The organism is Paenibacillus farraposensis, assembly GCF_020736845.1.
Classification (GTDB): Bacteria; Bacillota; Bacilli; order Paenibacillales; family Paenibacillaceae; genus Paenibacillus; species Paenibacillus farraposensis.
The window spans coordinates 798,911-856,581 of the sequence record NZ_JAFFQR010000112.1; the positions used below are offsets into that span (position 1 = coordinate 798,911).

Here is a 57,671-nt window from a genome sequence, read left to right on the forward strand (position 1 = left end):
CATGCGGCTTTGTGTGGCTTATACTGCGCCACCGTGTACGTGGAAACCAGTCCTTGTTCTTTCATGATCCGGCTAATTCGGCGTCTGGACACCACGAATCCGCGTTCATGGAGCTTGAACTTGATCTTGCCGTGTGCCGTAGGCTTTTCGGTTTTTGTGGAAGATATCCACAACCGCTTCGGTCATATCATCTTCATGGACCCGTTCCCTGGCTTCATAGTAGAACGTACTTCTTGCCATTTGCAGGACGTCGCACATTGCTGATACTGAGTATTTATCACGATTGTTCTGGATGATAGCTACTTTCGTCCCATGATCAGCGCGGCTTGCTTTAAAATATCGACCTCCATCTTCAAACGCTGGTTCACTTTTCGCAAAGCCATCAGCTCGTTTTTATCTGAAGAACGATTGTCTTTCTCCTTGAAGGAGCCTGACGTCTGAGCTTGCTTGATCCAGCGATCTAAAGCTGAAGCTGTGAGTCCATATTCCTCCACAATCGCTGCCCGGGATTTCCCGTTTTCATAGAGTTGCACCATTTACTTTTTAAATTCTGAGGTGAAGGTTCGCTGTTGTTGTTTTGGCATTTATTTTTCTTGTCCAACTAAGTGTAGCCGATCCAGAACTTCAATTTCCCACAGGAAGCCCCCACTATGCAAGAAATGTGATTTTATAAAAAAAGGCTCCCTCTCGGGAGCCTTATAAATAGCGGTATTACAGGGTTTTCAGACCCGTTTTTACATCATGCCGCCCATTCCACCCATGCCGCCCATATCTGGAACTGCAGGAGCTGCTGGTTCTGGCTTGTCAGCGATAACCGCTTCGGTAGTCAGGAACATAGCCGCTACGGAAGCTGCGTTTTGCAGTGCGGAACGAGTTACTTTCGCAGGGTCAACGATACCTGCATCGATCATGTTCACCCATTCGCCAGTAGCTGCGTTGTAGCCTACGCCTACTTCTTCGCGTTTGAGACGCTCAACGATGACAGAGCCTTCTTCGCCTGCGTTAGCAGCGATCGTACGGATTGGAGCTTCCAGAGCGCGCAACACGATGTTTACGCCTGTTTGCTCGTCGCCTTGCAATTCAACGGCTGCAACCGCACTGTATACGTTCAGAAGCGCTACACCACCACCGGATACGATACCTTCTTCAACCGCAGCACGGGTTGCGTTCAGGGCATCTTCGATGCGCAGTTTGCGTTCTTTCAATTCTGTTTCCGTAGCCGCACCAACTTTGATTACTGCTACACCGCCAGACAATTTAGCCAGACGCTCTTGCAGCTTCTCTTTGTCGAACTCGGAAGTAGTTTCTTCCAGTTGTGTACGGATTTGGCTAACACGAGCGTCGATGTCGGCTTTGTTGCCAGCACCGTCAACCACAATCGTGTTTTCTTTTGTGATACGCACTTGACGTGCTGTACCCAGTTGGTCTACGGAAGCAGATTTCAGGTCCAGACCCAGTTCTTCCGTGATCACTTGACCGCCTGTCAGGGCAGCGATATCTTGCAGCATTGCTTTGCGACGGTCACCAAAACCTGGAGCTTTAACAGCTACAGCGTTGAAGGTACCACGCAGTTTGTTGACAACGAGCATAGCCAGCGCTTCGCCTTCAACGTCTTCAGCGATTAGAACGAGCGGCTTGCCTTGTTGTACGATTTTTTCAAGCAAAGGCAGGATTTCTTGTGTGTTGGTGATTTTTTTATCTGTAATCAGGATATACGGATTGTCCAGTACAGCTTCCATTTTGTCCGTATCTGTAATCATGTACGGGGAAATGTAGCCACGGTCAAATTGCATACCTTCAACGACTTCCAGCTCTGTTGCAAAACCGCGGGATTCTTCAACAGTGATAACACCGTCTTTGCCCACTTTTTCCATAGCTTCAGCGATCAGCTCGCCTACTTCATCATCAGCAGCGGAAATTCCGGCTACTTGTGCAATGGATTGCTTGCTTTCGATTGGTTTGGAGATAGATTGCAGTTCAGCAACAGCCGCTTTAACCGCTTTGTCGATCCCTTTGCGGATACCGATCGGGCTTGCGCCAGCAGTTACGTTTTTCAAACCTTCAGTGATGAGGGCTTGAGCCAAAACTGTAGCCGTAGTTGTACCGTCACCAGCTACATCGTTCGTTTTGGTTGCTACTTCTTTAACTAATTGAGCACCCATGTTTTCGAACGCGTCTTCCAGCTCAATTTCTTTTGCAATCGTAACACCGTCATTGGTGATAAGCGGGCTTCCGAATTTTTTCTCGAGTACAACGTTGCGGCCTTTCGGTCCGAGTGTTACTTTAACAGCGTTAGCCAATGCGTCTACCCCGCGCAGCATGGAGCGGCGAGCGTCTTCACTGAATTTAATATCTTTAGCCATTTGTGTAAAACCTCCCTATGGATTATGAATGAGTCGTTCAATTCCTATATTCAGATCCTATCCGGATTCCGGTTAACCGATGATCGCGTGGATATCGCTTTCTTTCATAATCAAATATTCTTTACCATCATATTTGATTTCCGTTCCAGCGTATTTAGAGAAAATAACACGGTCGCCTTCTTTTACTTCCAGAGGAATACGGGCACCGTCTTTCAATGCGCCTGCACCAACCGCGATAACTTTGCCTTCTTGCGGCTTTTCCTTGGCAGAGTCAGGAAGTACGATCCCGAAGGAAGTCGTTTGCTCTTGCTCAATTGCTTCCACCAATACGCGTTCACCCAAAGGTTTGATCATGAAAAAATAGCCTCCTTATTAAGTGTTTTCTCCTGTAATTCGGTTGTTATGCTGTATGTAATTAGCACTCAACAGTCGTCAGTGCTAACAACCAACTTTATGATACTCAACTTGAGATTGAATTTCAAGTCCCTAATGTATTTTTTATGGGAATTTTTACGGACAGCTCCTCACAATTATTTCCATCTGTCTTAAAAATAACCGTTCTATAACCGGACAATTATGTTTAAGACATGAATACCTGCTTTTCATGATACACAGATGCAGCCAAACATGCCCAATCCCGTTAATCATGTACTATGCACATGTTGGCCTCCCGCTCCTCCTGTGCACGCAGTTGCCTGCGGTATACGACCGATGACAAAAATACACTCGCTTCATATAGTACCAGCAACGGGATCGATACCAAGAAATCAGATATAAAATCCGGCGGGGTAATGACCACCGCGACGAACACAAGCAGAAAATATGACATTTTCCGCCATTTGCGAAGCCTGATTGGAGTCAGAACACGAATTCCCGTCAGAAACATGACCAGCAAGGGAAGCTCAAACAAAAGTGCCACAGGCAGCACAATATTAAACATAAAGGTGAAATATTGCGCGATACCGTACGTTTCATGCAAGCCCATGCTTTTGGTGACCGATGATGTAAACTGCACGGCCATCGGGAAAATAATGAAATAAGCAAAAGCTGTGCCAACGATAAACAAAAGCAGCACATACGGCACATAACGCAACGTCGCACTCCGCTCTTGCGGCCGCAATCCGGGACTGACAAACCTCCATAGCTGATAGCACGCAAACGGCAGCGCTACCGCAATTCCGATGATCATAGCAATTTTCATGTAGATACCGATCCCGTCCCAAAAGGAAAAGGCATTCAGCTGAAAAGCCTGCGCCGAGCCGGAGCGAATAAGCCATTCATAGACAGGGCCCGCCACGAATAAGCCGCCTGCCAGCGCCAGGGCAAATACGATCAGCACATAAATAATTCTGCGGCGAAGCTCGCCCAGATGTTCCATTAGCGACATTTCATGCTCTGATGAGATCAAGCCCACTCCTCCTTTCCGAACGGAATGCTGTAGCTGCATCAGCCCTAAAAAATAAAGCCCTTCCCTGAAGAAGAGGCTCATGTTCATTGCAAGAAGAACGAATTAAAAACGAATTTTACGGCAACCGTTTATCCTCAGGCTGAGACTGAGCTTCTGAAGACACCAGCTGAGATGCTTGGACCGCATTATTTTTGGCGTCTTTACGCTCCGCCCGCTCGTCTTCGGATAATATATCGCGTGCCCCGTTTTTAAACTCACGGAATGTACGCCCCACAGCTCGTCCCAGCTCAGGCAGCTTGTTTGGACCAAACAGCAGCAGGGCCAGAATAATCAACAAAATATAACCCGGTGCTCCAATATTCGGCATGTACAGTAATCCTCCTTATGTTGACAGGCATTGAGTTCCTCTTTTGCCCGTACATCCCTTATGAATTCTTACGGGTATCATACCATACACAAATGCTGCCTTCTACCGGAACTGGCCTGTCACCATCAGAAGCGCCTCTGGAAGCTGGTCCATAATCGCTGCCAAATTTTCATGCACGCCTTTGGGCGTTCCCGGTAAATTTACGATCAGCGTACGTCCGCGTATTCCAACAATTCCTCGAAATAGCATAGCCGCCGGATTTTTCTGCATGACGTTCATTCTCATTGCTTCTGCCATGCCTGGCACTTCCCGTTCTACGACCCGCCGGGTTGCCTCGGGTGTCACATCACGGATGGCCAGTTCGGTTCCGCCTGTAGTCAATACCAGGTCTGCATGAAAATAGTCGGTCATTTCGATTAAAGCCGCAATAATTTCATCCGGTTCATCGGGAACGATCCGGTACTCTACAATCTCTCCGCCCAGTTCTTCTTCGACGAGCTCCCGGATGACCTGTGCGCTTGTATCCTCACGCTCTCCCCTTGCCCCTTTATCGCTGGCTGTCAGGATCGCCGTTTTCCACACCATAAGATCACCCTTCTCCTATCATGAAAGAATACTTTCTCTTCTGAAAATCAGAAACAGCCACGCTGCATCCTCTATCACATCACAGTACCCTCTCGGCGACACGTTATCTATGTCAAGGTTTCCGGTGGTCCTCCCTTTGAAAATCCCCATGCTTGCCGCCTGTTTTCGATTGCAGCATGGTAGGGCCGATGATCATATCTTTTTGCAGCGCCTTGCACATATCATATACGGTTAACGCTGCGGCTGAAGCCGCTGTCAAAGCTTCCATTTCTACGCCTGTTTTCCCCTCGGTCTTCACTTCGGCTTCAATATGAAGCACATCATGCCCATTATCGGAAAACATAATGTTTACACCTGTCAGGGCCAGCGGATGACACATCGGAATCCAGTCCGACGTTTTTTTAGCGCCTTGAATCCCGGCGACCTGCGCTACAGCAAGAACATCACCCTTGCTAATCCTTCCTTCTTTCACAGCCGTCAATGTAGCCGGATCCATCGTAATTTGTGTTACGGCGACTGCTGTGCGAACCGTAGACGCTTTGCCCGAAATATCCACCATACGAGCCCGTCCCTGGTCGTTAAAATGAGTAAAGGAATCCACGACTCCCTAACAGCTCCTTTCGCATCCAAAGCTTCGTTTTATTCGTCATTTGTCGATTTTGCATGATCACAATCTAAAGACCCGTCGGGGGTAAATAGCACATCCACGCTCAAATCCCCCGGCTCCATGGGCACTCGCTCCAGCAACTGTCCTGGCAGCAGCAGCGAGACATAAAGCGGACCTGGGCAGGCGCTGTTATGCTTCCCTGCCTTTACCTGTGCGGTAAAGCGGTCATAGTAGCCCCCGCCGTAGCCAATTCTGCCTCCCAGGCGATCAAAGGCCAGGCCGGGTACAACAACCCAGTCAATTTCCATCCACCTTGCAGGCAGCCATTCCTCGCATGTCAATGCAGGCTCAGGAATGTTCCAAATACCTGGCACGATATCTTCGTGTTGATCCATTTCTCTTAGCTCCATGGTCCGGGTTGCCGGATTCACTCTCGGGGCCAGAACACGATCCCCCTGCGACCAGCAATGCTCAATGAGGGGGGCCGTCGAAATCTCGCTGCCAAATGAGAGATAACTAAATAAGGTTAGCTTTTCCCCGTTCCTGTCTATTCTAAGCTGCTCCCATGCCTCGATTGCATGCCGACAGGCCGCAGCCGATGCTTTCTGCCTTGTCAGCAGGTTCATGGAATCACGCGCTTCCCTTTGTTGCCTTCGTAGCGCATTCTTCACACTACAGACATCCATCTATCCGCCCTCCTGCATGAATCGTCGAAAATGCTACAAAACGTTACAATCGTTTATTTGTAGTAAGTGCTGTACGTTGCAAGTTTTTTTCATTCTTTTTCAGTCCTTATTTAAGTTTATCATTGTTTATACAAATTGACTACACGCGGCTCAAGGGTTTACGAGGCAATAGCAGTGCAATAGCGGGTATTTTCATGTAAACTGGAAGGAAGGTACCTGCCGGGAAAGCAGGGAAACTGTGCAAAATGTAATGGAGGAACGATACGCGATGCTATTGCAAGTAACCGGAATTACAAAATCCTATGGAATTGAGCCCGTTCTGGACGGGATTAACCTTCAAATATTAGAACGTGAACGCATTGGACTGGTAGGTGTGAACGGTGCAGGCAAATCGACCCTGCTCAAAATTATCGCTGGTGAAATATCCTATGACAGCGGCCAAATTTTCAAGGCAAAGGAGACCCGCATCGGTTATCTGGCACAGAACAGCGGCTTGTACTCGGATCGCTCGATCTGGGATGAAATGATGCTGGTATTCGCCCCGTTGATTGAAACTGAGCAGGAATTGAGGCAAATGGAGCAGGAAATCGCTGATCCGGCCAATGCGCAGAACGAAAAGCGTTATGCCGATCTACTTGAGCGCTATGCACGACGGTCAGACTGGTTCAAGGATCACGGCGGCTATGAAATGGAGACCCGCATTCGCAGCGTGCTGCATGGCATGGGTTTTGGTTCATTCGCACCCGAGACGCCTGTAGCTACGCTGAGCGGCGGGCAGAAAACACGTCTTGCACTGGCACGCATTCTGCTGCTCGCTCCGGACGTGCTTATGCTCGATGAGCCGACCAACTATCTCGATATCCAGACCTTGACCTGGCTTGAAGACTATCTGCGCGGCTATTCCGGCTCTCTGTTGGTCGTGTCCCATGACCGATATTTTCTGGACCGGCTGGTAACGACGATTATTGAAATCGAGCGCCACCGCTCCACTCGCTATACAGGCAACTATAGCCGCTATATGGAACTGAAGGCTGCCGAGTATGAAACGAATCTCAAGCATTACGAAAAGCAGCAAGAGGAAATCACCCGTATGGAGGCATTTATACAACGTAATATCGTGCGAGCCTCCACAACCAAACGTGCCCAGAGCCGCCGCAAGCAGCTGGATAAAATGGAGCGTATGGATCGACCTATGGGCGATTTGAAAAAGGCTCATTTTTCCTTCGAAACCGCCTTTATGTCGGGTAAGGAAGTACTGGAAGTGCGCGATCTCTCCGTAGGGTATGAAGGTAAAGAGCCTTTATTCCGGCATGCATCCTTTGACTTAAAGCGTGGAGATACGGTGGCACTGATCGGTCCGAACGGAATCGGAAAATCGACGCTGCTCAAGTGTCTGACCGGAACGCTCAAACCTGCTGCCGGCTCCATTCACTGGGGCACGAAGATCAAGATTGGACTGTATGACCAGGAGCAGACGAATCTGAACCCGGCCAATACCGTGCTCGAGGAGCTGTGGAGCGAATACCCTCATATGGAGGAAGCACGGATTCGTACGGTTCTGGGTAATTTCCTGTTCAGTGGCGACGATGTGCTAAAAAAGATAGCGACATTAAGCGGCGGGGAAAAAGCCCGCGTGTCTCTGGCCAAGCTGATGCTTCGCGAAGCAAATGTGCTGATTCTCGATGAACCTACCAACCATCTGGATCTGTTCAGCAAAGAAGTGCTGGAGGCTGCTTTGATGGACTACGACGGCACACTGTTATTCATTTCCCATGACCGTTATTTCCTCAATAAAATGGCAGAGCGTGTTATTGAGCTTCATCCTGAAGGAATCCAACATTTCCTGGGGAATTATGATGACTATGTAGCCAAAAAGCTGGAGCTGGAGGAAATAGCCCAGGAAGCTCAACAAAGCGGTCAGGCAGCACGCAGCAAAACATCGACTGCCTCTACATCGGCAACAGGTGAGACACCACCTAAATCACGCGCTGCCATCTATGCGGCAGACAAACAAGCCAAGAGCGAGGAACGCAGCCGGCAGCGTAAGCTGGAAGCGCTGGAAAATCAAATCAAAGCGCTGGAAGAGCAAATTTTGGGATTGGAGGAGCAAATGACGCTGCCAGAGATTTATCAGGACTACACGGCGCTCCAGGATATTCAAGCCCAACTCGACAATCATAAACAGGAGTTGGCTCAAACCTATGCGTCTTGGGAAGAACTGTTGGATAATTAAAGACTGCTGCTAACCTTTTAACCTGAAAATTTCACATTTCCCTCTTCCATCTTTTTGTACACAGGAATATCCACAAATCATATAAATGGACGATATTGAAAAATGGCCTTTTGGGCCATTTTTTTATTGCCCAAAAGCCATCTTAAAGTGAAAACCAAATTTATCCACCGCTCTATCCACATTATCCACAGATTTCATTATAGATAAAAGCACAACATATCCCCGGGTTTGCGATCTGCCAAAAGTCTTGGTCTGCTTGCTTCCAGCTTGATTATCCACATTTCCAATGGTATATGTGGATAACTTTGTTCACAACTTGACAAATCATATTATTATTCAGGGAGTATTCAATGCTCCGATTTTTTTGATGAATCCTGAAAGAGCGTGAAGGATTGTGGCGAATCATGCGGGAGGATGAGATGCTATTTATGGACCAGCTCAAATTCCTTTAAATATACCACTTGAAAAAAAAGACACGACCTCAACTGTGTCGTGTCTTGCTCATTTTTCAATTAAGATCGGACAGACCATTCCTCCAGAGACAGCCCTGGGTCTGCCTTCATATCCAATGAGGTAAATTCGCCGCGCTTCCACTTGGCGTAGGCCGCAGCACCGATCATGGCTGCATTGTCTGTACAATATTTCATGGATGGTACAAGCAGCTCGATTCCTTCACGCCCGCAGCGCTCACGCAATGCTGTACGCAGTCCGCGATTGGCGGCAACCCCCCCGCAGAGCAGGAGCTGCTTCGCATGGTATTCATGCATGGCACGAATCGCTTTTTCGACCAGCACCTCTACTACCGACTCTTGAAAGCCTCTTGCGATCGCTCCGGCTTGAACGGCTTCTCCGCGCATTTTCGCCTGATTAATCACATTCAGCACCGCAGATTTCAAACCACTAAAGCTGAAATCATAAGAATCCGGCTCCAGCCATGCACGCGGTAAAGTGACAACTTCCTCCGATTCATGAGCCACCCGATCCACATGCGGACCTCCGGGATACGGAAATCCAATGGCTCGCGCTACTTTGTCATAGGCTTCCCCGACCGCATCATCCCTTGTCCGGCCAATGAGTTGAAAATGGCCTTCGGACTTCATCAGCACCAGCTCTGTATGCCCTCCCGACACCACAAGCGCGATGCACGGATATACAATATCGTGCTCCAACTGGTTGGCATAAATATGGCCCGCGATATGATGCGTCCCGATCAGCGGCTTGCCGAACGCCATGGCGGTACTCTTGGCGGCGACAATACCAACCAGCAATGCGCCTACGAGGCCCGGTCCTTGCGTTACCGCAACTGCCGAAAGATCACGGGGCGCAATTCCCGATGCTCGTACAGCTTCGTCCAGCATATAAGTAATGCTCTCCACATGCTTGCGCGATGCCACCTCTGGCACTACACCGCCAAAGGCTTTATGTATTTCAATCTGGCTGGAAATGAGATTGGAAAGTACCTCTGTACCATTTTTCACGACGGAAACAGCCGTCTCATCACAACTCGTCTCCACGGCCAGTATATAGCAAGGCTCGCCGGAGGCGATGCCTGTACCTGCTTTTTCCTCTTGCATCATTGCTCCTGCACGCTTCCTTCCTGTCGATCAGATGCCTCATGCGCAGGGAGATCCGCCCACATGATCACAGCATCCTCGTTATTATCCGAATAATAGCCTTTGCGGATACCCGCGGGCTTAAAGCCCTTTTTCTCATACAAGCTCTGGGCAACCCGATTCGTTACCCGTACCTCCAGCGTCATACGCTCCATTCCTAAATAGGAGGCGGTTTGCATCAACTCATCCAACAGCCTGTCTCCAAGCTTGCGCCCGCGAAAAGCCTCGCGGACGGCGATATTTGTAATATGGGCCTCATCCATAACCGTCCACATGCCCGCATAGCCGATGGCTTGCCCGTTCAGCTCCATAATCATATATTTGGCAAAATGATTCAGTGTCAACTCATTGCGGAATGCTTCCTCCGTCCACGGCAGCGTGAACGCTTCATGCTCAATCTCCAGAACATCGGGAATATCATCCAGCTGCATCAAGCGAAACTCAAGCTTCTCTTTCTGCTGCATGTTCTTTGCCATGTTGTTCACCGCTCTCTTTAGTGCTGGCGAAGCAGATTGGCCTCCGCCTCGGCCAGCTGGGTATAGTTCGGAACCAGCGTATGTAGGTCGTCATGTTCCTGACGGAGCAGCTTATCCGCCCCAAGACGGCCAACCCATTTTCCTTCCAGCTCATAGGGTACGATACGAAGCTTGCTCCATGCGCGCAGGCGCTCGGCTGTTTCGGCGTGAATTGCCGTTTCACCGACCAGCCAAATAGCAGCAGGACGCTTTTCAGAAGGCAGCGCCTCCAGCCGTTGCAGCAGGTCCTCGGTCCAGGCGGACATCAACCGGATGGCATCCGGCTCCAGCCGCTGCGGGATGTCTGCACCGCCTTCCGTGTGCACGGCGAACAGGCCTGTGTAAACCTGTCCACGACGCGCATCCAGTACAGGCACAATCCAGTCAGCTGCCTGCCCTCCAGCCGGGCCGTTACTTGCCAGCCCGCCTTTCCCTTCTTGCTCCTGCATCACAGCACCACGATTCCAGCCACCCCAAGCCAACGCGTGTAAAGTGGATATGGAAGTCACCGGGACACCCCAGGCCCAAGCGAGTGTTTTGGCTGCAGTCACCGCAATCCGAATACCGGTGTAAGAACCCGGTCCGACACCAACAGCGATACCGTTCACGTCATCGCGTGTCAGCCCTTCTTCGTTAAGAAGCCGCTCCAGCTCGGTAATAACATGTACCGAGTGATTTCGTTCGCCATAAACGTTGCTTTCGCGCAGCAGCTCTGTTCCGTTCATCAGGGCAGCCGCCATCACGGTCGTCGCTGTATCTAACACCAAAAACCGCTCACGCGGTTTTACATTTATATCTGTATGCTCTCTTTGCATGGTTCAAACTCCATTCTCCCGCAAACTGCGGCACCATTGTTCATAAGGCTCGCCATACCCGGTCAAATGAATCAAGCGCTCCCCGGTATCTGTCGTTTCTATATAAATGTGAAGCCTCTGCTCCGGCAATATATCGGGTATAATACTGCCCCATTCCACCAGACATACTCCTGTTCCGTAAAAATACTCATCCAGCCCGAGGTCCTCCGCCTCATCCTGGTTGATGCGGTACACATCCATATGGTACAAGGGCAAACGGCCTTCATACTCCTTGATGAGCGTAAAAGTCGGGCTGTTCACGATACCCGCAACACCCAAATGGCTGGCAAAAGCTTTGGAGAAAGCAGTTTTACCTGCCCCCAGATCTCCGTCCAGCACGATCACCGTTCCGGGAACGGCCAGGGCTGCCAAATCACCCGCCAAAGCCCCGGTCTGCGCCTCGGCAGCAGAACGAAATGTATACTGTTCCTGCGAAATTGTCATGTCTTTTAATCACCTTTCGTCCACAACGGACCGTTCCAACTTGTTTTTAATTATATAGTTCACCTTATGTCGCCGCAAGGCATGAAGACATGCCATTGTATGTTAAGTAAGACACACAAGGAGGGAATGAACAGATGGGACAAAACGTTTTACTCATGATTGATGTACAGCAGGCTATGTTTATGTATGATGAAAAGCTGTATCGTGAGCAGGAAGTTGTAGCGAATTTACAGCAGATTTTGGCCAAAGCCAGAGCGGCAGGCACACCGGTGATTTTTGTGCAGCATACCGATGAAACGGATGAGGATTACCGGGAAAACAGTGCAGGCTGGGCCATCTCTGGCGTCGTGCATCCTCTCCCTCATGAACGAGTTGTCCGCAAAACATCCTGGGACAGCTTTTACCAAATTGAGTTGCTGCATGTGTTTGAGGAAATCGGAGCCGATCAGCTCGTAATTGCGGGGATGCAGACCGAGTTTTGCCTCGACACCACTTGCCGAAGCGCCTATGGTTTGGGATATCAAAACCATGTACTTGTATCGGATGCGCACAGTACATTTGATAACAAGGTGCTAAGCGGCGAACAAATTGTAGCTCATCACAATGCGGTGCTTGGCAATCGTTTTGTGCGTTTGCTCGCGGCTGCGGATGTACATTTTGCGTGAGCTTGACCATCATAAAAAATAGCCACAGTTTCCTGCAAGACCGCGGCTATGTACGTCTATTCTGTTTTTAGCCCTGTATCAGTTCACTGTACAGAGGGGTCAGAGCTATGTATGCAACCCTAATACTAACTATTGTTTTGAAACGGAGTATTTACGAAGAATACTAATCTGTTCCAAAGAGCACTTGCCATTTGCAATATCTACAATAAATTCAACAGCCGATAGACGCTCCATCTTTAAATGATATCCATCAGTCGGTCCCTTAAATCATCGAATATCCCCATTCGATCCCATCGCCTTGTCCTATCTTTCGAGAGTAACGTTTCAGTGTCGGTTTTTCCTGATTCAACCTGATCGCTCCATTCATTTTCAATGTCCTCCTTTCATATTATGATGATCGCTCTCTATAAAGTTATAACATACCATATTAAAAAGCGCCTTTTGGGGCGCTTTATTAGTGTGCTATAAGGTGACTATAATGGATAAACCTCTGGAATATTGATGCTCAGCGCCATAGATAAAGACCAGATGCTTGCTGTCCATCTCCTATTGTTCTTTGAGACGATCCACACTTACGGTTTGGGTATTGCCAGGTCTGCTGCCTATCTGTACGGTTGCCATACCGTTCGCTTCGTCAACATGCTCAATCCAGATCGGTTTGCCGTCCAGTTGTACGGCAATGGTATCGGATGAATCATAAATGGCTTTTGCTCGTTCTGCGTTCATGCTATTCTTCTCCTCCTGATGGATTGTTTTTTATCAAAATCATGTTCACCAATTTAGTCCTCATCTATAATCCGTTCATAGTCCAATGAAGGGATATTATGAGAAGGCGAACTTGAAACCACAGCCTCCAAATCCACATGACCCACAGCTACGGGAAAAGGCGGCCGGACCCCATGGGAACGGGCAAACTCGGGCGGCAATGCATCCTGTTCGCCTCCAGCGGGCCCCCGAAAGGCGATATGACTTTGACCCAATCGATGACGGATCTGCCGAGGATAGGATTTTCCAGGCATAAAATGTGTACCTCCTTTTGAATCGGATATGCCTTACTATGCACCAAAAAAACTGCAACCATGCGGCAAGCAGCAGAAATTTGCAGCCTTCATTTACACCTCATACAATCCTTTGTATGAAGCATACTAGATGAAACTTTCCAAGTGAAAAATGATATGCTCACAACCAGGACGTCCGGAATCGAATGATGCAAATGACTGATGAAAAAGGGAGGGCTGGGACGGTATGCATACGGTCTGGAAAGGCGCCATCAGCTTCGGGCTGGTTCATGTGCCTGTTAAAATGTTTTCAGCTACGGAGGACAAGGATATTTCCATGCGCTACATTCATAAGGAATGCGGCAGTCCCCTTAGCTATGTACGAAAGTGTCCCGTTTGTGACAAGGAGGTTGAATGGGAGGAAATTGGAAAAGGCTACGAATATGAAAAAGGGAAATTCGTCATGTTCGACAAGGAGGAACTGGAGCAGATCAGCGGACAGGCCGATAAAAACATAGTCATTCTGGATTTTGTGGACTTACAGGAAATCGACCCGATTTATTTTCAAAAAACGTATTATTTATCCCCGGATCAGACGGGCTCCAATGCATATAAGCTGCTCATGAATGCAATGAAGGATACCGGAAAAATCGGTATTGCCCAAATTGCTATCCGCTCCAAAAGCAGCCTGGCAGCTATTCGAGTGCTGGATGAGTGTTTGGCAGTAGAAACGATGTTTTACCCGGATGAAATTCGTCCAATTGCTCAAGTCCCCAACTTACCGGGCCAGGAGGAGGTTAAAGAGAAGGAGCTGACGATGGCAAAAATGTTGATTGAACAGCTATCTACACCGTTTGATGCGGCAAAATATACCGATCAGTATCGTGAGCGTCTGCTGGATCTCATTCAGCATAAAGTGGCCGGAGAAGAAGTGCGAGTCGCTCCAACCCAGCCGCAGACAAATGTGGTGGATTTAATGGCCGCCCTGCAGGCCAGTATCGAGGCAGTGAAGCCTGTTGCTGCCGACCCCGGCCCTGCTGCTGCGAAAAAACGCCCTGCGCGTAAACCGGCTGCGTCTACAGCACAGCAGACGGCCGCAGGCGATGGCCTCTCTCCGGCTCCGATCAAAAAAAGAAGAAGCACCGCCAAACGAAAAGAAACTTGAGAAAAGAAGAACAGCTCAATAAAGCAGGAAAGCAGGCTAAGGAGTGGCGGCAACACTGCTTTGATACGACAGCAGTTGGCTAAACGCCCCCCGCTCCTCTTCTGCCAGCTCCCGATAATTCCCCTGCTGTATGACCTCACCTTGCTCCAGCACGACAATCTGATCCGCATGACGAATCGTTGACAGACGGTGAGCGATAACAATCAACGTCATTTGGCCTTTCATCCGCTCCAGTGCCGCTTGAATAGCAGCTTCATGCTCCCCGTCCAGCGCACTTGTCGCTTCATCCAATATGAGTACCGGAGGATGATGCAAAACGGCCCGCGCTAAAACCAATCGCTGCCGTTCCCCTCCAGAAAGGCGAATCCCGCGATCTCCAATAACCGTATCCAGCCCCTCGGGCAGTCTGGCCACAAAGCTGTCTGCGGCGGCAAAATGCAGTGCCTTCCATAGATCCTCCTCGCTGGCATCCTTATCCGCCAGCTTCAGATTTTCACGGACAGTGGCATGGAACAGGAAAGGGTCCTGTGACACGTATCCAAACGATTGCCGCCATTCTGGCAGCAGTTCGTCATCCAGAACGTGTCCGTCAATTTTGACCTCCCCCTGAGTTGGACGCAGAAACCCCATCAGCACATCGACCATCGTACTCTTGCCTGCTCCCGATTTCCCGACTATAGCTGTCATCCCCCTGGCAGGGATGAACAGATTAATGTGGCGCAGTGCCGGCTCTGCTGCACCATCATAGCGGTAATCAAGGCCACTGCATTCAATTCCGCTGCGCAATAGCATGGGGGACCGTACAGATGCAGATCTATGAAGTACTGATGCATCGGGTGAAACGCGGGCCGCAGAGGATGTAACTGCAATCAACGACGGGTCTGAGAAAGCCTCGCATTCCTGCTGCACCTTGGCTACACTCTCAAAAGCAGACATCATGGACATGATATATTCGAGACTCGCCTGGATCAGAGCAAATCTGGGCCATAAGCGGGAAAAGATGAGAATCAGCACAATCAGCTTTTCAGGTAAGACATGCAGCCATTGCAGTGAGGCAAAAATAAGACAAACCACAAATACTGCTGCCGCCGTGCGATGCAAAAACTGTGTGGTGGCATTTTGCCGGACAAATTGGGTCGAATTATCCTCCATGCGTTGCGTAAGGGAGCGAAACCAATCGATATTTGCAGCCTCGAGCAGATTGCTTTTAATATCCTTCATTCCATTCATGTGATCGGTAATACCGGCAAAATAAATCTGTGAAAGCTCAGTGGTACGGTCACCGAGCTGCTTGGCATTTCGGATGGAGCGGCGGAACACGACAAACAGCCCCAACCCGCTTAGGAATACCAATCCGGTTAAAGAAGGGGACAACCAAAAAGCCAGTGCAACCTGAATCAGCGTAAAAATGACGGCTGTGGTGAGTTGAAGAAGCAAATTGGTTCCCTGACTGACACGTGCCAGCTCGGTCGTCATTACATGGCTAAAATCAGATTTACGCTGGCGCAAATAAAAAGTCCACTGCGCCTTCATAAAGGAGGTGTAGACGTCTATTCGAAGTGAGCGCATAAAACGCTGCTGAATCTGTGAGCTCAGGACAGATTGGTAGCGCTGAAGCAGGGCCTGTCCTGTAAGCAGCACCACAAAAAGCAGCAGCATCCCCGGCAACAGCCAGCTTTTTGGGATATTCGGCAAAAAATGATCAAAACCCTCGGACAGAAACGGCAATCCTGAATGACCGGAAAATACACCGATGGCCGCGAGCATTGGGACAAGCATATAAATGCCAAAGCCCTCAAGCAGGCTGATGATCATCATACAGCCGAGATTGAGAAATAGCGCACCGCCGTTCACGGTGTACAGCTTGGTTATATATAATCGCAGGTGAATCATAATGCACACTCCTCATCGGGTCAGTGCTTTGAAAATCGCCGTTTTAGCCAAAGCAATGGATGTAAAGGGATATACAAAAAATGCAGCTTGCGAGGCAGCGGCAGCATGGCCGGATCACTCGTAGAAGGAAACAAGCGGCTAATAAAATAAAGCAGTCTGTATCTTGGCTCCTTTAAAGCAAGCAAGTAAGCCCGGCTAATGGGATGAGGTGTGACCGCTGTAGCTCCAGCAACGGCAGGGCCGGAGACGGCTGCAGCAGCACTCGTCGTGGATCTGGCGATACAGCTCACAGCCGTGTTCACCGTGTTGCTGGTCGCGCTGCTGGCATCTTTCGCAGTGCCAGCGGCAACACTTAGGGCGCGCAGAGCAGCTTCGCCAAAAGCTCCGCCGACTACTGCACTGCCGACTGAGGCACCGCCATCCGAAGGGGCGGTTTCCACCGGCTGCGTCAAAGCCATGTTTTGCGAATGCTTTGACGCAGCCGTTCCATTCGCACCCGGCCCGCTAACCGGGTGCGATACGGGAACGCTGACCTGTATGAAGGCCAGCGCGCTCAGCGCGAGCCTGTGTGCCTGCCGGGTAGCGGCTATCGGACGCAGCGGCTCCGGGATCGGCGTGCCCAGCAGCGCAGCGGCGAGCGTACAGGCCTGCCCGCCCGCAGGCAGGCCACCATAGCGGCGCATGAGCAACGGCAGCGCCTCCCAATCGAGAGCGCAGGCGGCGAGTCTGTCGATGTCGACCAGCCAGCGCAGTGTAACCCAGCCGTGACGGGCCCCGTGAGCACTAAGGTACAGGAACTGATGCTCCCTACCGAGTGTGTATGTGCAGGTCGTCATCACCGTACGGTCGTCAGCGGATGCCGGTTGTACCCTCCACTTCACTCCAGATGATTCGATGAATTGCCGGCGGCTCCACAGCTCATCAAAAGAGGGTTCCCCGCCCGCATCCGGGTGAAGCCGCCAATGCAGCTCCACCTCTACCCGCTTGTGCGGATGAAGGAAGGAGATATGATGATCCTTCCACTTCCAGCTGCCAAGGACACGTGCTGCTCCGCTTTTGGACTCATAACCAGCTTCTTGTATCCAATGCTCGGCGTCATCCATGTCATTCGGCGCAATGAGTAAATCTATGTCACTCGAGGTACGTAGAGAAACATCCCCGTATAATTGCTGCGCCAGTGCAGGTCCCTTGAGGATAAGCACACGGATGCCGCGAGCCATGAGCAATCTCGTCAGACGCTCGGCTTCTGCCTGGAGATAAAGCATACGCAGCGTATTTCGGTGATACTGCGCCTGAAGGCTTCGCAGCAGCTCTGCGGGAATGAGCGGATAATTTGCTTTTTTCAGCTGGAGATATACCAGCGGTACGACCCGGTGATGCTCTGCCAGACGCAACAGACGGGCCCAATCCAGCCTATCCGGACGGGCGGCAGCGAACGTTTTTGACGATGGAGCAGCATCTTTGGGCAATAAAGAAAGTAATAGGGTTAATTCCTGATCCTCTTTCCAACCAGAAAGTTCCAGAAGAGAATTGGTGCACATGCTTTCTTCTCCTTTAATTGTTTGAATGTCCTGTTGTCTCAAGAACGGTCCTGGTCCTGATTGGCTGTATTCATATATGAAGCTTAAGCACGCCTCCCGAATATACCCACTACAGTAAACGCCTCCATCTCCCGTTCGCCTGTAACATAGAGTGGTCCGCTTCGTACCCATGCATGTGCCGCCAACTGTCCTGCAGCATTTTTGGCTGTGCCCAGATATAGCGTGCAATCCAGTTTTCTGCGTCCTAGCAACGTCATCGCGGCGGAAGCCTGTACCAGACAGGTACTGCGCCATGGGGTATAACGGCTTGCCAGCTCTACAGCGTGTGAAATATGGCGAATGGACTTTTCCTGCTGTGGATCACATGGCCAAGAGGTTTCTTCCATACTTTTCCCCCAATGGCCTGAGTAATTTTTAAAGGAACGAAGCTGGCGAAGCCTTGCCCAGCCCAGTGCCAGCCAGGCCTCCGGCAATAATCTCCTGACTTCTGGAGACAGAAAAAAAAGCCGCTGTATCCGCATATTTAAGCCGTCTCTCTCAGCAGCTTGAGCAGCCCTTCCCGCTCCAGCTCAGCTACGAAGGCATGTACCTGTTGTCTGCACTGCTCCTCGTCCACCTCATATTCATCCGTCAGGGCAGCCACGATCTCTCCGAGTGTAGGATTGGAATCCGCCAATTCCCAGATTCGTCCTCCTGTAAAGCCGAGGTTATAGTATTTTCCCGTGTTGATGCACATCATGACCTTTTCTCCGTCCATATCACTGACATAGACCTCTTCACTGTACATGACGTGGTAGTGATCCCTGGCTGCATTCATGGCTGCCATAGCTGTTTTCCTCCTTATGAATGATATCAAGTACCCGTTCTACAAGCTCGGACACGGTAAAAACGGAGCTGACCCTGAGCAGCCGCCAGCCTTCCACTTTCCGGGCCATTCGGGCAGCTGTTTCAAAATGCCACTCCCCTAAACCCATCCGTGCAATTGTTCCCCTACGATATGTATGCAGTAGTAATGTATGCAAGCACCCCAGTACGTTCAAGGGCTGTTCCGTAACCGCGGGCAGCTGGCTGGATGGCTCTGCCACAAGCTCGAATACGCCGCCCAGGGGAATCGGTTCGTTATAAAATTCGTCTACTGTAGGGACGGCATATTTATTCCATTCACCTATGAGCTTAAGCAGTTCCCCGTATTGTGGCAGCGCAGGATGTCCAGACGTTAAAACAAGCCTGTGCTTTTGGGGGCGCACATGCTTATTTCCCTGTAAAGACTCCAGTTGAAGCAGGCTGCTCATCCTCAGCTTTTGTTGCGGATAAGCGGGGTAAACGATGGGCCCGGATGCTGCAGCTTTTACAGCAATAACATCATCACTGGCCATCGGATAGCCTGCCTGTCTAAAAGCAGCAGCCAGCGTCGATTTTCCCGCACCGGATTCGCCTACAAAAGCGTAAGCCTTGCCCCCGATAACGACCGAGCTTCCATGAATAGGAAGTATCCGTCTTTGCATCAGCAGAACGCCCATGCATGAACCCAGCAGAAACAACCGCACAGTGTCCATATCGGCTCCGGGGTAAGGGCATACCTCAATCTCCCTGCCTTCCCTGACGGCAAAAATGGCTGTGCCGGGTATTTGCAACATAAAGCGCTCGCCTTGTATCACATAATTAGTCTGCTCAAGCTGATCGCTCCATGCTGTCAAATCCGCCTGACGAATGATAACATCCTCTGCTGCTTCCGATGCTGAAAGTACCAGTTCGGGAAGCTTCAGCTCACTCGTAATCCTGAGTCCAAAGGCTGTATATTGAGCCCAACTGGCTCTTGTACTCCTGTCATGCACGATAGACTCACTCCCCATGTCCTAAAAAAATCCCGCCTTTATTACCTTGAACAACTTCTTTAGTCCAAAAGAAATAAAGACGGTTCATCATAATTTTACCTTTATGACTGGCTTCAATGTATGACTATCAGTTAGCTTGGCGGATTAAAAAGATCGGCGTCGTGGTCAGACACCCAATCAATCTGTTTCCAGCCTCTCCCCGCCATGGTCTGGTTAATATCCAGCACCTCAATCGTCGGTTCCTGCCATTCTTTTTTATTCATCTCATCACCTCCCTTCCAAGTAAATGATGAACGATCCGACAGGATCACATCAAATTCAATTCAATCCGCAAAGAAAACGGTATACGATCAGACTGTGCATCAGCAGTCGTATATTGGGATCGAACGCCTGCTCGGAGTGAGGGTGTTGCAGTTTCTGCATAGCTGCCTTAATAAAGTCTATATTGAGGTATTCGGCGGCTCGCAAATCATCGCACATCCCTTGAAGCTCCTCCATGAATGTATCCCAGCAGGGAAGCATGCGATGGACCCAATCCGCAGGCTGCACGCCGCGCACACGCTGGTTCAACCGAACTTCATCAGGTAGATAATCCTTCATAGCTGTACGAATAAGCGCCCGATCTCGGCCGTTTTGTACATACTGCTCAAAAGGTACGGATAAGCAAAAGCGGATCACCCGGCTGTCTCCGGTCGGGTCACGTTCCCACAGGCCGTAACGCAAAGAAAGTTTGGTTGCGACCGCGCCGTTTTTGTTGGCAATCGCCAGATTCGAAAATTTCTCTTTTCTTGTCTGGTCGGCATTCTTCCTCCAGCCTGTGCCGCTTAATACCGGAACATCCTGGACATTCATACGTTTGGCAAACTCCGGCTGAATCAGCGGAGGAACCGGGCTTCGCTGGCTACGGGATAACGATGCCCGAGAATCAAGCGAAGTCGCTTTTTTCAGCATAATAGGCATCAGACGGGACATATGTATTCCGGTCAACCTGCTGTATCGCCATAAGCCCTGAAAGGATTGCAGCCAGTGCAAACGACGAAATTGACGGGCATAATAGTCCAGTGCAGGTCCCCATGATACGGTAAAATTGCCACGCGCCCCGGTCAGCAGTACTCCGACATTGTGTTCCTGTGCCTTTTCATAAAAACCTCTGATCCAGAAGGAATTCTCGAAATATTTGTAGGGGGCCTCCATGAGCTCCAGCCAAATGTCAATTTCTGTAAGAGGACTTTTCCCCTCAAAATCCATATAATTTTCTTGAATGTTGCCTACATAGCGAGCCGTAGACTGAATATAGCTTCGTTCGTTCGCCAGCAATGCAGGTGGGGTCCAATCCGTAAAATCCTGAACAGGCACATAGCTGTACGCATGAAGCGGCTTTTGCTGCAAGCTCAGTGCTGGTGCCGCAAAGCTGGCAACTGCGCCGGAATCCAGCCCTCCACTCAAGGCTGCTCCTACGGCACGATTCGTTCGTAACCGGGCAGTGACCGCCAGTGAGAACACTTCGCGGAACGCTTCTATGTATTCCTCCCCTGTTTTAAGCCGCAGCGGCTCTACCTTAGCCAGATTCGCATATTTATAGAGAGTTCGCTTTCCCTCCTCCATTGTGAACCAATGTGCGGGAGGAAGCTGGTTAATATGCTTGTAGACCGTCATCCCGATATCGACGGATTCCGGCATCGCACGTATCGACAGAAATTCGGCCAGCCACGGTTCATAAAGCTCTTTGCGCAGGGAGGATAAGGCCAGCAGCGGAGCTACGACCGTGCTGAATGCAAAACCCCGATCATGCTGATAGATGTACAGTGTACGGCTTCCCGTCATATCACGAGCACCGTATAACCGTTGCCGCTTGCCATCCCAAATGACAAAGGCAAAATCGCCAATCAAATAGGATGCGGCCTCTCCCCCCCATTTGTCATATGCCAGCAAAATCAACTCGCTATCCGTCATTTCCTGCCGTCGTTCCTGTTTGACTCCCAGTCGCTCAAACAGCTCGGAACGATTGTCCAAAATCGCATCTGCAGTAATAGCCAGATCTCGCTCTTCATCATAGAAGGGGAGACGTTCATGGACAGATTCCGGAGTCACATGCTGGGCATGGCAACCCAAAAAAATGGAACCTTCACACCAAACACATACGCGGTCTGCTGGATATTTACGAAGGGCTTGCATCATTTTACCGCCTTCTTCGATACTTACGGGCTCGTGCCCAAAGCTGTAAATTCCGGCAATTGCACTCACGTTCTCCCCCCTTGCTTTTCAATCAAGAATTCTTCGTCCTCTAGCTCTGTTCAGGATATTTTTATGGATACAATTCGTATTATATTATAAATTTATGATACATATCGTATCTTGTCAATCCCTTTGACGGATAAATTTAGTACACCACGTTCATGCTAGTTGATATACAGAACTGTAAGGCCCCTATTCGTAAGGATCAGATGATGTGGGACTAGCTGAAGGAGCGTTACTATGGGACAAGCTGTTAAAGGTACCATTACCATTGAAGGTCAGGAAATTCCCATTACCAACCCGAATAAACCGCTGTGGCCTGAAGCCGGCGTGACCAAAGCGCTATATCTTCGCAAGCTGGCGGTGTTGGCCCCTTTCCTGCTCAAATATTGCCAGCATCGCCTGCTGACCGTCATCCGCTGGCCGCACGGCATCCACGGGGATTATTTTTATCAGAAAAATGCCCCGCACCCCCGGCCGGATTATATTGAAACCGCACTGCATGACGGCATTGAATATATCGTGCTTAACAAGCTGCCGCAATTACTGTGGCTTGGCAATCAGGCTGCGCTGGAATTTCACCCTTCCCTGCATCACACGGGAAGCCGTTTGCCCTGTGAATGGATGATTGATCTGGACCCGTCCAGAGAAGTGGAGCCGCGCATTATGGAGGCAGCCTCCATCGTTGGTGAAGTGCTGGCTTCACTTGGTCTGGCTTCGATCCCCAAGACATCCGGGGCCACGGGTGTACAAATTATCGTCCCGATTCGTACAGGTGTAACTTTCGACGAGCTCCGCACCATCGGGTTGCTGGTGGGACAGTTTGTAGCGGAAAAGCACCCACATCTGTTCACACTGGAGCGGTTAAAGAAAGATCGTGGAACAGCCATCTATTTTGATTATTTGCAGCATTATCAAGGGAAAACGCTGGCTGCTCCCTATACCCCGCGGGCGCGCCCCGGCGCTACGGTGTCTACTCCGCTGACGTGGGAAGAGGTACGGCGGGATGTGTCCCCACTGGACTACCACTTGCTGAACATTGAAGAACGGCTAAAACAGGTAGGCGACTTGATCGCCAAGGTTCCTCCCCAGCCTGTCGAGGATATATTAAAACATATGCGTGCCAAGCCTTTTCCAACCTGATAGCCTAGCTGTGTCACCTTCGAAGAGCAAAAAGGGGACAAACCCCGCAGCCATCACCTTGGCTGAGAAATTGTCCCCTTGAGCTAGTGTATTCCTTTTTTCTTGAAGCGCCCGCCCTTCACATCGTGAATGTTGCCAATGGCCACAAAAGCGTGCGGGTCCCAATCTTCAACGATACTTTTCAGCTTCGCTTCCTCCAGACGGGTAATGACGACGAAAATGACTTTTTTGCTTTCGCCTGTAAAGCCGCCTTCACCTTCCAGATAGGTTACGCCCCGCCCCAGGCGATCTGCCAGAGCATCCCCGATATCACGGTATTTTTCACTAATAATCCAGACCGATTTGGACTGATCCAGACCTTCAATCGTAATATCAATCATTTTCATAGCGATATAATAAGCAATCATGGAATAGAGGGCATTCGGCCAGCCGAATACAAAGCCTGCGCTGCCCAGAATGAAGATGTTAACGAACAACACGATCTCGCCGACTGAAAAAGGAGTTTTCTCACTGACGAGGATCGCGACGATCTCTGTTCCATCCAGCGAGCCGCCGGACCGAATCACAAGACCTACCCCAACGCCGAGAATGACACCGCCAAAAATAGCGCCCAGCAGCGGTTCACCGGGAGTCAACGCACTTACATTGTGAAGTAATGCAGTTCCGATGGACATCACAACAATGCCGAATAACGTCGATATAGCGAAGGTCTTACCGATTTGCTTGTAGCCAATAAGCAAAAATGGAAGGTTCAACAGGGTCAGGAAAATACCGAGCGGGTAACCAGTAATCTTGGAGGCCATAATGGAGATACCTGTAACGCCTCCGTCAATAACGCCGTTAGGAACGAGGAATATTTCCAGGCCCACTGCCATCAGAGCCGCGCCGACCACAATCATGGCTGCACGCTGCAACAGGCGTTTTGCTTTGTTCTTAGGATTAGCTGGGATTTTGCTGATCTTGGTCAACTCTCCGGTCACATCTGTGATCTCAGAAACATTTTGGTCTTCCTTGCTCACTACACTCATATACAAATCCCCCCGTTACAATATGATATACGGGACAAAAAAAGGGCTGCTATCCGCAGTCCCTTCTTCTTTACCGCGATTATTTATGTTTTTAGTATATCATAAAACTGTGATTTTGCGTAAAAAAGTTAGTAAAATGCACATAAATCTCAATAAAGTGGGATTATATCGAAAAAAACGGCGAAAATCGCCTTTAAAGGAGTGGGGAGAGCATGCGAGTTAGAATTTCAGCTATTTTCTGAATTCGTGACCGTCTGCGGAATACGTCCAGATCTATGAATTTGGAGTTGGACATGTCCTCCTCAAAGTCGGCCGAAAGGCGTTCCAGCGCGGAATGCGCAAAGAGTACAGCCGTCAACTCAAAGTTATAGAAAAAGCTGCGCATATCTATATTGGCCGTCCCGACCGAGCCAAGCAATTCATCCACAATCACCACTTTGGAGTGAATAAATCCTTTTTGATACTGGTAAAACTCCACCCCCGCTTCCAGCAGTTCCTGCACATAGGACAGGGACGCCAGATGAACCAGCTTGGAGTCGGACTGATATGGAATAATAATTTTCACATCCACACCGCTAACCGCGGCCAGTTTAAGCGCCTCATAGATCGCCGGATCAGGAATAAAATACGGTGTCGTAATCCAGATGCGCTGCTTGGCAACCGACAGCGCCCCGAAGCACATCTCCTGAATCGTATCCCATACCTGATCGGGACCGCTGCTCAAAATCTGTACCTCCTCGTCCCCTGAACAAGTATGGGGCGGGAACAGATTCGCATCCATCAGCCGCTCGCCCGAGGCCAGCTTCCAGTCACTAAGAAACACATTTTGCAGAAAATAAACACTATCCCCTTCAATCTGCAAATGCGTATCCCTCCAAAATCCGACCTTCTCATATTTACCGAGGTAATCGTCGCCTACATTGATTCCACCCACAAATCCGATCGTTCCGTCTACCACCACGATTTTACGATGGTTACGGTAGTTGATCCGGCGATCCAGCGTAGCAAAAAACGGAGGCAGAAAATAATGAAACTCCACTCCTGCCTCACCGCAAGCACGAATAAAAGAATAGGGCAAATTATAACTTCCCACGCCATCCACAACGAATCGTACCTTTAACCCTTCACGTGCCTTGCGGATCATGACATCCTGAAATCTCTTTCCGATTGCGTCCGCCCGGAATATGTAAAACTCCACATGAATATGATGCTGCGCCTGTTCCATCGCTGCCAGCATGGCTTCAAAGGTTTCTTCTCCGTCGGTCAGGACACGTGTGCGATTGCATGCGGTCAACGGATTTTCAGACATGCGAATTAACTGGTTAAACAGACGCTCCTGATGCCTGAAATGGGGATTATGCATTTGTTCTACCTGCTCAATCACCCTCGATTGAGCCCACAGGAGCTCTCGAAATTCACGAAACAGCTGTGATCCCGCTTTTCGGACCATTTTACGCTTCTTATAATCCTGGGCTACAAAATAGTACACGACAAAACCGATGAGCGGAAAACAGAACAATATGAATAGCCAGGCTATTGCTTTGGACGGCTTGCGAAATTCAAACAGCAGGATCGTCCCGGTCTGAAAAATAAAAATGATTAAAGCCAACAGCAACCATAGCATGTCCAAGCCTCCTTCTATATCTACGTGTATACCAAATTTCCCAATTTTTTTGACATGTTTGCCCCTTAAGCTGAATAGTAGTAACCAAGCACTATAGGAGCGATGTCCAGAAAGGAGCGATTATGAAAAAAGGAAGCCTAAATCGCCGAATGACCTTGCTTGTTATTCGGGATGCACAGCAACCGCCCAAGCAGCTGCAATGCTCTACAGCCGCTGTCATTCTCGTCCCGACCCTTGTGATCGCGTCCATCTCTACGCTCGTGATCGGGCTGCAAATCCGTTCTTCCCATATTATCTCCCAAATGGAAACGAATCTTGCTGTCCAGAGTTTGCAGATGGAGGTTACGGTCGCTGACAAGGATGCAGCCATCGGGCGACTACGACGCGAAGTTATGGATCTGACGAATCAAGCGACCAGTATTCGCGAACGCCTCCAGCGCATTACAGAACTGGAACAGCAAATGCAGCAGTTTATTCGTCAACACGGAAATTCCTCTAACACCAACAGCCAAAAAACGGCCATGCCCCCGCTCTCCTGGGATACCTTCGGCCATACCGGAGGCGAACTCATTGCAGTTCATGAAAATACAGCCCTGCTTGCCCGCCAAGCCATGGACGATTTTGCGGAAATCGAATCGTTGCTGGACACAATGGAACGCACCGTTCCCCGCTCTATTCAACAGGCAAATGCCGTCCAGCAGAATCTGGAGCGGAAACAAGCTGCGCAACTGCTCCAAACGCGCAGACTCGCTCTTGCCGGGCAAGAGAAGCCCTCTGCCTGGCCTGTAGGTTCACGCCGGATGACCTCCAGCTTCGGCTATCGCAGCGACCCGTTTACGGGGAGATCGGCTTTTCATTCCGGCGTGGACATTGCCGGACAAACGGGAGATCCCGTCCGTGCGGCGGGCGCAGGCACCGTACTGGAGGCCGCTTCCAGCGGGGCCCGCGGCAACTACATTATCATCCAGCATCCTGACGGACTCCAGAGCTGGTATATGCATCTGAACGGACTGCAGGTAGTTCCGGGGGATCATGTCCAAAAAGGACAGACCATCGGTCAACTGGGAAGCACCGGAAGAAGCACGGGGCCTCATCTTCATTTTCAGATCGTCAAGCTTAACCAGCCTGTCGATCCGTTACTGTACGTACAATGAGCATTTTGCAAAATCCTGATAATAAACGATTGGGGGAAACCATCTTGTTCAAGGAATCCAAAAAAAAGCTTTCTGCCCCTGTAACAGATACGCTGCTGGCTAACGGCACCAGCTTTGAGGGTACCATCGAGGCTGAGGCCAACATTCGAATTGACGGCCATTTTCAGGGCGATATCCGCAGCACACGGACTGTCGTCATTGGAGAAACCGCTGTTGTTCATTCAGATATCATTGCACGGGACATTGTTCTTGCCGGTAAAGTATTCGGGAGCATCACCACAGAGGGACGGCTGACCATTACTTCAACAGGCGAGCTGTACGGGAATTCGGCAGCGGCCGCATTGGTCATTTCAGAAGGCGGCGTACTCAACGGCACGAGTCAAATGATTCGCACCAAGGAAACAGAGCCGTTATCCCCTGCAAACGGTTCGAGTGAGGAATCCTTATCCCGTTCTGGCGAAACAGACAAGGGAAACAGCCAAGCCCCCCTGCATTCCGAAGCGGGGTAACGCACGGGTGGATTCCTTTACATCATCTTTTCCTCTCTTATTTCATTATATCCTCTACTTTGCGCTCCAAAAATAAATGATATACCTTGTGGGATGAATGTCGTTCATATAGAAAAAAGGACGTCCAAATGATAAACATTTGAACGTCCTTTCTGTGATTGCTGCAGCTAGGTTGCAACATCCCGTTTTACGAAAACAATCCAGGCAATAGCCATAAAAACCACGTAATAAGCAGCCAGTATGGTTAGAGAAAAGGTAAGAGCAGAACTTGCCATTCCTGGCGGCATGTCGAGATATTTTTTCAGGTCCATATGTGTAAAAAGCACGTACCGGGTCCAGGCAAAACGATCGGTGTTAAACAACCCGATCGAATTATAGACGGTTTTGGTGAACATCATGAACAGAGACAGCCCGATCGCCAAAGCGCTGGAACGAAAAACAGCGGACAGCATAAAAGCAAAGGCCATCGTCACAAATAAACCGATGTAGCTATATAAGAAGTTTAGCGTTACGTAAGATATCGGATCACTGAACAGCGGAACAGAACCTGCTGTTGTATCCTTGGACAACATCAGCCAGGAGGACAGCGTAACCATCAAGATCAAAACGATCGTTCCGACCAAACTAAACAGAATAACAGATATATACTTTGATAACAAAATTTTACTGCGATTCCAAGGCCGAATCAGCAGCAGCTTAATCGTCCCCCAGGTAAATTCACCAGCCACCGAATCGGCGGCTACAATGACCGTAAACGTTGTATTGAGGAAAAATGTAAACAATGTCGTTAATACAATACCATCCCACACACTAACCTGATCGGAAATCAGGGAAATCAACATCGGAAGCACAGCCGTGATGACCACCAGCAACCCCAGCATAATCCATGTGCGCACACGCAGGTAAATCTTCAGATTTTCGTTATGTACCAGATTAAAAAAATCAGTCAATGGACCCGCCTCCCGTCACTTCCAAAAATTGATCTTCCAACGTACGGGCAACCGGGCGGATCGCATATACTTTGACTCCGTTTGCGGTCAGCAGGCTGTTCATTTCTGCGATCTGTTCACGCTCCAGGTGAAGCAGCAGCTGATTGCCCTCGACACGCCCTGCTCCGGCAAGCGTATAGGCCTGCTCCGCATCATTGACCTCAAAAGCAATTTCCGTCGTCTGCACTTCTCCCGCTGTGTTCTTCAACTGCTTGATGTCAACCAGCCGTCCACTCTGAATAATGGCTACACGGTCACACATCAACTCCATTTCCGACAACAAATGACTCGATACGAATACGGCAATTCCCTCGCTGCGGCTCAAATGGCGCAAATAATCCCGCAGTTCGCGAATCCCCTGCGGGTCCAGGCCGTTGGTTGGCTCGTCCAGCACGAGCAGCTTGGGCCGATGCAAAATTGCCTGGGCTACGCCGAGCCGCTGCCGCATCCCGAGCGAATAGGTTTTGACCTTATCGTGAATCCGGTTTTCGAGCCCTACCAGGCGTACTGCCTCATCCACGCGCTTCCGGGTTACTCCCGGAGACATTCGCGCAAAATGCTGCAAATTTTGATAGCCTGTCAAAAATTTGTACATTTCCGGATTCTCAACAATCGCGCCGACATGAGAAATAGCCCTTTCAAAATCCGTATTCACGCTGTATCCACAAATATGAATATCGCCCTTGCTTATGGATATCAGGCCAACCATCATACGAATCGTGGTCGTTTTTCCCGCACCATTGGGACCGAGGAAACCAAATACCTGCCCCGCAGGAACCTCCAGCGTCAGATTGTCCACAATCGCTTTGGAGGAGATGATTTTACTCACACCCTCCATACGGATGACTGGAACCTGTCCTGTCACTTGCTGCATGCTATGAAACTCCTTCCATCCGGAGTGATGCCTTCAACTCTATTATTGTTCATTTCCGGTTTTGGAAGTATTGTACCATATTTATCCTTTCACAAACACCTTGCTCCTTCTATTCCTTTTCCTTGTATATCCAAAGCACCCGCCACTGCTCACCTTCCTGCGCCACATAACAAGGCTGCACCATATCAAAAGTGCCGAATCGGGTCTTGTAATGCTGAGTAACCGGAATACGATATGCCTTTCCTAACTCGTCTTCATTCTGGTCAGTACGAATATCATATTCAGCCTGCGGCTCCCCCAGCTCGAATGTGTAGGTATCCGTTCCCATATCCTGCATAAAAACGTGCGCACGCTGCTGTACATACGTCGATTTCCCGAACCTTTTCTTCATTTGTGTATGAAAAAGCTCCCATGAGCCGCCAAAATTCCCCGACTGCTCCATGGTGTAGAACTCGTTTAGCGTTTTTACCGCTTGTTCGTCCTCATTGGCAGACATGACTCCGTGCAGCCCCAGCCACAACAGCCATAACAATCCACCTATCAATGCAAAATACAAAAGCCTGCGGACGAACGCCGAAGCTGATCTTCTTCTAAACAGCACCCATTGCCCCCCTCTGTTGGACGATCTGCTCGTTACTCTACAGATGTATGTGGGACAAGTTCAGTTTAGAAGAGAATAACGGGCCCCTCTTTACGGATTCGCTACACACCGGTACTGACCTGCATCCATATTGTTCATTTGCGGTCTGCCGACAGAATAATACGCAAAGACAGACTGCCTGATCTGCTCCTCGGTGTATACATTGCGTCCGTCAATCATAATAGGGAGCCTCATCCGATCACTCAGTTCATCCAGTCCCACCTCACCGAATTCCTCCCATTCAGTCAACAGACACAGTGCATCACAGCCCTCTGCAGCTTCTCGCGCACTATCCGCCCACATGATTTCCGGACTGTCCAGCAATCGGCGAAAGTTAGAGGTCGCGATGGGGTCATATGCACGAATTTGCGCCCCCGCCTCAAGCAGTGACTGTATAATATCCAGCGCCGGGGCATCTCTTACGTCATCTGTATTCGGTTTAAATGCCAGTCCCCAGATGCCAATCGTTGTCCCTTCCAGCTCACCGAGCGCTTCTTCCAGCTTGCGAATCACATTAAAACGCTGCCCCTGATTCACTTCCACCACGGATTTCAGCAACTTGAATTCATAATCCACATGACCAGCAATTTGGATCAGCGCTTGAGTATCCTTGGGAAAACAAGAGCCGCCATAGCCAATACCTGCCGACAGAAAGGAAGAACCGATTCTCCGATCCAGTCCCATGCCGTGGGCCACGCGTGTAACGTCTGCACCCACCTTTTCGCAAATATTTGCAATCTCATTAATAAATGAAATTTTGGTCGCCAAAAAAGCATTGGACGCGTACTTGATCATTTCCGCCGAACGGATATCTGTGTTTAGGATATTCGTCGTGAGCAGCTCGTGCAGCGCAGTCAGCACTGCGGCCACATGCGGGTCGGAAGCTCCGATAACGATGCGATCCGGCTGCAGCGTATCGATTACTGCCGAGCCTTCGCGTAAAAATTCAGGAACTGATGCTATGCCAAAAGGATAGTTTGTGCGGCCTGCGATCAGGTTTTGAATGCGTTCATTCGTTCCGACAGGCACCGTGCTTTTGGTGACAATCACCTTGTAGCCATTCATGGCGTCTGCCACTTCGCAGGCGGCTCCTTCAATATAGGAGAGATTGGCTTCACCGCTCGGCAGTGAAGGTGTACCGACCGCCAAAATAACGATCTCGGCCTCCTTTACCGCAGCCGATGTATCTGTTGTAAAGCTCAGTCGCCCCTGCTCGACGTTATCTTTAATTAAAGCTTTTAAACCCGGCTCATAGATCGGCACTCCGCCTGCGCGCAGCTGACGAATTTTGTTCTCATTCTGATCAATACAGACGACGGTATTCCCAAGTGCAGCAAAACAGACTCCCGATACCAGTCCGACATATCCGGCACCAATTACACATAGCTTCAAAGCAATTCCCCCTTTTGCATAGCTGTCTCGATTGCAACATGCTTTTGCCTGGTCTCACTTCTCTGCTTCTCTCCCGGTAAACTGATTATGATAGAGTGTGAGCCGTTTATTTTGTCGATAGGATTTGAGAAAGCGGTATATATATACCGGATTGTTGTAGGCATATCTCTTCCATAAGCGCTTCGGCTCACAGATCAGACGGTACAGCCACTCTAGTCCTAACTTTTGTATCATTAATGGCGGGCGGCGAACCTTTCCGGTTATATAGTCAAAGGCGGCCCCTACCCCGATCATCACGCCACGGACACGATCTTTGTTGCGATGCATCCATATTTCCTGCTTCGGGCAGCCCAGGCTGACGAATATGATATGCGCACCTGACGCATTGATTTCATGAATGATCCGCTCCTCCTCATCCGGCTGAAGCTCCCGAAATGGCGGTGAAAAGCTGCCCGCAATGCGGATTCCAGGGTAATCCTGTCCGACCCTTTCCTGAAGCCTATCCAGCGTATCCGGCGTACTGCCGTAAAAATATACGCTCACCTCCGTCTGTGGCGCACGTTCGCACAGCTTGAGCATCAGGGTGGGACCGTCCACCCGATCCTGACGCTCAAATCCGTACAGCTTGAGCGCCCATACCAGCGGCATACCATCCGGTGTACATAAATCTGCACAAGCGAGCGCTTCGCGGAACTCAGGCTGATTCCCCGCCGTGACAATCGAATGCGTGTTGCAGATACATACATAGCTATTTTTACGCCCGGCTGCCCATTGCTCCACCGTGTGCATGGTCTCCTCAAACGTCAGTGCGGCAATTTCCGTGTCCGCAATCCTTCCGACTTTAAACCGGGGCGGCTGCTTCATAATCGCGCTCCTCCATTACCTCTCTATAGATTGCCATTAACTGCTTCATATTTACTTCTTCCGTATAGCGTGCAGTATATATTTCCGACACCTTCTGTCTCATCGCTGTATAGTGTTCACAGGCTACCGCGCGGCGAATGACGGCCTTTATATTGTCCAGATCATCAGGTTGAAAATGGAAGCCTGTCACCCCATCCTCCACCACTTCCTCCAGCGCACCGATCCGGCTGCACAGCACTGGGGTTCCAACGGAATATGACTCCACAATCGTCATGGGAAAGCCTTCATACCAAATGGAAGGCACCATGACATACATGGCGCGACTCATGCAATTCAGCACGGTGTCTCCATCCAGCTTGCCAAGAAACCGGATATCCTCCTGCGGATAAGCAGCAGCCAGTTTAGCCTTTTCCGGTCCATCCCCAATGATGACCAGTCTCAGGCCCGCCCGATCCTCCAGCCGGGACCAGGCTTGCAGCAGATTGTGCACACCTTTTTCCCGGGAAATCCGCCCGACAAACAGCAGATAACGGTCATTGGGATCATACTGGGCTTCCACTGCTTTATGTTGAACAAAATTTGGCTTGACGGCGATGCGCTCCAGCGGAATACCGCTTTCTGCAAATTTATCTCGCGCAAACTCTGTCAGCGCAATGTAGCGGCTTACCTTGTGCTGCCAAGTACCGATCAACTCGTTGAATTTGATCATCGCCGCCACTGGAATCGTCTGAAGCCGGGAACCTCGGTAACAGCCATGACGAACGGAGTGCAGGAGTGTGCCGTGCAGACATTTTTCACACACCTCATTCCCCCGCATTAAGGTCGCCGCCGGACAAATCAGCCTGTAATTATGCAGCGTCTGCACAACCGGAATCCCCAGCCATTCACAGGCATGGTAGACCGAAGGGGAGATGACCGGAAAAAAATTGTGCACATGCACCACATCCGGCTTCGTTTGCAAAAGCAGCTGTTTAATTTTTTTGAATTCCGGCAGGGACCATGCTGCTTCCACTGCCAGCTTGGCCATGTTCACCAGCCCTTTGCTCTGGATGCTGTCGTTATGCGCATAGTAATGCTCTGTCTCTATGCCTCTGGAGCGCAACATAGCCGACTCTTGCGCGACAACCTTGTCTTCTCCACCGCTTTGCTGATAATAGTTGTGGATGATTAGCATCTTGCCTACAGGCGAATTGGTCTGCCTTCTAACCTGTTCAATCATGTAGCTGCCCCTCTTTCCTGCATTGATTGCACGGGACGCCCCGATTTAACGGGCTTTAGCGGCTGATGGCTTACTATTTCATCTGCAATACGGTCCCATGACATGCGCTCAACTGTAAGGAACGCCTGCTCCGCCATGCTTTGCCTCAGCTCAGCATTGTCCAGCAAAGCAGATATTCGCCCGGCCCATTCCTCTTCCGTAAAGCTTCCCAGCATCACGCCGTTCACTCCGTCCTCCATCAAGGTAACCGAGCCGCCGTTCACTGAAGAGATAATCGGGACCCGAAACAGCATGCTTTCCAGCAGTACCATCCCAAAAATGTCATACCGGGTCGGAAACAACATCACGTCAGCCGCTCCGTATATCTGCCACAGATGGCGCTGCTCGACCCTTGAAAAATGCAAAATGCTGTCCGTCAGCCCCAGCTTATGAGCATAGGTCCAGTAACGGTCTGTATCTGCCTTCCGTCCATCCCCGACCATTAACAAAAGGCAATCAGGATGCTTCTGAAGTACCGTTTTGAACAGGCTCAGCATAAAACGTATGTTTCTCCGTTCCTCCAGTACGCCGACGTAGAGCAGCACCGGACGATCTCCGACTCGTCTCAGCTCATTCGCGATTTCGCCGTTTTCTTCGCGTTCTCCGATATCGTCCCTATCCCTGTTATCGCTATTGAATTCTCTCTCCACCTTGCTGCGATCCAGCCCGACACCAATCGTAATTACGTTGTTAAAGCCTTTATTCTCCAAATAACGTTTGGCAAGATCGGATTTGACGTAGATACGGCCAACAGACTTTGTGATCTTCGGTAGCAAGAAAACATCGTACAGCTTGCGAACCAGCGCATGGGTATGATCCCGGTACGGGCCGTGATACAGCACCAGCTTATCGGGACATTTGCGGGACAGCAGATAGGTCATCATCTGGTTGTATTCTGTAGAGATGACCAAGTCATAATCAGCCAAAAATGATGGCTTTAGGACATACCGATAGATGCTGTTGCTCAGGATCTTCAGTCCGTGAAGCCAGATGATGCGCAAGGTGCAGCCTTCATGGCGGTAAATATGTTCTATACAGGTTTCCTTGTGATCGTTGTAGTAGACAATATCGCAATCGTAGCCCTTACGAACGAATGCTTTACCCAAGCCGACTTCCTGCAGATTGTATGAGGCTCCATTTACCTTGCTGGCAAAGTTGCGAAGATACAATATTTTTCGAATCATAATCAGGCTCCTGCCATTACATATTGGGTGAGTTATGGGCAAGGCTGGTGAGGCCGCTGCGCGTTCCATTTGATCTTCCGATCGCTGTTGCCACTGAATTTTTGGGATTATATAAACCTCGATAAGGTTAAAATTCAGTAGCAAAGGCGAACGCTAACGCTTCTTCAGATTCAAATGGACCGCTCCGCTGCTAGCCGCCGTGTCCATAAAGTCACCCTATTTTTAAAAAGGGAACTTTGGCATGAAATGCCCCGCTGTGCGGGTGACGCGGGCGATGCACGCAGGCGTCGACTGTGCTGCCTTGTATGCTGGTGCAATAACCGGTAAGCAATTGTACAGCATAGAGTTACTACCGCCGGCATTGTATGCCCGGCGAGAAATTCGCGGCGATAGGGCGCAGCTATCGCCGGACGGCTCTTCCCTTCCCCCACCCTATGGGCTGGGGGAAATTCTTTTTGGCGGCGGCGGGACGTAGCGGAGGGTAGGATTTGAATCTGGAGAAGCGGCAGCGTTCGCCTCCAAAGCTTTCTGAAGGAAAGCTCGCCTCGTAAGCATATTCTCCAAGGGATTCCGCCTAGGGCTTATTAATCCAAGGAATCCCTCGTCAACAGCGATCGGAAGATCAAATCCGTCCGAAGCGACCTCCATCCAGGATTGTCGCTCCAGGATTACCCTTTTCCCGAAGCGGCCTCCCCCCTCCAATTGGAATGTTCCCCCTGCCGCTGCCTTTCCTCCATCATCTGCATTTGGAAGTGGTCTGCCCCTTTAAGCTGGGCGGCTGCCATATCCGCCACCAACGTCACGCTCGATTCCATCGGCACAAAGCGGTATTTGTAGGCCGTAAGCCGATGATCGGTCTCGTGAAATAAAATATCCTGTGCATAATTGCCCCAGCGGTCCTTGGGCATCAGATCAATCGTCATATCGGCATGTGCAGAAGGCAGCAGCATATTGGAGCCGTGAATGCCGATGATCAATCGGCTGGCTGCATACACCCTACATACCCGCAGCTCGCTTTCGCGGTCGAAACGCGCGACACGCTCGTCGGCAATCCATGCCGGGAAGCGCCCGGTACGTCCTAGTCCGGCAACTGTAAAGCGATAATCGGGAAAGGATTCCCGCAACCTGCGGAACAACCGGGTTATTTTGCTGCGCTGATGATAAATCAGCGGCTTCAGCCCGCGTTTGAGCTGCGGAAATTTCTGCACCAGCCTTGCCATATGATGACTGCCGCTCCACAAGCGGTCTTCCCTCCATACGAAGGTAATGCGTGGCTCCGGCTCCCGTTCCTCGTCATAACGCGGAGTGCCTGTAAACTGCTCAATATCAAACTGATTGGGATGTGAATACGCCGGGCTGACGTATACCTCTTCAAATCGCATCAGCTCCTCAATCATTCGATGATGCAGTACAGGATGAAAGTTTCGCGCCTTGCTAAACGGCACATCAACCGTCCAGACTTCCGCCACATAAGCGGGCACCAGCCACTCCAGCGGCTTTTGCACGATAACGATGATTCCCAGTTCCGGTGATTGTTCGTATTCGCGCTGCACATTGAGCAGCTTGAGCAAAGCATGACCGTACAAATAATCGATGGTGTTGACGATGATGACACGCTCGAAAGCCTTCATTTGATGTACGGTCATACCGACCGCTAAATCATAAGAAGGATTCATTAGCGATTGTCGCAAAGGCTCTCCGAGCCATTTTCTCGACTTCGCATCACCAGTCAGGATATAGCCCGGCATTTCCACCCGATAAGGTGAGTAGGTGGCATGACCGACCCGCATATCCTCGATATACTCACGTCCGCAACCCTCACAACAAGTGCTGACACATACATGGATTCCCTGCCACAGCACTTCTCTACCGTGCACCTTACCTCCACAATACGGGCACTGTTCCTCATGACGAACAAACGGTTTAATGGGTATCATGATTGCTCTCTCCAACTTTCGGTACTGGAATATAGACACGCCAGAAGGTCAGGATCGACTTCACCATCCAACCCAGATTGGCTTTGACTTCTTTAAACAGCAAATCCAATAGAAATACAGAAATCGTAAAAGACAGGATCGTCGCTACAAGCGACCCGCGCACACCGAGCAGCGGGATCAGTGCATAATTGAAAGCCACATTCGTGACCGCACCCACGAGCGAGGTCAGCAGTGTGTATTTGAACAGATTTTCATTGGTAATAAACAAGCCCTTGGCAACACTGAAATTGGTGAAAAACAGACGAATCGCAAACAGGGACAGCAATGAGCCTGCCTCGCTAAATTCGCTCCCGTAGAGCACAATCACAACCCATTGGGATAATAAAAATAACGGGATCGAGGTCGCGAGAAAGCAGATAAACATCAACCGGTACACATTAGACAAAGTCTGTCTGTATTCGTCGTTTCCTTTCTGTTTGGAACGAGTTACCACCGGAGCATAGGCCGTCGTAATAACGACCGGAATAAAGCCCAGCACTTCGATAAGCCGGAGCGCAACGGAGTATTGTCCGACCGCGGCGTTCCCGAGCAGCTCGCCGATAATGACCTGATCAATTCGTGCCTGCACATATACGGCAGAGGATGACAAAATAAGCGGCCAGCTATGATTCATAATCCGCCGGGCTATCGTTAGGCGGAACGTCCACTTGTTCACACGCTGCCCTTCCTTGCGGAAGAAATTCAGCAGCAGCAGACTCCCCAGCAGGAACTCGCCATGAGCACACAGTGCCACCATCCAAATCGGAACACCGGATAACAACAGGATGATTTTAGCGATGGAGCTGAGGACAAAGGCCGTATTTTTGGCAATGACCGTATATCGGGACAACATCTGTGCGCGAAACCAGTAGTCGATGATATCAAACAATTGAAAAACCGAGGCCGTAGCCAGAATCAGATGAATTAACCGCACAGAGCTGTCTTCCGGTCTGAGCAGCGAAATAAAGGAATAGGACAATACAACAGCTACCAACGTGCCTGACAGCTTCAGCAGAACTGCCGTACCCAACAGCTCATGCTCATCTTGGGGGTCTTTGACAAGATCCCGTACCAAGATCGAATCAAAGCCAAGGGTCGTAAAAATCAGGAACATGCCAAAAAAGGATTCCGCATAATTCCATTTTCCAAGCTCCTCCGGTCCCAGTACTCTCGCCATGATGATGCTGACCGCCAGCCCAAACACCATGCGGATCATTTTGTCACCAAACAGCCAGGATGTATTCACCAGCAAACTTCTGCGCGGTTTGGCGTGGTTTTTGACTAATGTCATAAGTTCTACTCCATCTTGAAAAATGACCTTGCGACACGGCTTTACAGCATGCCGATTTGTCGGTACAGGCTGAAATCATGTACAACGAAGAGACCTCCCGGTTAGGCGGGCGGCCCCTCCATGTCTTACACAACGACGGAAGCTTCGACTGCAGCCTGCCTTTTTACCCGCTCCAGGTCTGCATCCACCATCATATGAATGAGCTGCTCGAAGCCTACTTCCAGCCGCCAGTCCAGCTTTTCCTTGGCCTTGGCACAATCGCCGAGTAGTAAATCTACCTCTGCCGGCCGAACAAATTGGGGATCAATAACAACGTAATCCTCATAATTTAAGCCTACATAGGAAAAGGCAATTTGCAGCAATTCGCGTACAGAATGCATCTCTCCCGTGGAAATAACGTAATCATCCGGTCGGTCCTGCTGTAGCATCAGCCACATGGCCTTTACGTAATCCCCTGCAAACCCCCAGTCGCGCAGTGAATCCAAATTCCCCATGCGCAGCTCCTGCTGCAGCCCCAGCTTGATGCGTGCTACAGCATCCGTTACCTTGCGCGTCACAAATTCCAAGCCCCGGCGGGGCGATTCATGATTAAACAAAATGCCGGAGCAAGCAAACATATCAAAGCTTTCACGGTAGTTCACTGTAATCCAATGGGCATACACCTTGGCGACGCCATAAGGACTGCGCGGGTAAAACGGTGTTGCTTCCGTCTGCGGCGTCTCCACCACCTTACCGAACATCTCACTGCTCGACGCCTGGTAAAACCGCGCATCCGGTTTGGCAATCCGAACGGCCTCCAGCATATTGGTGACGGATAGCGCTGTAATCTGTCCTGTAGCCAGGGGCTGCGGCCATGAAGCCGCTACAAAGGACTGAGCAGCCAGATTGTAGACCTCATCCGGGCCGGATTGACGGACAGCCTCAATCAGTGAAGCCAGATCGGTCAGATCACCGGAAAGCCAATGGATATCATTTTGGATATGGGCTACATTCTCAAAATTCGGCGTACTGGTGCGTCTGCGTACCCCGTACACCTTGTAATCCTTGGACAGCAGCAACTCGGCCAGATAAGACCCATCCTGTCCGGTAATCCCTGTGATCAGCGCTTTTCTCATTTCAATTCCCCCCACCATTTTTATTGTTCTACCAGATCCAGTCCTTGAAAATCCTGATACACAGACTGTAATCCCTCATCCAGCGAAATACGTGCCGACCAGCCCAGACCAGCAATTCGAGACACATCTACCAATTTGCGCGGCGTTCCGTCGGGGGCGGATGTATTAAAAGTGATTTCCCCCTCATACCCGACCACTTCCTTCACACGTTCGGCCAGCTCGCGGATGGAAATATCTATGCCCACGCCAATATTCACAATCTCATTTCCTTCATAGTGGTTCATCAGGAACAGACAGGCTTCCGCCAAATCATCAGAATGAAGAAATTCCCGCCGCGGCGTACCGGAGCCCCAGACTTCGACAGTTGGAGCTTGATTCAGCTTGGCTTCATGAAATTTGCGGATGAGCGCTGGCAGCACATGAGAGGTCTGGAGATCAAAATTATCTCCCGGCCCATACAAGTTCGTCGGCATCACTGAAATAAAGCGGGTTCCATACTGACGATTGTAGGATTGGCACATTTTGATACCGGCGATTTTAGCAATAGCGTAGGGCTCATTGGTAGGTTCAAGCTCACCGGTCAGCAGATACTCCTCCTTGAGCGGCTGCGGCGCAAATTTGGGATAAATGCAAGTGGAGCCAAGGAACAACAACTTGCTTACATTCGCCCGGTACGCCGCATCAATCACATTCGTTTGAATGAGTAGATTGTCACGAATAAAATCCGCAGGATACTCGTTGTTCGCCAAAATCCCGCCAACCTTGGCCGCTGCCAGAAATACATAATCCACAGGCTCTGTTTCAAAAAAGCGGTCTACGGCTTCCTTGTTGCGCAGATCCAGCTCGCGACTGGTGCGGGTAATTATATGCTGGTAGCCTGCTCCCTCAAGCGCTCGAACAATAGCAGAGCCTACCAGTCCGTTGTGTCCGGCTACATATATATTGGAATGAAAATCCATAATTATCCCTGCCCTTCCTTTTTAAAATGACTTTAATACGCATCGTTGGAGCCTAGCAGTACACGAAATGTTTTAAATATGATCATGACATCCGTGCGTAAACTGCGTCTGGATATATATTCCAAATCCAGTTCTACCATCTCGTCAAAGCTCAGATGATTGCGGCCGCTGACCTGCCATAGTCCGGTACAGCCCGGCGTAACCGTCAGACGCAGCTTATCCCTCACTGTGTAATCATGGACCTCTCTGGGCAACGGTGGCCTGGGTCCAACCAGGCTCATCTGCCCCCGTAGCACATTGAACAGCTGCGGCAGCTCGTCAATGCTCGTTCGGCGGAGAAAGCGGCCGACACGGGTAATTCGGGGATCGTTCCGCATTTTGAACATCGCACCTTCGATTTCATTTTCCAGCAGCAATGCTGACAATTGATCCTCAGCATCCGTTACCATAGAACGGAATTTGATCATGCGAAACGGACACTCATTTTTACCGACCCGAATTTGATAAAATAATGCGCTTCCTTTCGAGTCCTCGAGCTTAATCAGCAAAATGACGAGCAAAAACACCGGGCTTAACACGATGATGCCGATGAAAGACAATATAATGTCCATGCTGCGCTTCACAAACGGATATAGGCCCAGTCCTTGTCGCCGCTCAAGCCCGTAAGCGACCGAATATGCATCCACTGACGCGTCCACAACTTCAGCCTCATTCGAGCGGGAAGAAGACATGTCTCATCACCTCGACCTCTTTTTTTGATAAGTTTTATTTATCTATTGTTAAAAGAATTTTATATAATTCCATTTCCTTCTTTTGATTCATGTCAGACTGCGTTCATCTATCCTGCGCCGGGCGCGGATATTAGATCGCTTCACATTGTTGAGCACCACGCCCAAAATGCGTGCCTTCACTCGTTCCAGATTGACCTTCGCTTTCTTAACGACATCCTTTTTGACCTTCCCTGCCTGCACTACCAAAATGACACCATCACACATGGCGCTTATAATAAGGCTATCCGGAAAAGACAGCAATGGCGGCGTATCCATCAGGATCACATCATAATGTTCTTTTAATTCAACCATCAGCGTCTTCATTTTGCGGGAACTGAGCATTTCTGACGGATTGGGCGGGTTCGGTCCGGCTGTTATCGCATGGAGTTGCTCGATCCCCGTTTCCTGAACTACATCCTGCCAGGTTTCTTGATTGGCAAGCACCCGGGTCAGCCCTGTATGATTACGCAGGCCAAACATATGATGCAAGGAGGAGCGGCGCAAATCCATATCCATTACCAGCACCTTTTTCCCCTCTTGCGCATAGGTTACCGCCAAGTTGCTAATCGTGACTGTTCTGCCTTCACCCGCCTGAGCAGACGCCACCATCATGACCTCAATGGGCTCATCGATAGAGGAAAACTGGATGTTTGTGCGAAGCATGCGATATTCCTCCGATACGGAAGACTGGGCATGCAGGGATGTGACAAGCTGGTTATTGATTAATCGCGGCATATTGTCCTTCACCTACCTGTTTAGGAGTTATAGTGGAGCGGTCAGAGCGTTTGTCTTCTTTTTTCATTTTTGTAATTAAAGACAGCGTCGGCAGGCCAAGCTCTTTTTCAATATCCTCTTCATTCTTGAACGTGTCATCCAGTACCTCCAGCAAAAACGCCAAGCCGATCCCCAGCAATAAAGAGGTGGCAAAAGCAATAAACATCTGTACAGCAGGTTGGCTGTTCACCGGGATGGCCGGGTCATTCAGACTGGCTTCACTTAGAATCGTGACATTGTCCATTTTCATGATAGAGGGAATTTGCCGCTTAAATATTTTGGCTACCGCATTGACGGTTTTCACAGCCTTCGTATACGATAAGTCACGAACCGTTATATCCATGACCTGTGAATCACCTGCGGTGTTCACTCTTAATTTTTGCGCCAGAGCTGATGGGGTAACCTTAAGATCGGGGAAGCTGGCGACCACCTGATCCATAATTGCCGAAGAGATCATAATTTGTTTGTAGGAGTTCGTTAAGGCTATATTCGTTTGTACGACACTGTAGTCCACAACACCTGCACGATCCGACCGGGGTGTCTGGTTGATAATCAGCTTGGCGGTCGCTTCATAAACCTGAGGGGTGAAGTATACATTTTTGATCCCTGCTACAGCACACACCAGCAATACAATACTCCCTATCAACCACATTTTTTTTCGAATCACACGAATATATTCTTTTAACTGCACAAGACCAGACCTCCCATGATTGACTTGATTTCGGTATGATAACGCTTGTACTGATCCTCTGCATAACGGGGAAAAGAACGATGCATGAGCCTCTAATCTATAGTAAAATGTTCTATAATAGCGCATAGAAAGTCTAGCCAGCGAATAAGCACAAAATACTTAATCATCGATGGCCTGTTAGGGTATATAAATGATGATATGTGTGAAAGCTATGAAATACAGATACGTTATGTAACTCACACTACTAATTTATGATACAAATTGTATCTTGTCAAGTGAAAATTTGTACCTTTCTTAACCTTGCATGCAGGAGGAAATCAAATGAATTATGGAAACCGCATCGCTGAATTACGGGAGCATAAGGGATTAAAACAAGAGGAACTAGCGCAATCCCTAGGAATTACGCGGGCGGCTCTTTCTCACTATGAAAAAAATAGACGCAAGCCAGACTTTGAGATCCTGAACAAGCTGGCAGATATTTTCGGGGTAACCATTGATTACTTGGTGGGACGCACGAGCCATCCTACAACCATTTTGGATTCAGATGTGAAGGAATTTGTGGATCAACTGGAACTGTCTGATGAGGATATTCTACAGCGTTTTAACCTGACGATTGATGGGCGCACATTATCCGAGGAAGAAGCCAAGCGCTTTATCGCGTTTGTCCGCATGGAACGAATGATGAAATAAGGAAGGCGGCCGGCGCTTCATGTCTAGTGCCGGCGGTCGAAAGGATTTACACGTGTTTGTCCTTCCGGTACTTGGTTATGTTTGTGTCACTCTCTAGCCATTCTGGCATCGTGATCCCACATTGAAACAAGATGTCTCGGATGTCTAGGTGGATGACAGGCTTGTCTGCTCTCCGTGTGTTGTTTCGCAAAAGATGACTGTCCACCCTTGATTCTGTCTCCTTGTTCATTCAGCATTAACCTCGCTTTTTTATTCTTGTTCACCGGAAAACATTCCTTATTAACCATGTATGTATCGTTATGAACAAAACTATTATATATGAATGCATACCTGCAATGTTGTCGTCTTATGGCGAGAACATCAGAGGATTTCCGTGTTTTTTTGTCCATTATACGTAATATATACCAAATCGGAACGATTTGCTCATAAAAAAAGAACCTGTCAGGTCCTATATTTCCTGATGGGTTCTTTTTGCCACTCTGGCAAGTCTCAGACAGGTAGTCACCTACCAAAGTCCTATACTACCCCGCGGTGTGACTAAGCGACCTCGGCAGCTTGAGATACCTCCGTGCCTCCGGTCGCTCGGACTTTGTAAACATAGTGGCCCCCGGCTTCCACCGTATGATCCGTATATGTGCTTCCTGCTACTTGCGAGGCGATCACCTGATACGCTCCGTTCGTCTCGTCAGCGCGCAGTACATCATACGAGGCTACACCTTCTGCCTGAAGCCAACTAATTTTGACCGCTCCCTCCTGAACAGAAGCGGCCTTTACCCCTGTAGGGGCTGAAGCTGAGGATTGATCGGTACTCTTTAATTCCAAAATATACTGTACCGATTCACCCGGACCCAGCTTTTCTTCAAAATCCAGGGCTGGCGAAGCCTTGAGTCCCGCGATGGAACGCTGTGCCTGGCTGTAGGTATCGCCTGCTCCAAAACGCTCACCGGTGTACAACCCGGCTTTGGGCATCGTTACCCGTACACGAATGGTCTGAGTTGTATCCTCAAAATTCACCAAATTTACCAGCAATTTGTTGGAAGTCGCACCGCTTCCTGCCAGCGGTTTAAGCTTGGATGTATCCACAGCACGCACATAAACCAGCCTATCCTTGGTATCCTCTGGATTTAGCACCGTATACGTCAGCGGTTTACCGTGGGTGGCATACGCCAGACTCAATCGTCTCATAATCTTTACACGGCTGTCCTGCCCTTGGCTGAACGGATAGATTTCTGTGCTGGCCGGATTGTGGCTTTGCAGATCAAAGCCGGTTTTAAACAGGGAATAATCCTTATAAAATGCAGCATGCTGGATAAACATATCCGCAAACCCGATTTGCGAACGCATAATCCGATCAAATGCAGCTGCTTGCGGCTGACTAGCCCCGTAATCAGGGTTGTCGCGATGCGTATCGTTCGTACCGAACTCCGTGTTCAGCATCTTCTTTGCCAGTCCGTTGCTCGAACCGCTAAAGGTTTTCAGATTTTGAACGAAGCTGCCTCCGCTCTCTTCGTTATAGGATTCGCCGTAGGCATGCCCGTTGGTCAGATCGGTAACATCCTCCAGCTGCTTCCGCTGCGCCGGGTCACGTTCCCATCCATCCGGGTCGCCGCATTTGAGCGTACCTCCGGTTTGATTTTTACACGCCTTCGTAGAATACGTAGGCCAATAGGCCCAACCCGGCGCTACGGTCTTAAGATGTGGTGCCAATTGCTTGCCTTCCGTGTTCAACCACTTGGCAACAGCCAGGTTAACCGCTTTCGAGCGGTTAAACAAGCCCGGTTCGTTATCAACCTCATAATATTGAAGGTATGGACCATATTTTTTTACATAATCACGCAATTTTTGTCTGGCCGTTTCCGGCAAAGAGCCATCTTTTTGCAACTTGATATCGCCCGTATATAAGTACAAGGCAGACGATTGCATGTTATACTGCTTGAGCGTTTGATAGTAATCACCCACATCTGTGCATGCCTTGTTCACATTACTGGCACAGGTGACCCTCATGACGTTACCGCTATAGGCAATTCCCAGCCATTTGAGAACGTATGGTAAATGCTTAACCGCACCCTGATCATAATAGAACTCTTTATTGTTCACATTTGTTCCGGTCAATATATATTTACCGTGTATCGGTTCGGTTGCAGGTGAAGCTAACGTCTCCAAGCTCAAGTCATCCCAAGTCCACCATACATTTTTATCTTCTGCAGAGGAGCAGTATAGGCAGCGCGCTGTCTTTAGCTTGAGTACGTTAACACCGCTTTGCAGTTGTTCTTTGGAAATATACAGCTCGTAGTTGTTTTTGAAATTATAGTCACTGCCCGTGCCGGACACCCCCGCGATCTGAATGATACCGGACAGCTGATGATTTGAAAATACAGCCATTTGTGGAGTTGCTTTGCTCGCATCCAAAATCCGCACACGGAATATCACCCCGTTGGGAGGAACCTGATCCAGCTTGTACTGGAGCGACAGCTCAGGATTTGTGGACGCATTCAAGCCAAGGGGAATATCTCCACTGTTAAGAAATACCGGGGTTGTTGTATTCTCTGCCACGGACATTGTCGCCAAGGCTCCTTTAACAGCCGAATTCGTAGAAGCTGTAGGAACATTGATATTATCTCTGCCAACCACCCCTTTGAATTCCGCTGCAGAATCATCCCGCTGGCCCAGCTTCCATATTGGACTGGCAGCCGTTACTTTATCCGTCTGCAATTCTGCACTCTTTGAAGGGGTGTACATCAACCAAGCGATCAGCGCTACAGCTACGACCCCCAACAGCCCGGATAATAGTACCGTATGCCTGTGGGTCAAACCTTTTTTCATCATATGATCCACCCTCTCTCCTCATAATTTATGGCCGGGAAAGAGAATCTGTTAAGGAAGAAACAAAGCGTTACCGGGAACAACCGCTTTCCCTTCATGCTGACTTTCCCACATCAGACGTGCCATCGCATCGCCTTTATCATCATAATATTCAACTTTCAGTTCCACCATTTTGCCTGCTTGCAAAGCAATGCTGCCCTTACGTTCTGTCCAGCTTTGTTTGAACCAGCTATCAATAATCAGCTTGCCGTCTACCCATACGCGAATCCCATCATCGGATATCGTTGTAAATGTATAGGTCTCACTATATTGCGGCTTTATTTTACCGATCCAGCGAACCGAGAACTGATCAGCGTTCAGGCTCGAATCAGCTGCGGCAGCACGCCAGTTATAGTCGAGCTTGCTATCCAGACGAATCAAAGCAGCACTACCGCCCAGATTCATATTGTTAAAATATTCACCCCGTAGCCCGTTCGCATAAACCGTATCCGGAACGGACGGGGGAGCCGGAGGCGGGATAATCACCACCGGCGGAACAGGAGCAGGGGCGCTTTGCCCGTTGTCCGGCAAGGGAGGTGAATCTGTCGCAGGCTGTTGTATGGCTGACAGCCCTAGTTTTACATCATCACGCGTCAAGCTCCTTGAATCATTCATATATTCCTGAATTTGATCCGTTGTGTTATTCTCGGTCAGCATTTTGCCCCAGGTCATGGAATACACCCAATTGGGCTGAGCCTGCAGCACCTCGGAGCTTGGCATCTCACCATGTTCTCCAATAGCAATCGGCTTATTCCGTGCCAATTCGAGAAGGTCGTCATAATGACTTTGTTTAAAGTCATTGTTATAAATGTCCACAGCCAGGATGTCCACCTTGTCATCCCCCGGATATTTAGGGGTATATGGGAAGGTGTACGAATTAGGCGCATTCGGGCTCCATACCCACAGCAAATTGTTCAATTGGTGTGTGTTTGCTAAACGATCATACATAATGCTCCACAGCTGATTGAAATTGTCTTTATTCCCCCACCAGAACCAGTCACCATTCATTTCGTGATATGGTCTCCATAAAACCGGAACACCCGCATCACGAAGCTGCTTTAACGATTCAGCGACCTTATCCAGATCGGCTACGAGGAGATTATACTGCGTAGTGCCTGGCGTTACGTATTTATTGAACTCCGTCTGACTTACTTTGGCCTGCACATTGGCCCATGTCAGCGGACTGCCCGGCAGTGCTTCATGAAAAGTCATTGTCACAATTCCGCCAGCTCTGCTCCAACGGATCGCACTATCGACGACATTTTTTCGTTGTTCCGCTTCCTCAGCAGCGGATTGGCCAGAGATGGCTCCCATCTCATAGCCGTGTATGCCGACATAGGCCTGGCTGATTTTTTGGACCTTGCTACTTAATTCATCCGGGCTTTCCAAATAATCATGCTGGCCGGTGACTGTTTTTTTTCCAGAGATGCTGAGCAAATAGTTGTATAGTCCACGGACCTGGGCAGAAGCATCCGAATTAACAGGTTGCAATGAAGCGGCATTCACCACAGACAGAGATTCACCAAAACCGACAGGCAACAAAGAAAAAAGCATAACAATCAGGATTACATAGCGCATCAGCCGATACAGAGGAATAAAATTGAATCTCACTTTGTGCTCTTCCTTTCGGTAGCCAGGCTGCCATCCTTCTGGAAGGCCCTTTAGCTTTGCGTACCTACCTTTCGACAGGGCTGCGTTTGTCGTTGGAAGGAGTTTGGATTCCTTCTTACCCCTAAGTATCGACTTTTTTTTGCCAAAATTTAATAGGTATTGTTCATGAATTTACAGATTTCCGTCTATTTTCGACAGTTTCAGTTATAAATTTTCATTATTCTGTCTTTTTTTCATTATCACGAAAAAAATTATGAAATAAATTGATGAAGTGAAATTTCATTCCAATTCATACAAAAACGTACAATATCCTCTTCGACCAGCTCAGATCCCGTCTGCACCTCAATCAAGTCCACGTCGGTCACAGCCAAAATGCTGTGCTTCGTCCCTTCAGGAATGCGCACGACATCACCAGCCTTCACCTTGTGCAGCTTTTCATTCAAAATAATTTCCGCTTCCCCACTAATAATGGTCCAAATTTCACTCCGTTTGAAATGAAGCTGGTAACTGATATTTTTACCTTTCCGCACGCGAATTCGTTTGGTCAGCACCTCGTTGCCCTCGTCATATTTTACATAGTCCACAACCCGATACTGTCCCCAACGACGCTCCTCGTACATCGGACGCTGATCATGAGCTTTGAGCACTTCCTTGATGCGTGGGCTTTCCGCCTTATTGGTCACAAGAATGCCATCCGGGCTGGCAGCTACAATGAGATCATTGGTCCCGATGATTGCTACAGGAATGTCCAGCTCGTTAATGAGACTTGTATTGACGCAATCCTCTGTTACGACTCCTCTGCCCACTTGCTGACGGGACATTTCCTCTGTGAGCGTATTCCACGTACCGAGGTCCTTCCAGAATCCATCATACGGAAGAACCACGATGTCCTTCTCCTTCTCAACTACTTCGTAGTCAAAGCTGATTTTTTCTAAAGATGAGTATTGCTTTTGCATTTCTTCATAGTTCAATGGCAAACCTTTGGCTGTCAAAATATCAAGCAAATAGCTTAATTTGAATGCAAAAACCCCGCAATTCCATAGAGCATTGCGTTCGATCAAGCGCTCCGCATGCTCACGGTCGGGTTTCTCTTGAAAATGGCTCACTTCGCGGTAGCCTGTGCTGCCTTGGATGACATCGTTTTTCGGAATAATATAACCATATTTCTCAGACGGATAGGAAGGAACAACCCCAATTAATGCAAGCTTGCCCTCACTCTCCTGAAGCGTGCGCTCCAACTGGGCGACTGTGGCAAAGAAGGCATCCTCTACATAAGGGTCTACAGGCAAAATAGCAATAATTTCATCAGGAGAAACACTAGCAATCGAATATAGATAAGTCGCTGTCAGTGCAATGGCGGGAAAAGTATCTCTACGTTCCGGCTCAACGATGATGCATGTATTCTGTCCGACCTGACTTTGGATCATTTCGACCTGCGCTCTCCCTGTCGCAATGAACGAGGACTCAGACAATTGGTTATCTCCCAATTGCCTCCATACCCGCTGCACCATAGATTCCGATGCACCCTCCGGGTTCTCCAGTACCTTTAAAAATTGCTTGGAACGGGAATCATTGGACAAAGGCCATAATCTTTTACCTGAACCACCAGACAAAAGTACGAGCTTCATAACTCTTCACTTCCTCTCTATAATGTATGGGTGATCGGATGGGGCAAGATTGAGTAGCCCGCTACGGACTAGATTTATCTTACGATCGCTGTTGCCGTGATTCTTCGGATTATATAAGACAATTAGTTGTAAGAATCCCACCAAGCTTATGCTTCCGATGCGAGCTTTCCTTTGGAAAGCTTTCAGGCGACCGTTTCGCTTCTCCAGATTCAAATTCATCCCTGCGCTACTCAAAAATGCATCATGCCGATCATACCGTTTATTGCAAAAGACACAACCGGACATTATTAAGTCCGGTTAGCCTGTAAAGACGCTCGGGAGTGGCGCGGTACAGCCACAAGGCGTTTTGACCGTAAGGAGCGGCTTCAACTGTGCCGCTCCTTACGATACGCCCTTTCTGTTCCCACCCCATAAGGTGGGAGGTTAAAAATCATGACTTCACGGCGGAAAGCAGCGGAGCGGGCAGAATTGTTCTGAAGAAGCGTCAGCGTTTGCCTTTATCCCCGGATTTTAACCTTTGCATGTTTTATACAATCAAGAAAATCCGGGGATAACAGCAATCGGAGGAACAATCTGCACGCGTAGCAGCCTCCAACACCGCCAAAGTCACTTTTTAATCTCACACGCTTATACTTCCACCTTATCCCGATTCCACCCGTTCATCCGCGGACGGCCGACAGAGTAGTATTCCAGCCCGGAGCGCTGAATTTGCTCCTCTGTAAACACGTTACGACCGTCAATCAGAACAGGATTACGCAAAACGGAAGACAGCTGTACAAGGTCGACCTTTTTGAACTCTTCCCAATCCGTCAGCAAGCATACGGCATCGCTGCCTTCGGCGGCTTGCTGCGGGGAGGAGCACCATACAATATTCGGGTGGTTCACGTGCTCCATGAATTTATCCATCGCAATCGGGTCATACAGCTTCAAAACTGCGCCTGCCTGGATAAGCGTTTCTACAATTTCAAGTGCTGGTGCTTCACGAATATCGTCTGTATTCGGTTTGAAGGCCAAGCCCCAAATCCCAATCGGCACACCATGCAGCTGACCCAGCGATTCACGCAGCTTCGATACGATCATAAAGCGCTGGTCAGTGTTCACCTCGACCACCGATTTTAACAATTTAAACTCATAGTCTACATTGCCCGCAATTTGGATGAGCGCATTCGTATCTTTCGGGAAGCAGGAGCCTCCGTATCCGATACCTGCTTGCAGGAAAGAGGAGCCAATCCGCTTGTCCATCCCCATCCCCTCAGCTACGCAGGTTACGTCCGCGCCAACCTTTTCGCAAATGTTCGCAATTTCATTAATGAATGAAATTTTGGTCGCCAGAAATGCATTGGATGCATATTTGATCATTTCAGCACTGCGGATATCCGTGACATAGATTTTATCCGTGAATACCTGATGCAGTGTAACCATCGTTTCACGCAGCCCGGCATTATCCAGCCCAATAATGACGCGATCCGGATGAAGTGTATCGTTGATGGCGGAGCCTTCTCTCAGAAATTCCGGAGCTGATACAATGTCGAAGGATAAATTCGTATGGGCAGCTACGACGTCTTTGATTTTTTGGTTCGTTCCGACAGGTACGGTACTCTTGGTCATAATAATCTTATACCCGTTCATGGCTTTTCCGACATCGGCAGCCGCCTGCTCAATGTAGGACAGATTCGCCTCACCGTTAGCCAGAGAAGGCGTACCTACCGCCAAAATCACGATATCCGACCGGCGCACCGCATCGGCCAAATCCGAGGTGAACTCCAAACGGCCAGCTTCCATATTTAATGAGATCAATTCCTCAATACCTGGTTCATAAATCGGAGATTCGGCCCGGTTCAGCATGTCGATTTTATACTGCTCCAAATCGACACAAATCACCTCATTCCCCTTGTGTGCAAAACATACGCCCGAGACGAGCCCAACATATCCAGTACCGATTACAGCCAGCTTCATTACGTTCATCCTCCTTTTAGAAAATTCACATAGGCTTGCTCTACATACTTTTTTAATTGATCTTTGAATGTACTTTCATCAAACTTGTGAGCATGGGCAATGATATCATCCACATTCCATGCATGCTGCTCAACCCTGGCGACTGCGTCCAGCACATCATCCACTTGATGCTTGCGGAAAAACACACCGTTTACATCAGGGACAATGGTATCCAGCGCTCCGCCGCCCTGAAAAGCGATCACGGGACGGCCGGCTGCATTCGCCTCAAGCGGCGTAATGCCAAAATCCTCTTCCCCCGGAAAAACGAGCGCCCGGCATTCGGCCATCAGCTTGTTCACTTCTTTATCCTCAAGCCTGCCAAGGAACTCAATGTTCGGGGAAGCCATGGTCTCCAGCCTTTTACGGTCCGGTCCTTCGCCGACAATTCGCAGCTTGAGACCGTTGCGTTTGAATGCCTCGATCGCCAGATCGATGCGCTTGTAGGACACCAATCGCGATACGATCAGGTAATAATCACCGATGTTTGCAGCACGTTCGAAACGGGATGTATTAATAGGAGGGAAAATTACATCCGCCTCCCGTTGGTAATAGTGCTGAATTCTCCGCTTGACGACGGAAGAATTGGCGACAAACTGGTCTACGTTGCGAGAAGTTTTGGCATCCCATGTTTTCAACCGATTCATATACAGCTTGAGCATGCTTTTGAGCAGGTTGGATTTGGACTGCCGGGCCATATATGTATCGTAATCCCAGGCAAATCGCATCGGTGTGTGACAATAACAAATGTGAAACGTGTGTTTAGGTACCTGGATGCTTTTCATAAATGCGCTGCTGGAGCTTAACACAACGTCGAAATCCCTAAAATCAAAATCACGGATAGCGATGGGATACAGCGGCAGCACTCCTTTGAAATTGGCTTTCACTCCAGGGAGGTTTTGTAGCCAGGTGGATCTAATATCCGCATCCTTCAGGTTGTTCGACAGACGTTCGTCGCTGAACACTGTGGTGAAGATCGGAGCCTCCGGATACATATCGTGGAATACCTCTACCACTCTTTCTGCCCCGCCCATTTGGATTAAGTAATCGTGTGCTATCGCTATTTTCATCTGAATCATCCTTTAATGAGAATGTCGGTCAGACTCCTGCCAACAATCCCTTATAGTAATGAACTATATCCTTAACCGTGTTCTCGATGACAAAATGCTTTTTGACCCGTTCCATCCCTTTCTCGCCCATTTGCTGACGCTCCTGCGGATGCTCCAGCATCCAGCGTATAGCCGCTTCCAGCTTGGCCGGGTCACCCGGTTCAATGAGCAGCCCGGTTTCACCCGGCACTACGGTTTCCCTGGGTCCGCCCTCATTCGAAGCAATCACCGGCAGGCCAGCGGCCATGCCCTCGATAATAACCTGGCCGAATGGCTCCGGCGTGATAGAAGTATGAATCAACAAATCACAGCGTTGCATCAAGCCTTGAATGTCATCGACGTGTCCCAGCAGATTGACGTTATCCAATCCATATTCGCTCATCGTGGATTCCAAACGGCTTTTGTATTCCTCTTCACCGAACAATGCATCTCCGGCCAGCCAGAATTTCACCCGCTTATCCGGCAAAAAGGAGCGGGCTGCTTCCAGTAAAATATGCTGTCCCTTCCATTCCGCCAGTCTGCCGACCAGTACGACGTTAAAAGAGTCATCATCCCGTGCATTTGCAGACACATCACGAGCCGTGATCGCTTTTGCAAAGGCGGAGTAGACGACGAGCGTCTTTTTATCCGGGGGCAGCTCCAGCGCACTCAGCGTGGATTTGGAATTGGCAATGACCCCATTGGGCAAAAAACGCGACATCAGCCGGATGCCTTTGGCTACAATCGGCTTGAGGTAAGGCGGGCCGATGTGGTCACGGATGTGCCAAATTAGCGGCAGCTTTGCCGATTTGGCAGCGACTGCCCCATACAGCGCAGACTTGAGCGAGTTGGTGTGAACACACGCGACCTTCTCCTCGCGGAGCAAGGGCGCCAGTTTTCTGCCATAAGCCAGCAGCTGATAGGCTGCCACAGGCGCCCCCAGATTAACTGCGTTCCGTCCCCGATTGCGAATCGAATCGTCCAGCGGAACAATACGCACATCGATATTGCGCTGCCTGAGCCGCTCGGCCAGATCGCCTTCCTCCGCCAAAATGACGAGCGGGTCAATATGCTCCCCGATATTCGTCAAAATGTTATACAAAGCAACCTCGCCGCCGCTCCATCTTGCCGTATGGTCAATATAAGCTATTCTCATCATTTCGCCGCCGCCTTTCTGTCAAGGACCTGCCGGAATACATCCTCCACCTGCTCCGCTACATGTCCCCATGTATATTTGCTCAGAACATGGTCCCGGCACTCCTTTGCATTCGGAAGGAGTTCAGGATGATCCAGCACTCGCAGCAGCCCCTGAGCTATAGCCTCGCTGTCTGTTCCCTGAAACAATAGCCCCGGTCGGAATCCCCTTAAAATCTCCTTGTTGCCGCCCACAGGAGTAGCGAGTACCGGCAGCCCTGATGCCATCGCCTCCACCGTGATCAGGCCAAATCCCTCCAGCGCCTGTGTCGGCACAACGAATACATTTGAAGCCTGGTGATACAGCGGAAGCTCCTCATCCGATACATAGCCGAGCAGCCTTACATGGTTTTGAAGATTGTATTCCGCCACCTTGAAGGCCAGTTCCTCCATCAGGGGGCCCCTTCCCCCAATCAACAGCAAGTGATCGGGATGTCGCTCAGTTACCCGTCGCCATGCCTCGAGCAGTTGCAACAATCCCATTCGGTTAACCAGACGACGAACGGTCAGCACAATCGTCGCATGCTGCGGCAGATTCAGCCGTTTCCGCACCGCTGCCTGATCCTCTGCCGGATGGAACCTGTCTACATTCGCCGCACCGGGAATGATATGGATTTTGCTAAGCGGAACCTTATAGTGCTCGTGCAAAATATCCCGAAAGGTTTCACTCAGCACAATAAATTGGTCCGCCAAACGATAAGCCTTCATTTCAATGGATTTGGCCATTGTCGTTTTCAGCAGATGCTTGAAGCCTTGCCCTTCAATCTTCATTTCCTCTGTCCACGGGCCGTGAAAAGTAGTAACTACCGGAATTCCGCGTTTTTTCGCCTCCAGCGCCGGTCCGACACCGTAGGGAGCAAAATGGGAATAAAGTACATCCACCGGTTGCTTGTCGAACAGCTCTGCTGCATATTTTTGCATGAGCTCTTTGCGCTTCCAAATGGATTGCTGCTTGCTTCCAATCGCATGAATCCGGATGCGGTCCCGTACCTGCGGCTGCTCGTCACTGCAGATTAATGCATCCAGCGTATTGTGCTCTGTTGCAAGCTGCTCACAGATGGACTTGAAATAAGTATTTAGACCGCCTGCCTGCAAGGACGGCCAGCTAAGACCCGTTGCCGCAATGCGAAATCCGTTATTGTACGACATAGCTTGTTTCTCCTTTCTGCTCAGTCTGTCCGTTATCCACAATCTCCAGCTTTTTTCGCCGCTTGGTCAACTCGTAATGCTTGAAGCAGACAAGAAACTCATACATTACCCAGAAGACCGCTACGGCAAACCCTGCCAGCCCCTTGCGGTATAAGCCCTGAACAAAATATTTCTGTACAAAGCGGGCAGGGGGCCGCAGCAACAACCTCGTGATCCGAAAGGATTTGCCTTTGTTAAATGCCGTTTCTGCTTCGAGATCCGTATACTTGTTAAAACGGGTCATATGATCACTGATGCTGCGAAAGCCGTAGTGCCATAACACCCCATCCAGATTAACAATCTGGGAAGGAGCTACATCCGGCATTTCATGAACAAGACTGTTCGTAATGCCATAAATACGCCGGTTGTACAGACGAACGAGGTATTCGCCTTTGTTCATCCATTTGCCGAGAAAGTCGCCGATCCGGAACACAGCATACGCTTTGGCCGGATCGTGAAGTGTTTCCTTCACCTTCCAGATCTCGCCAAGCAGCTCTGCATCCACCACTTCATCCGTGTCGATCAGGAAAATCCAGTCAAATTGTGCCTTATCAACACCGAACATGCGCTGCTTAGCATAGCCAGGCCACGGGTTGGAAAACACCCGGCAGCCCAATGATTCAGCGACCTGAATCGTGTTGTCCTTGCTCCCTCCGTCAACGACGACAATATCGTCCGCAAAGGGCTTGCAGGATTCAATGGCAGCCTTGATTCGAATGCCATCATCCTGAGCGATAATAACTACGGATATCCGGTTGTCCGCGGGAACGCTAGACATGTGGTTCATTAGAGGGTGCCTCCTTCTTTTTCTAACCGTTAACTGGCTTTTTCCGAATGTAGTGCAACATTGTTGATCGGAGCCATTGAAAATCTTGTTTGGAAATAACCAGTCTAGGAATTTTCATTTTCAGAACGAATTTAACATTCCATAAAATGAAAACGAACCGTAGAATCCCCGAGGACAACATGGCTATCCCTGCACCCGTCAAACCGTACCTTGGAACGAGTATGGACAACAATGGAATAACGAGCGTCAAGCCGACACCTTGTAAGATGGTAACCAGCTTGGGTTTGCCCAGTGCCATAAATTGTTGTGCCAGTACCATAGTTCCTCCACTGATAGCAACCTCAAGGACCAGAAAGCGGAATACCGTAAGCGCCTGTTTAAACTCTGGACCATATAACAATGTAAATACCAACGGAGCAATCAGCATCAGCATCGCCGCAGCCAAAATGGTGACCATCGAAGTCACGCGAAATACCCGAAACGTGATTGCCACCGCGTCCTCCTTATTCAGTCCGGAGGCTTTGGGAAAGAGCACGACAATAATCGAGGTTGAAAATACATTTACCATTCGGGCCAGGCTGACCGCTACCGCATATAAACCGAGATCAGCCGGTCTGAGCAAACCTGCAATCAAAATCTGATCAATATAAGTGGAAACCTGCCCCATCAGATCGTTTCCGTATGATCCCATACCGTAGGTAAAGAGATTTTTGAATTGGGTCCAGCTATTCTTTACCTTGGGTTTGTACAACCGAATCATTCGGATCGTAACACCGATATAAATCGGCAGGCCTGGCAGCAAATAAGCCAGTGCTGAGGTGTACGGATTCATATGGCCCGTCAGGATCAGAATCACCAGGCCCAGCAGCGTGCTCAGCGGTACAAGATAACGGAACAAATTGTATTGCTTGTATTCCGATCGAACTTGAAGCAATGCATTATTGATTTGTGAAATCGCAATGAGCGGACACATCATCATGGAGCATTGCGCAAACAGTATGACTGATGAGGAAAAGGAGCGCAGCCAATAAGGAATCAAAAACACTCCGACGAGTGTCGCCAAGCCCCCGAACATCGCAGCCAGCAGCAAAGCGAGACCATACAGCTTACCTGTTTCCTCCGGTTTTCTTTTTGCATTGTAGATCAAGGCAGACGGTACGCCAAAGCTCATGCAGAAGGCGAGGAACTGGGACCAGTTCACCATGGCGGTCTGCTCCCCGCGTCCGGTAGGGCCTAGAAACCGGGCCGTCAGTACACCTGTCAGCATATTCACGACGAGAATCAGCATACTGAAAATCATCGTTTTGACTGCTGCCGAGCTGTTATCCTTGCTTTTGGCAAAGCGAACCACCGTGGACCATACTGTCCGGACAGGTGCGGATATTGTTTGTAAGTTTTGCACAGCCTTTACCTTCTTTCCGCGATGACATCTTTCGCCCACAGTCCGATTCCGATCATCATCCAGATCAGATAGCCGCGCATACCGGGAAAACCGTTATCCGATATCAGACTGGCGACAGCTCCGGCCCATGTAGCCAGCGCCAGTCTGACATAAGGCTGAGTGGAATCCCGCTCGGCAATACGGACAAGGAGGTGCTTGATGATAACGAACAGACCGCCGAAGAAAAAGAATGCCCCGAAAATACCGAAGGTGAGGAAAATGGCAATATAGCCATTATCCATAATTCCTAGTTCACCGAGATCGCCGCCGTTATCCAGCTTGGTTCCAATTCCTACACTCCCGATGCCCTGCCCGACCGGATTGCCCACAACCGCCGGAATCATCGTATTCAGCAAATCCAGGCGCTCATTGTACGAATGATCCTGTTGAATATCCGTCAACGTCTGCATACGAGCCACCAGCCCCTCTGCGCCCGGGAGTTTTGGAACAATCATATAGAGAAGAAGACCGACAACAGCCAGTTGAAACAAGGTCTTCCACTTCCCCTTGGAGGATGAACTGAGAATGTAAGCCAGCAACATGACGAATGCGATCAGCCAGGCCGAGCGCACCAGCGTGACCAAGAGACAAACAACTGTCAGCAAAATACCAATCCACCCCAGGGTGCCGCGCCACCGTTTTTCCATCAGCATCGGTACAAGCGCCATTGCCAAAAAAATAGCGCAGGGACCAGGCGAGTTCATAGTAGAAAAAACTCTGATTTGAAGCGGCTCCGGCAAGCCGATGGAATTCATTTCTACATTATTCATCCAAAATGCATCCCAGGGAGGAACCGTCAAATACTGGACAATGCCATAAATCGCCACAAGAACAGCTATGTTGGCATAGGAGTACAGCAGCCGGTCCAGCTCCTTCCCCTTCATCGGCTTGATTGCAAGATAAGGCAGCAGGAGCAAAGGAATCACATAGTTGGCCAAATCATAAGCA

At 49.6% G+C, this 57,671-nt stretch carries 54 protein-coding genes, 1 pseudogene and 1 riboswitch (1 of these 56 cut by a window edge); of the genes and pseudogenes, 8 read left to right on the top strand and 47 right to left on the bottom strand.

The features are described 5' to 3' along the window. The 8 genes and pseudogenes from JO375_RS22535 to JO375_RS22570 all read right to left on the bottom strand — a co-directional run. A pseudogene (locus JO375_RS22535) lies at nucleotides 1-536 on the bottom strand (IS3 family transposase); the annotation flags it as partial. A gap of 198 nt (nucleotides 537-734) precedes the next feature. Next, entirely contained in the window at nucleotides 735-2,363 is a 1,629-nt protein-coding gene (gene groL, locus JO375_RS22540; RefSeq protein WP_229526550.1) for a chaperonin GroEL, read from the bottom strand. Nucleotides 2,364-2,435: 72 nt separating this feature from the next. Next, nucleotides 2,436-2,717 (bottom strand): co-chaperone GroES, encoded by a 282-nt coding sequence (groES, locus tag JO375_RS22545; protein WP_229526551.1) that lies wholly within the window; start codon nucleotides 2,715-2,717, stop codon nucleotides 2,436-2,438. A gap of 286 nt (nucleotides 2,718-3,003) precedes the next feature. Next, nucleotides 3,004-3,771: a twin-arginine translocase subunit TatC gene (gene tatC, locus JO375_RS22550; protein ID WP_229526552.1), complete on the bottom strand. Its 768-nt coding sequence runs from the start codon at nucleotides 3,769-3,771 to the stop codon at nucleotides 3,004-3,006. 115 nt (nucleotides 3,772-3,886) lie between these two features. After that, nucleotides 3,887-4,138 carry a twin-arginine translocase TatA/TatE family subunit gene (locus JO375_RS22555; RefSeq protein WP_229526553.1) on the bottom strand — a complete coding sequence of 84 codons (252 nt, stop codon included), beginning with the start codon at nucleotides 4,136-4,138 and terminating at the stop codon, nucleotides 3,887-3,889. A 102-nt stretch (nucleotides 4,139-4,240) separates the two neighbouring features. Beyond that, on the bottom strand, nucleotides 4,241-4,723 hold the full coding sequence (locus JO375_RS22560) for a MogA/MoaB family molybdenum cofactor biosynthesis protein (protein ID WP_229526554.1): 483 nt from the start codon (nucleotides 4,721-4,723) through the stop codon (nucleotides 4,241-4,243). A 112-nt stretch (nucleotides 4,724-4,835) separates the two neighbouring features. After that, nucleotides 4,836-5,324, bottom strand: coding sequence for a cyclic pyranopterin monophosphate synthase MoaC (gene moaC, locus JO375_RS22565; RefSeq protein ID WP_229526555.1), 489 nt, complete (start codon nucleotides 5,322-5,324; stop codon nucleotides 4,836-4,838). A 38-nt stretch (nucleotides 5,325-5,362) separates the two neighbouring features. Beyond that, on the bottom strand, nucleotides 5,363-6,016 hold the full coding sequence (locus JO375_RS22570; RefSeq protein WP_229526556.1) for a 5-formyltetrahydrofolate cyclo-ligase: 654 nt from the start codon (nucleotides 6,014-6,016) through the stop codon (nucleotides 5,363-5,365). Between the two features lie 268 nt (nucleotides 6,017-6,284). On the opposite strand from JO375_RS22570, the gene JO375_RS22575 reads away from it, so the two are divergent. Further along, nucleotides 6,285-8,249 carry an ABC-F family ATP-binding cassette domain-containing protein gene (locus JO375_RS22575; RefSeq protein ID WP_229526906.1) on the top strand — a complete coding sequence of 655 codons (1,965 nt, stop codon included), beginning with the start codon at nucleotides 6,285-6,287 and terminating at the stop codon, nucleotides 8,247-8,249. 512 nt (nucleotides 8,250-8,761) lie between these two features. On the opposite strand, the gene tsaD is transcribed toward JO375_RS22575, so the two are convergent. The 4 genes from tsaD to tsaE are packed head-to-tail and all read right to left on the bottom strand — an operon-like array spanning nucleotide 8,762 to nucleotide 11,675. After that, entirely contained in the window at nucleotides 8,762-9,826 is a 1,065-nt protein-coding gene (gene tsaD / locus JO375_RS22580; protein ID WP_229526557.1) for a tRNA (adenosine(37)-N6)-threonylcarbamoyltransferase complex transferase subunit TsaD, read from the bottom strand. Next, on the bottom strand, nucleotides 9,823-10,338 hold the full coding sequence (gene rimI / locus JO375_RS22585) for a ribosomal protein S18-alanine N-acetyltransferase (RefSeq protein ID WP_229526558.1): 516 nt from the start codon (nucleotides 10,336-10,338) through the stop codon (nucleotides 9,823-9,825). Before rimI ends, tsaD begins: the two co-directional genes overlap by 4 nt. Nucleotides 10,339-10,355: 17 nt before the next feature. After that, nucleotides 10,356-11,192 (bottom strand): tRNA (adenosine(37)-N6)-threonylcarbamoyltransferase complex dimerization subunit type 1 TsaB, encoded by an 837-nt coding sequence (tsaB, locus tag JO375_RS22590; RefSeq protein WP_229526559.1) that lies wholly within the window; start codon nucleotides 11,190-11,192, stop codon nucleotides 10,356-10,358. A 3-nt stretch (nucleotides 11,193-11,195) separates the two neighbouring features. Beyond that, entirely contained in the window at nucleotides 11,196-11,675 is a 480-nt protein-coding gene (gene tsaE, locus JO375_RS22595) for a tRNA (adenosine(37)-N6)-threonylcarbamoyltransferase complex ATPase subunit type 1 TsaE (protein WP_229526560.1), read from the bottom strand. Between the two features lie 134 nt (nucleotides 11,676-11,809). On the opposite strand from tsaE, the gene JO375_RS22600 reads away from it, so the two are divergent. Further along, nucleotides 11,810-12,340 carry a cysteine hydrolase family protein gene (locus JO375_RS22600; protein ID WP_229526561.1) on the top strand — a complete coding sequence of 177 codons (531 nt, stop codon included), beginning with the start codon at nucleotides 11,810-11,812 and terminating at the stop codon, nucleotides 12,338-12,340. A 546-nt stretch (nucleotides 12,341-12,886) separates the two neighbouring features. On the opposite strand, the gene JO375_RS22605 is transcribed toward JO375_RS22600, so the two are convergent. After that, nucleotides 12,887-13,066, bottom strand: coding sequence for an H-type small acid-soluble spore protein (locus tag JO375_RS22605; RefSeq protein ID WP_229526562.1), 180 nt, complete (start codon nucleotides 13,064-13,066; stop codon nucleotides 12,887-12,889). A 53-nt stretch (nucleotides 13,067-13,119) separates the two neighbouring features. Beyond that, nucleotides 13,120-13,359, bottom strand: a complete 240-nt coding sequence (locus JO375_RS22610; RefSeq protein WP_229526563.1) for a hypothetical protein — start codon at nucleotides 13,357-13,359, stop codon at nucleotides 13,120-13,122. 226 nt (nucleotides 13,360-13,585) lie between these two features. Here JO375_RS22610 and ku point away from each other — a divergent pair, with 226 nt between their 5' ends. After that, on the top strand, nucleotides 13,586-14,503 hold the full coding sequence (ku, locus tag JO375_RS22615) for a non-homologous end joining protein Ku (protein WP_229526564.1): 918 nt from the start codon (nucleotides 13,586-13,588) through the stop codon (nucleotides 14,501-14,503). Between the two features lie 36 nt (nucleotides 14,504-14,539). Here ku and JO375_RS22620 read toward each other — a convergent pair whose 3' ends face one another. The 7 genes from JO375_RS22620 to JO375_RS22650 all read right to left on the bottom strand — a co-directional run bounded on the left by JO375_RS22620 (nucleotide 14,540) and on the right by JO375_RS22650 (nucleotide 22,016). After that, complete coding sequence (locus JO375_RS22620) at nucleotides 14,540-16,396, bottom strand: ABC transporter ATP-binding protein (protein WP_229526565.1); 1,857 nt, start codon at nucleotides 16,394-16,396, stop codon at nucleotides 14,540-14,542. A gap of 20 nt (nucleotides 16,397-16,416) precedes the next feature. After that, a complete protein-coding gene (locus JO375_RS22625) occupies nucleotides 16,417-17,937 on the bottom strand; it encodes a nucleotidyltransferase domain-containing protein (RefSeq protein ID WP_229526566.1) in 1,521 nt (506 codons plus the stop codon). A gap of 83 nt (nucleotides 17,938-18,020) precedes the next feature. Further along, nucleotides 18,021-18,458: a lasso peptide biosynthesis B2 protein gene (locus tag JO375_RS22630; RefSeq protein ID WP_229526567.1), complete on the bottom strand. Its 438-nt coding sequence runs from the start codon at nucleotides 18,456-18,458 to the stop codon at nucleotides 18,021-18,023. A 2-nt stretch (nucleotides 18,459-18,460) separates the two neighbouring features. Further along, nucleotides 18,461-18,763, bottom strand: coding sequence for a lasso peptide biosynthesis PqqD family chaperone (locus JO375_RS22635; protein ID WP_229526568.1), 303 nt, complete (start codon nucleotides 18,761-18,763; stop codon nucleotides 18,461-18,463). After that, nucleotides 18,714-19,790 (bottom strand): phosphoenolpyruvate carboxykinase (ATP), encoded by a 1,077-nt coding sequence (locus tag JO375_RS22640; protein WP_229526569.1) that lies wholly within the window; start codon nucleotides 19,788-19,790, stop codon nucleotides 18,714-18,716. Before JO375_RS22640 ends, JO375_RS22635 begins: the two co-directional genes overlap by 50 nt. 113 nt (nucleotides 19,791-19,903) lie before the next feature. Continuing rightward, the gene (locus JO375_RS22645) at nucleotides 19,904-20,035 is read right to left on the bottom strand and encodes a paeninodin family lasso peptide (RefSeq protein WP_229526570.1); all 132 of its coding nucleotides are present in this window, start codon (nucleotides 20,033-20,035) and stop codon (nucleotides 19,904-19,906) included. Nucleotides 20,036-20,090: 55 nt separating this feature from the next. Beyond that, complete coding sequence (locus JO375_RS22650) at nucleotides 20,091-22,016, bottom strand: asparagine synthase-related protein (RefSeq protein WP_229526571.1); 1,926 nt, start codon at nucleotides 22,014-22,016, stop codon at nucleotides 20,091-20,093. Between the two features lie 231 nt (nucleotides 22,017-22,247). Between JO375_RS22650 and ligD the strand changes: the two genes are divergently transcribed. Continuing rightward, nucleotides 22,248-23,150 carry a non-homologous end-joining DNA ligase gene (gene ligD / locus JO375_RS22655; protein WP_229526572.1) on the top strand — a complete coding sequence of 301 codons (903 nt, stop codon included), beginning with the start codon at nucleotides 22,248-22,250 and terminating at the stop codon, nucleotides 23,148-23,150. A gap of 83 nt (nucleotides 23,151-23,233) precedes the next feature. On the opposite strand, the gene JO375_RS22660 is transcribed toward ligD, so the two are convergent. Together JO375_RS22660 and cls are read right to left on the bottom strand one after the other, a co-directional pair. Then, nucleotides 23,234-24,178, bottom strand: a complete 945-nt coding sequence (locus JO375_RS22660; RefSeq protein WP_229526573.1) for a YitT family protein — start codon at nucleotides 24,176-24,178, stop codon at nucleotides 23,234-23,236. A 193-nt stretch (nucleotides 24,179-24,371) separates the two neighbouring features. Further along, on the bottom strand, nucleotides 24,372-25,802 hold the full coding sequence (gene cls / locus JO375_RS22665) for a cardiolipin synthase (RefSeq protein ID WP_229526574.1): 1,431 nt from the start codon (nucleotides 25,800-25,802) through the stop codon (nucleotides 24,372-24,374). A gap of 122 nt (nucleotides 25,803-25,924) precedes the next feature. On the opposite strand from cls, the gene JO375_RS22670 reads away from it, so the two are divergent. Together JO375_RS22670 and JO375_RS22675 are read left to right on the top strand one after the other, a co-directional pair. Next, a complete protein-coding gene (locus JO375_RS22670; protein ID WP_229526575.1) occupies nucleotides 25,925-26,956 on the top strand; it encodes a M23 family metallopeptidase in 1,032 nt (343 codons plus the stop codon). A gap of 44 nt (nucleotides 26,957-27,000) precedes the next feature. Further along, complete coding sequence (locus tag JO375_RS22675) at nucleotides 27,001-27,465, top strand: bactofilin family protein (protein ID WP_322098780.1); 465 nt, start codon at nucleotides 27,001-27,003, stop codon at nucleotides 27,463-27,465. A 167-nt stretch (nucleotides 27,466-27,632) separates the two neighbouring features. Here JO375_RS22675 and JO375_RS22680 read toward each other — a convergent pair whose 3' ends face one another. The 7 genes from JO375_RS22680 to JO375_RS22710 all read right to left on the bottom strand — a co-directional run bounded on the left by JO375_RS22680 (nucleotide 27,633) and on the right by JO375_RS22710 (nucleotide 34,666). After that, the gene (locus JO375_RS22680; protein ID WP_229526577.1) at nucleotides 27,633-28,415 is read right to left on the bottom strand and encodes an ABC transporter permease; all 783 of its coding nucleotides are present in this window, start codon (nucleotides 28,413-28,415) and stop codon (nucleotides 27,633-27,635) included. Continuing rightward, entirely contained in the window at nucleotides 28,408-29,328 is a 921-nt protein-coding gene (locus JO375_RS22685; protein ID WP_229526578.1) for an ABC transporter ATP-binding protein, read from the bottom strand. Before JO375_RS22685 ends, JO375_RS22680 begins: the two co-directional genes overlap by 8 nt. Before the next feature lie 109 nt (nucleotides 29,329-29,437). Next, entirely contained in the window at nucleotides 29,438-29,929 is a 492-nt protein-coding gene (locus JO375_RS22690) for a hypothetical protein (protein WP_229526579.1), read from the bottom strand. A gap of 90 nt (nucleotides 29,930-30,019) precedes the next feature. Continuing rightward, entirely contained in the window at nucleotides 30,020-31,360 is a 1,341-nt protein-coding gene (locus JO375_RS22695) for a UDP-glucose dehydrogenase family protein (protein ID WP_229526580.1), read from the bottom strand. Nucleotides 31,361-31,414: 54 nt separating this feature from the next. Next, nucleotides 31,415-32,224 (bottom strand): WecB/TagA/CpsF family glycosyltransferase, encoded by an 810-nt coding sequence (locus JO375_RS22700; protein WP_229526581.1) that lies wholly within the window; start codon nucleotides 32,222-32,224, stop codon nucleotides 31,415-31,417. Then, nucleotides 32,202-33,443: a glycosyltransferase family 4 protein gene (locus tag JO375_RS22705; protein ID WP_229526582.1), complete on the bottom strand. Its 1,242-nt coding sequence runs from the start codon at nucleotides 33,441-33,443 to the stop codon at nucleotides 32,202-32,204. Before JO375_RS22705 ends, JO375_RS22700 begins: the two co-directional genes overlap by 23 nt. Beyond that, nucleotides 33,440-34,666 carry a glycosyltransferase family 4 protein gene (locus JO375_RS22710; RefSeq protein WP_229526583.1) on the bottom strand — a complete coding sequence of 409 codons (1,227 nt, stop codon included), beginning with the start codon at nucleotides 34,664-34,666 and terminating at the stop codon, nucleotides 33,440-33,442. Before JO375_RS22710 ends, JO375_RS22705 begins: the two co-directional genes overlap by 4 nt. 241 nt (nucleotides 34,667-34,907) lie before the next feature. Between JO375_RS22710 and JO375_RS22715 the strand changes: the two genes are divergently transcribed. Then, nucleotides 34,908-35,141 (top strand): hypothetical protein, encoded by a 234-nt coding sequence (locus JO375_RS22715; protein WP_229526584.1) that lies wholly within the window; start codon nucleotides 34,908-34,910, stop codon nucleotides 35,139-35,141. A 193-nt stretch (nucleotides 35,142-35,334) separates the two neighbouring features. Here the strand turns inward: JO375_RS22715 and JO375_RS22720 are convergent, their stop codons facing one another. The 7 genes from JO375_RS22720 to JO375_RS22750 all read right to left on the bottom strand — a co-directional run bounded on the left by JO375_RS22720 (nucleotide 35,335) and on the right by JO375_RS22750 (nucleotide 42,242). Next, entirely contained in the window at nucleotides 35,335-36,603 is a 1,269-nt protein-coding gene (locus tag JO375_RS22720) for a hypothetical protein (protein ID WP_229526585.1), read from the bottom strand. Then, nucleotides 36,590-37,933, bottom strand: a complete 1,344-nt coding sequence (locus tag JO375_RS22725; RefSeq protein WP_229526586.1) for a flippase — start codon at nucleotides 37,931-37,933, stop codon at nucleotides 36,590-36,592. Before JO375_RS22725 ends, JO375_RS22720 begins: the two co-directional genes overlap by 14 nt. A gap of 125 nt (nucleotides 37,934-38,058) precedes the next feature. Further along, nucleotides 38,059-39,048: a GDP-mannose 4,6-dehydratase gene (gene gmd, locus JO375_RS22730; protein ID WP_229526587.1), complete on the bottom strand. Its 990-nt coding sequence runs from the start codon at nucleotides 39,046-39,048 to the stop codon at nucleotides 38,059-38,061. A gap of 20 nt (nucleotides 39,049-39,068) precedes the next feature. Then, nucleotides 39,069-40,007 (bottom strand): GDP-L-fucose synthase, encoded by a 939-nt coding sequence (fcl, locus tag JO375_RS22735; RefSeq protein WP_229526588.1) that lies wholly within the window; start codon nucleotides 40,005-40,007, stop codon nucleotides 39,069-39,071. 32 nt (nucleotides 40,008-40,039) lie between these two features. Next, nucleotides 40,040-40,738, bottom strand: coding sequence for a sugar transferase (locus JO375_RS22740; protein ID WP_229526589.1), 699 nt, complete (start codon nucleotides 40,736-40,738; stop codon nucleotides 40,040-40,042). Nucleotides 40,739-40,825: 87 nt separating this feature from the next. Beyond that, entirely contained in the window at nucleotides 40,826-41,512 is a 687-nt protein-coding gene (locus JO375_RS22745) for a CpsD/CapB family tyrosine-protein kinase (protein WP_229526590.1), read from the bottom strand. Further along, on the bottom strand, nucleotides 41,493-42,242 hold the full coding sequence (locus JO375_RS22750; RefSeq protein ID WP_229526591.1) for a YveK family protein: 750 nt from the start codon (nucleotides 42,240-42,242) through the stop codon (nucleotides 41,493-41,495). The genes JO375_RS22745 and JO375_RS22750 overlap by 20 nt, the downstream gene beginning before the upstream one ends. Nucleotides 42,243-42,563: 321 nt before the next feature. On the opposite strand from JO375_RS22750, the gene JO375_RS22755 reads away from it, so the two are divergent. Next, a complete protein-coding gene (locus tag JO375_RS22755; protein WP_229526592.1) occupies nucleotides 42,564-42,932 on the top strand; it encodes a helix-turn-helix domain-containing protein in 369 nt (122 codons plus the stop codon). Nucleotides 42,933-43,469: 537 nt separating this feature from the next. On the opposite strand, the gene JO375_RS22760 is transcribed toward JO375_RS22755, so the two are convergent. The 10 genes from JO375_RS22760 to JO375_RS22805 form a co-directional block, all read right to left on the bottom strand. Further along, a complete protein-coding gene (locus JO375_RS22760; RefSeq protein ID WP_229526593.1) occupies nucleotides 43,470-45,758 on the bottom strand; it encodes a hypothetical protein in 2,289 nt (762 codons plus the stop codon). A gap of 48 nt (nucleotides 45,759-45,806) precedes the next feature. After that, nucleotides 45,807-47,405: a glycosyl hydrolase gene (locus JO375_RS22765; RefSeq protein WP_229526594.1), complete on the bottom strand. Its 1,599-nt coding sequence runs from the start codon at nucleotides 47,403-47,405 to the stop codon at nucleotides 45,807-45,809. A gap of 14 nt (nucleotides 47,406-47,419) precedes the next feature. Beyond that, nucleotides 47,420-47,500: riboswitch (cyclic di-GMP riboswitch) on the bottom strand. A 156-nt stretch (nucleotides 47,501-47,656) separates the two neighbouring features. Next, complete coding sequence (locus tag JO375_RS22770) at nucleotides 47,657-49,033, bottom strand: sugar phosphate nucleotidyltransferase (RefSeq protein WP_229526595.1); 1,377 nt, start codon at nucleotides 49,031-49,033, stop codon at nucleotides 47,657-47,659. A gap of 627 nt (nucleotides 49,034-49,660) precedes the next feature. Continuing rightward, nucleotides 49,661-50,989, bottom strand: a complete 1,329-nt coding sequence (locus tag JO375_RS22775; RefSeq protein WP_229526596.1) for a UDP-glucose dehydrogenase family protein — start codon at nucleotides 50,987-50,989, stop codon at nucleotides 49,661-49,663. A gap of 5 nt (nucleotides 50,990-50,994) precedes the next feature. Beyond that, nucleotides 50,995-52,095, bottom strand: coding sequence for a glycosyltransferase (locus tag JO375_RS22780; RefSeq protein WP_229526597.1), 1,101 nt, complete (start codon nucleotides 52,093-52,095; stop codon nucleotides 50,995-50,997). Nucleotides 52,096-52,123: 28 nt separating this feature from the next. Next, nucleotides 52,124-53,272, bottom strand: coding sequence for a glycosyltransferase family 4 protein (locus JO375_RS22785; protein ID WP_229526598.1), 1,149 nt, complete (start codon nucleotides 53,270-53,272; stop codon nucleotides 52,124-52,126). Further along, nucleotides 53,269-54,456: a glycosyltransferase family 4 protein gene (locus tag JO375_RS22790; protein WP_229526599.1), complete on the bottom strand. Its 1,188-nt coding sequence runs from the start codon at nucleotides 54,454-54,456 to the stop codon at nucleotides 53,269-53,271. Before JO375_RS22790 ends, JO375_RS22785 begins: the two co-directional genes overlap by 4 nt. Continuing rightward, complete coding sequence (locus tag JO375_RS22795) at nucleotides 54,443-55,282, bottom strand: glycosyltransferase family 2 protein (RefSeq protein WP_229526600.1); 840 nt, start codon at nucleotides 55,280-55,282, stop codon at nucleotides 54,443-54,445. Before JO375_RS22795 ends, JO375_RS22790 begins: the two co-directional genes overlap by 14 nt. A 22-nt stretch (nucleotides 55,283-55,304) precedes the next feature. Continuing rightward, entirely contained in the window at nucleotides 55,305-56,684 is a 1,380-nt protein-coding gene (locus tag JO375_RS22800; protein ID WP_229526601.1) for a lipopolysaccharide biosynthesis protein, read from the bottom strand. Nucleotides 56,685-56,689: 5 nt separating this feature from the next. Beyond that, nucleotides 56,690-57,671: the 3' portion of an O-antigen ligase family protein gene (locus JO375_RS22805; protein WP_322098781.1), read on the bottom strand. It continues 461 nt past the right edge of the window; the window shows 982 of its 1,443 coding nt (coding positions 462-1,443); its start codon lies beyond the right edge, outside the window — the gene reads right to left on this strand; it ends in the stop codon at nucleotides 56,690-56,692.

What these genes read in the sequence shown, in the direction of transcription:
- groL (WP_229526550.1), bottom strand. Translation starts at nt 2,363, where the DNA reads ATGGCTAAAGATATTAAATTCAGTGAAGACGCTCGCCGCTCCATGCTG.
- groES (WP_229526551.1), bottom strand. Translation starts at nt 2,717, where the DNA reads ATGATCAAACCTTTGGGTGAACGCGTATTGGTGGAAGCAATTGAGCAA.
- JO375_RS22555 (WP_229526553.1), bottom strand. Translation starts at nt 4,138, where the DNA reads ATGCCGAATATTGGAGCACCGGGTTATATTTTGTTGATTATTCTGGCC.
- JO375_RS22560 (WP_229526554.1), bottom strand. Translation starts at nt 4,723, where the DNA reads ATGGTGTGGAAAACGGCGATCCTGACAGCCAGCGATAAAGGGGCAAGG.
- JO375_RS22570 (WP_229526556.1), bottom strand. Translation starts at nt 6,016, where the DNA reads ATGGATGTCTGTAGTGTGAAGAATGCGCTACGAAGGCAACAAAGGGAA.
- JO375_RS22575 (WP_229526906.1), top strand. Translation starts at nt 6,285, where the DNA reads ATGCTATTGCAAGTAACCGGAATTACAAAATCCTATGGAATTGAGCCC.
- tsaD (WP_229526557.1), bottom strand. Translation starts at nt 9,826, where the DNA reads ATGATGCAAGAGGAAAAAGCAGGTACAGGCATCGCCTCCGGCGAGCCT.
- rimI (WP_229526558.1), bottom strand. Translation starts at nt 10,338, where the DNA reads ATGGCAAAGAACATGCAGCAGAAAGAGAAGCTTGAGTTTCGCTTGATG.
- tsaB (WP_229526559.1), bottom strand. Translation starts at nt 11,192, where the DNA reads ATGCAAAGAGAGCATACAGATATAAATGTAAAACCGCGTGAGCGGTTT.
- tsaE (WP_229526560.1), bottom strand. Translation starts at nt 11,675, where the DNA reads ATGACAATTTCGCAGGAACAGTATACATTTCGTTCTGCTGCCGAGGCG.
- JO375_RS22600 (WP_229526561.1), top strand. Translation starts at nt 11,810, where the DNA reads ATGGGACAAAACGTTTTACTCATGATTGATGTACAGCAGGCTATGTTT.
- JO375_RS22605 (WP_229526562.1), bottom strand. Translation starts at nt 13,066, where the DNA reads ATGAACGCAGAACGAGCAAAAGCCATTTATGATTCATCCGATACCATT.
- JO375_RS22610 (WP_229526563.1), bottom strand. Translation starts at nt 13,359, where the DNA reads ATGCCTGGAAAATCCTATCCTCGGCAGATCCGTCATCGATTGGGTCAA.
- ku (WP_229526564.1), top strand. Translation starts at nt 13,586, where the DNA reads ATGCATACGGTCTGGAAAGGCGCCATCAGCTTCGGGCTGGTTCATGTG.
- JO375_RS22620 (WP_229526565.1), bottom strand. Translation starts at nt 16,396, where the DNA reads ATGATTCACCTGCGATTATATATAACCAAGCTGTACACCGTGAACGGC.
- JO375_RS22625 (WP_229526566.1), bottom strand. Translation starts at nt 17,937, where the DNA reads ATGTGCACCAATTCTCTTCTGGAACTTTCTGGTTGGAAAGAGGATCAG.
- JO375_RS22630 (WP_229526567.1), bottom strand. Translation starts at nt 18,458, where the DNA reads ATGCGGATACAGCGGCTTTTTTTTCTGTCTCCAGAAGTCAGGAGATTA.
- JO375_RS22635 (WP_229526568.1), bottom strand. Translation starts at nt 18,763, where the DNA reads ATGGCAGCCATGAATGCAGCCAGGGATCACTACCACGTCATGTACAGT.
- JO375_RS22640 (WP_229526569.1), bottom strand. Translation starts at nt 19,790, where the DNA reads ATGGGGAGTGAGTCTATCGTGCATGACAGGAGTACAAGAGCCAGTTGG.
- JO375_RS22645 (WP_229526570.1), bottom strand. Translation starts at nt 20,035, where the DNA reads ATGAATAAAAAAGAATGGCAGGAACCGACGATTGAGGTGCTGGATATT.
- ligD (WP_229526572.1), top strand. Translation starts at nt 22,248, where the DNA reads ATGGGACAAGCTGTTAAAGGTACCATTACCATTGAAGGTCAGGAAATT.
- JO375_RS22660 (WP_229526573.1), bottom strand. Translation starts at nt 24,178, where the DNA reads ATGAGTGTAGTGAGCAAGGAAGACCAAAATGTTTCTGAGATCACAGAT.
- cls (WP_229526574.1), bottom strand. Translation starts at nt 25,802, where the DNA reads ATGCTATGGTTGCTGTTGGCTTTAATCATTTTTATTTTTCAGACCGGG.
- JO375_RS22670 (WP_229526575.1), top strand. Translation starts at nt 25,925, where the DNA reads ATGAAAAAAGGAAGCCTAAATCGCCGAATGACCTTGCTTGTTATTCGG.
- JO375_RS22685 (WP_229526578.1), bottom strand. Translation starts at nt 29,328, where the DNA reads ATGCAGCAAGTGACAGGACAGGTTCCAGTCATCCGTATGGAGGGTGTG.
- JO375_RS22700 (WP_229526581.1), bottom strand. Translation starts at nt 32,224, where the DNA reads ATGAAGCAGCCGCCCCGGTTTAAAGTCGGAAGGATTGCGGACACGGAA.
- JO375_RS22705 (WP_229526582.1), bottom strand. Translation starts at nt 33,443, where the DNA reads ATGATTGAACAGGTTAGAAGGCAGACCAATTCGCCTGTAGGCAAGATG.
- JO375_RS22710 (WP_229526583.1), bottom strand. Translation starts at nt 34,666, where the DNA reads ATGATTCGAAAAATATTGTATCTTCGCAACTTTGCCAGCAAGGTAAAT.
- JO375_RS22715 (WP_229526584.1), top strand. Translation starts at nt 34,908, where the DNA reads ATGAAATGCCCCGCTGTGCGGGTGACGCGGGCGATGCACGCAGGCGTC.
- JO375_RS22720 (WP_229526585.1), bottom strand. Translation starts at nt 36,603, where the DNA reads ATGATACCCATTAAACCGTTTGTTCGTCATGAGGAACAGTGCCCGTAT.
- JO375_RS22725 (WP_229526586.1), bottom strand. Translation starts at nt 37,933, where the DNA reads ATGACATTAGTCAAAAACCACGCCAAACCGCGCAGAAGTTTGCTGGTG.
- gmd (WP_229526587.1), bottom strand. Translation starts at nt 39,048, where the DNA reads ATGAGAAAAGCGCTGATCACAGGGATTACCGGACAGGATGGGTCTTAT.
- fcl (WP_229526588.1), bottom strand. Translation starts at nt 40,007, where the DNA reads ATGGATTTTCATTCCAATATATATGTAGCCGGACACAACGGACTGGTA.
- JO375_RS22740 (WP_229526589.1), bottom strand. Translation starts at nt 40,738, where the DNA reads ATGTCTTCTTCCCGCTCGAATGAGGCTGAAGTTGTGGACGCGTCAGTG.
- JO375_RS22745 (WP_229526590.1), bottom strand. Translation starts at nt 41,512, where the DNA reads ATGCCGCGATTAATCAATAACCAGCTTGTCACATCCCTGCATGCCCAG.
- JO375_RS22755 (WP_229526592.1), top strand. Translation starts at nt 42,564, where the DNA reads ATGAATTATGGAAACCGCATCGCTGAATTACGGGAGCATAAGGGATTA.
- JO375_RS22760 (WP_229526593.1), bottom strand. Translation starts at nt 45,758, where the DNA reads ATGATGAAAAAAGGTTTGACCCACAGGCATACGGTACTATTATCCGGG.
- JO375_RS22770 (WP_229526595.1), bottom strand. Translation starts at nt 49,033, where the DNA reads ATGAAGCTCGTACTTTTGTCTGGTGGTTCAGGTAAAAGATTATGGCCT.
- JO375_RS22775 (WP_229526596.1), bottom strand. Translation starts at nt 50,989, where the DNA reads ATGAAGCTGGCTGTAATCGGTACTGGATATGTTGGGCTCGTCTCGGGC.
- JO375_RS22780 (WP_229526597.1), bottom strand. Translation starts at nt 52,095, where the DNA reads ATGAAAATAGCGATAGCACACGATTACTTAATCCAAATGGGCGGGGCA.
- JO375_RS22785 (WP_229526598.1), bottom strand. Translation starts at nt 53,272, where the DNA reads ATGATGAGAATAGCTTATATTGACCATACGGCAAGATGGAGCGGCGGC.
- JO375_RS22790 (WP_229526599.1), bottom strand. Translation starts at nt 54,456, where the DNA reads ATGTCGTACAATAACGGATTTCGCATTGCGGCAACGGGTCTTAGCTGG.
- JO375_RS22795 (WP_229526600.1), bottom strand. Translation starts at nt 55,282, where the DNA reads ATGAACCACATGTCTAGCGTTCCCGCGGACAACCGGATATCCGTAGTT.